Origin of the sequence: Streptomyces sp. HUAS 15-9 (assembly GCF_025642155.1) — a bacterium.
Classification (GTDB): Bacteria; Actinomycetota; Actinomycetes; order Streptomycetales; family Streptomycetaceae; genus Streptomyces.
The window spans coordinates 3,020,462-3,077,163 of the sequence record NZ_CP106798.1 but is presented as its reverse complement, the minus strand read 5'-3'; the positions used below and the strand labels follow the sequence as shown (position 1 = coordinate 3,077,163).

Sequence of the window (56,702 nt, the reverse complement as noted above, 5' to 3'; positions counted from 1 at the left end):
GCCTGCGGGATGCGGCGCAGGGCCGCCAGCACCAGGCCGACGGTGAACTCGGCGGTGGCAGCGGCATTGCGGCCGGGCGCGAAGCACACCCGTACGTCGTGCCGCTTCGCCGCGTCCAGGTTGACGTTGACCGGGCCGCCCCGGCACACGACGACCAGCCGCAGCTCCGGGCAGGCGCCCAGGACGCGTTCCGTCACCGGGCCCATCTGGGTGACCAGCACCTGCGCGCGCGCGAGCGCGTCGATCAGCTCGTCCTCGGCGTCGCTCGCCTCCGCCACCTCGGCCACCGGGCCGAAGGGTTCGAGCGGCCAGCCGAGGGTCAGTTCCCGTACCTCACAGGGGTGTTCGCGAAGGACCGCCTCCCTGATCAGTGACGGCAGCACGAAATGGTCACCGGCGGCCACGACACACACGCTGGTCCCGAAGGTCATCGCAGGGAGTCTCCCGTCTCGGCGTCGAAGACATGGGTGAGCCCGGCCGCCACCCGGACGCGCTCGTCGTGCGCGAGCCGCACCTCGGGCCCGGTGAGGACGACCGGGTGCCGCTCCACCCCGTCGAGGGCGAGGGTGGCGATGCCCGATTCCAGGAGCGGTTCATGGACCACGACCCGGGCGGGCATGCCGTGCGACCCAGTGATCTCCAGGTCCTCGGGGCGGATCCCGAGCACCACCTCGCGGCCCGGCGCGACCGGCACCGGCAGCGCGATCCGCACGGTGGCCGACAGCCGGGCGTGGCCGTCGTCGGTCGCGATGCCGGGCAGCAGATTGATCGCGGGCTCGCCCACGAAGTCCGCGACGAACGTGTTGGCGGGGCTGTCGTAGATCTCGTACGGCGTGCCCAACTGCTGGATCACGCCGTCCCGCATCACCGCGATCCGGTCGGCGAGGGAGAGCGCCTCCTCCTGGTCGTGCGTGACCAGGATGGTGGTGTGGCCCAGGTCACGCTGGATGCGCTTGAGTTCGCGGCGGGTGGTGTCGCGCTGGGCCGCGTCCAGATGGGAGAGCGGCTCGTCGAGCAGGAGCACGTCCGGTTCGCGGACCAGGGCGCGGGCCAGACAGACGCGCTGCTTCTGGCCGCTGGACAGGCCGGCCGGGCGGGCGCCGAGGATACCGGTGAGATCGACCCGCTCGGCGATCTCGGCGACCTTGCGGGCCACGTCGCCCCGCGCGCCCCTGCGGCGGGCCTTCAGCCCGAACGCCAGGTTCTCCGCGACCGTCAGCGGCGGATACAGCGCGTAGTTCTCGAACGCCACCCCGATGTTGCGGGCCTGCGCGGGGCGGGCCACCACCGACGCACCGCCGACCAGGATGTCCCCGCCGGTCACCGTCTCCAGGCCCGCGATCATCCGCAGCGTGGTGGACTTGCCGCAGCCGGAGGGACCGAGCAGCCCGAGCAGCTCCCCGGAGCCGAGCGCGAGATCGATCCCGCGCACCGCGTCCACGGCCGGACGCCTCCGCGACCGGTAGGTCTTGCGCAGCTCACGTAACTCCAGCGCCGTCATCGCCCTCCTTCGGATTCGTCGCGCACACCTCGTAACGCACCTTGTGCTCGTCCAGGTCACGCAGCGCCTCCGGCGACGCCCCGTCGTCGACCAGGAGCAGGCCGAAGCGGGAGAGGGGAGCGACCCGGTGCAGGGCGACCCGGCCCAGCTTGGTGTGGTCTACCAGCAGGACGTTGCGGGCGGCCGAGTCGAGCATCGCCCGCTTCACCGACACGATGTGCTGCTCCTGGTGGTAGGCGTAGCCGCCGTGCACGGCCGACGTCGACGCGAAGCACACGTCCACCCGCAACTGCTGCACCGCCTCCACGCAGGACACCCCGAGGAAGGAGGAGTGCAGCGGGTCGTAGTCGCCGCCCAGGGCCATCAGATGGATGCCCCGCTGACCGGAGAGCAGGTTGATCGCCTCCAGGAAGTTGGTGACGACCGTGAGCGGGGTGATCTCGCCGAGCCGCAGCCTGCGCGCCATCTCCAGGGTGGAGGTGGAGTCGTCGAGGAGGATCGCCATACCGGGCTCTATCGACTTCAGCGCCCGCTCGGCGACGGCGGCCTTCTGCGCCCGCATCGTCTTCAGCCGGTACTGCACGTTCGACTCGAAAACCCCGGACGGCTGGGCGGTCACCCCGCCCCGGAACTTCCTTACGATGCCCTGCCGTTCGAGTTCGTCGAGGTCCCGGTGGATGGTCATCAGACTCACCCCGAAACGCCCGGCGAGCTCGGCCGCCGTCGCCGAGCCGTCGGCCAGTACGAGTTCGGCCATGGCGGCCTGCCGGGCCGCGGGCCCCTGCTGCTGTGCACTGCTGCTGCTCATCGCACGCTCTTCCCGATCCGTCGTCCTGGGCCCGTGGGCCCGTCGGCCTCGAACAGCAGCAGGTTCTCAGGCCTTACGGTGAGCCGTACCGGGTCGTCGGGACGCAGTCGCGCGGCCGCGCTGCGGGGCGCGACGAGCGACAGACGCTGCCCGCCGAGCCGTACGGCGACCTCGACGGCGCGTCCGAGCACCTCGGTGACATAGACGGTGCCGGTGAGCTCGTGCCCCTCCCCGCCCAGCGCGATGTCCCGGGGGCGCAGGCCGACCAGAACGTCGGCGCCCACCGGAGCCCGCTCCCGCAGCGGCAGTTCGACCTTCCCGTCCGCCGACCGGAAGCCCCCGTCGGCCGTCACCGTCCCCGGCAGCAGATTGATCCGGGGCCGCCCGAAGGCCCGCGCGACCTCCGTGTCGCACGGCCGGTACCAGATGTCCTCCCGGGTGCCCGTCTGCACGATCCGCCCGTCCCGGATCACCCCGATCCGGTCCCCGAGCGCCAGCGCCTCGACGGAATCGTGGGTGACGTACAGCGTGGTCGTGCGCCGCACCGCGCCGATCGCCTTCAGCTCGGCCCGCATCTGCTGGCGCAGCTTGGCGTCGAGGTGGGAGAGGGGCTCGTCTAGGAGGAAGGCGCGGGCCGGGCGGACCAGCACCCGGCCGAGGGCGACGCGCTGCCGCTGCCCGTTCGACAACTGGCCCACCGGACGGTCCAGCAGACCGCTGATGCCGAGGAGTTCGGCGACGGCGCCGACCCGCTCGCGTGCCTCGGCGGCGGGCAGCCGGTACCGGGGCGAGCGCAGCGGCGAGACCAGGTTGTCGTACGCCGAGCGGTGCGGATAGAGCGCATAGCTCTCGAAGCACATGGCCACGCCACGGTCGTACGGCTCCACCCCGCGCATGTCCCTGCCGTCGATCTCGACCGTGCCGGAGTCGGGCGGTTCGAGTCCGGCGACGGTCTTCAGAGTCGTCGTCTTGCCCGCGCCCGACGGACCCAGGAGGCAGAAGAACTCGCCTTCCCGCACGGCGAGTTCGAGTCCGTCGAGCGCGGTGACCTTGCCGAACGCCTTGCGCACTCCCCACAGTCCGATCACCGTGCTCACGACTTGACCGCCCCGAAGGACAGGCCCCGCACCAGATACCGCTGGATGGTGAGGGCGAGCAGCAGCGGCGGTACGACGGACACCAGCGCGGCCGCGGCCGTGAGGTTGTACTTGGGCCGGTCGCCGCCGAGGAAGGACAGCGCGCCCACGGTCACGGTCTGGGCCTCGTTGGAGGTGAGGATGAGCGGGAAGACGAAGTTGTTCCAGGCGAAGATGAAGGCCAGCAGCGACACGGCCGCGATCCCGGGCTTGACCAGTGGCAGCGCCACCTTGAAGAAGGCCTGTTTGCGGGTGTAGCCGTCGAGCAGCGCCGCCTGCTCCAGCTCCGGGGTGAGGTCGGCGAAGTACGACCGCATGATCCATACGATCAGAGGCAGGGTGACCAGTTGCAGCACCCACACCATGCCGACGTAGGTGTCGAACAGCCCGAGCTTCTGGTACAGCACGAACAGCGGGATGATCACGGTGAGTTCGGGCGCGAACCGGAACGACAGCAGCGTGAACATCAGGTTCTCGGAGCCCTTGAACCGCCAGCGCGCCGAGGCGTACGCGGCCGGCAGCCCGACCACGAGGGACAGCGCGACCGCGCCCAGGGACACGACCAGGCTGTTGACGAAGAAGCGGGTGAAGGGGATGCCCTCGCTGTCGCCGAGCACCGTCCGGTAGGAGTCGAGGGTCGGGGTGAAGGAGAAGTACGTGCTGAAGAGCTGGTCCGCGGGCTTCAGGGAGAGGATCACCATCCAGGCGACGGGGAAGAGCGCGAAGACGAAGTAGAGGACGAGGGCCGCGTCGGCCAGCCATCCCGGCCAGCGGTGCTTCATCGGGCCGCCACCTCCGTCACCTCCGCCGCCTTGCGCTGGATCCGGCCCAGATGGCGCACCAGCACCATCGCCGCCAGGTACACCACGGCCCACAGCACGATCGTGTAGCTGATCCCGAAGCTGTAGCGCTGGAAGCGGATCGCCTCCAGGTACGCCCGGATCTGGAGGACCACGGTCGAGTCGCCCGGTCCGCCTTCCGTCAGGGCGTAGATGATGTCGAACACCTTCAACGAGTCCATGAACCGGAAGATCACCGCGACGAGTACGTACGGCCACAGCATCGGCAGGGTCAGCCGCCGGAAGGTGTACCACCAGCCCGCGCCGTCCACGGCCGCCGCCTCGAACGGGGAGGCGGGCAGCGACCGCAGGCCGGCGAGGGCGAGGATCGCCACGAACGGGGTGTAGACCCAGACGTCCACGGCGATCGACGACAGCAGTGCGCCCGTCGGGGTGTCGGTCCACTGGACCCCGCCGAGACCGAAGGGTTTCAGCAGGTGGTTGATCACCCCGACGGACGGCTGGAGCATCAGTTTCCAGATGATCGCCGCGATCACAGGAGCGATCATCAGGGGCAGGATCAGGATCTTCTCCAGGATCCGGCCGACGAGCGAGGAGCGGTGCAGCAGCAGGGCGACGGCGACCCCGAGCACGGTCTCGACGGCGGCCGCGCCGACCGCGTACAGCACGGTCACCCACGCCGAGTTCCAGAAGGCGTCCTGGGCGAAGACGGTCTCGTAGTTGTGGAACCGGACCATGTCCGGCTGCGGTTTGCTCGCCGAGAAGTCGAACAGCGTGTAGTACAGCCCGAGCCCGAACGGGTAGAGGATCCCGCAGGTGAGCAGCAGCGCGGGGACGATCAGGAGGTACGGGCGCAGGGCGAGCCGCCAACCCATCGCCGCTCAACCCACCTTGGACGCGAGATCACCGGCCAGCCCGTTGAGCACGGACTTTGCGCTCTTTCCGCCGTAGATCTCCTGGAGAGCCGCGGCCCAGCTGGTGGTGGCGTCGAAGAACTGGGCCTGCGGGGTGAACTGGATCTTCGTCTGGTCGACGACCGTCTCGAAGGTCTCGATGAAGCCGGGCAGGTGCCTCATCTTGTCCTTGTAGGCGCCGTCCTGGCTGATGGACTTCCGCACCGGGTCGATGTGGTTGTACGTGATCGCCCCCTTGCGCAGGTGCTCCTTGCCCGTGGCCCACTGCAGGAACAGCCAGGCGGCGCTCTTCCGCTTGCTCCTGGCGTTCATGCCGAGCGACCAGATCCACATGTTGGTGGCCAGCGACCCGTCCGGACCCTTGGGGCCGGGGTGGAAGGCGATCTTCCCGGACGCGGGGCTGGCGCCCTTCACGGCCTGGAAGTAGGCGGCCGTGTCGGCGTCGAACAGCATCCCGGCCTTCTTCGCGCCGAGGTCGCTGGAGCACTGGTACCAGGTGTACGACGTCCAGGACGGCGGCCCGCCCTGCTTGACCATGCCCGCCCAGTCCCGGGTGAACGCGATGGCCTTCGGGGTGTTCATGGCGGGTGTGAGCTTCTCGCCGGAGACCGTGAAGTCATGGAGGCCGTTGCGGGCGTACATGGTCATGAAGCCGGGGTGGATGGTGGCCCAGCTCCGTGAGCCGCGTACGGCGATCCCGTACATCCCGTCGAAACCGGCACCCGGTGCCTTCCTCTTGACCACCCCGGCGAGTTCGCGCAACTCGTCGAAGGTCTCGGCGGGTTTGAGCCCCAGCTTTCCGAACACCTCGGTGTTGTAGGCGACGACGTTCGTCTCCCAGCCCCAGGGCAGCGCGTACTGGCCGCCCTGCCCGAGCGGGGCGCCCGCCTTCAGCGACCACTGGTCGGCCTGGAGGAGGTTCGGGAAGAAGTCGGCCTGGTCCCATTCCTCCCCGGTGGCCGAGGAGTTGCGCATCCACGGGCCGAGGTCCTCCAGCCAGCCCGGCGGCCCGTACTGCCACACCATGTACGCGCCGAGCATGAAGACGTCGTACGAGGCCCGCCCGCTGGAGAGGTCGACGGTGAGCTTGTCGAAGTAGTTGTCCTCGGGGAAGACGTCGTACTCGACCTCGATGCCGGTCTTCGCGGTGAACGACTTCAGGTCGGCGATCAGGGCGTCCGTGTACGGGTGCTTGTTGAGCAGCGCCTTCACGGTCCTGCCTCGCTCGCGCTTCCAGTCGAACGACCCGGTGACGTCGTCGGCGGCGGAGCCGTCGCCCTTCTTGTCGTCGCCGCCGCCGAATCCGGCACCGCAGGCCGTGAGCAGCGGGGCCGCGGCGGTGGCCGCGCCGAGGGCGAGGAAGCGTCGGCGGTCGTGCGCGTGCCTGTCCATCCGTGACCTCCGTGGGGGTCGGGGCCGGTCGGGTTAACACGTCGAGTCGACTCGCTAACAGAGGGTGTAACGGTCGGGGAGGGTCGTCAATCCCTCGTGCAGGACGAAATATCGGTGCAGAGTGGGAAGTTCACAGCGCGCAACGCGATATGTGGGAGGTCCGGATGAGGTCCGAGGGCGCGGCATGGCTGGGGATCGACCTGGGGACACAGGGCGTCCGCGCGCTGCTCGTCACCGCCGACGGCAGGGTCCTGGGCCGTGGCTCGGCCGAGCTGCGCGGGCGGCGGGAGGGGGTGCGGCACGAGCAGGATCCCGGCCAGTGGTGGGCCGGGGTGTGCGCCGCCTCCCGGGGCGCCTTGCGGGGCGGGCACCGGGTGGGCGGGGTCGCGGTGTGCGGGACCTCGGGGACCGTACTGCTGACGGATGCGGCGGGACGGCCGGTGAGTCCGGCGCTGATGTACGACGACGGGCGGGCCGGGGCGGAGGCGGCGCGGCTGCGGAGGGCGGGGCTCGCGGTGCAGGACACCTGGGCGCTGCCGAAGGCACTGTGGCTGCTCGCTGCCCACGGCCCCGGCCGGGTCACCCATCAGCCGGACGTGATCAACGCACGTCTGGTCGGGCATACGGTCCCGACCGATTCCAGCCATGCGCTCAAGACGGCGTACGACGTCGAGCGCGACGTCTGGCCGGACGGCACCGGTGTTCCGGCGGACGCGCTCCCCGACGTCGTCCGGCCCGGTACCCGTCTTGGCGAGGTCTGTCCGTCCGCCGCCGAGGCCACCGGGATTCCGGCCGGCACGCCCGTCATCGCCGGCATGACCGACGGCTGCGCGGCACAGATCGCGTCGGGCGCGCTGAGCGAGGGCGCCTGGAACTCGGTGCTCGGCACGACGCTCGTCCTCAAGGGCGCCTCCTCGGTGCCCGTCCGCGACACGGCGGGCGTGGTCTACAACCACCGTGCACCGGACGGCAGCTGGCTGCCCGGAGGTGCGTCCAGCGTCGGCGCCGGGGCCTTGACGGTCCGCTTCCCGGACGCCGACCCGGCCGCGCTGGACGCCGCGGCCGCCGCCTTCGAGCCGTCGGGTGCGCTCGCGTACCCCCTGGTGTCGCGGGGCGAACGCTTTCCCTTCCGGGCCCCCGACGCCACCGCCCTCCTCCTGGGCGAACCCGTGTCGGACGCCGACCACTGGGCCGCCCTCCTCCAGGGAGTGGCCCTGACCGAACGCCTTTGCCTGGACTGTCTGCACCATCTCGGCGCCCCGCTCGACGGCCCCCTCGCCTTCACCGGCGGAGCGGCCCGCAGCGCCTACTGGAACCAGCTGCGCGCCGACATCCTGGCCCGCCCGGCCCGCGTACCCGAACAGACCGAACCGGCCCTGGGAATGGCCGCGTTGGCCGCCCACGGCACCGGCGCGGCGCACACCCTCGCGGACGCCGCGGGCCGCATGGTCCGCATCCGTACCGTCGTCGAACCCCGCCCCGACCGCACGGCCCGCTTCACCGAGCCCTACGCCTGCCTCCTCGACGCGCTGGAGTCGAGGGGCTGGCTGCCCGCGCCGGTCGCGGCGCATGCGCGGAGCCGCATCGACGCCGATACTGCACACTCATGAGCGCCACCCTCCTCCTCGCCCGCCACGGCCAGACCGTCTGGCACGCCGAGAACCGCTACGCCGGAGTCAGCGACGTCGCCCTCACCGACACCGGCCGGGAACAGGCCGAGCGGCTGGGCCGGTGGGCCGCCGCGCACCCGGTCGACGCGATCTGGACCTCGACCGTCTCCCGGGCGATCGTCACCGCCGAGCCCGCCTGCCGCGCCCTGGGACTCACCGCACGGCGCGAACCCGGCCTGCGGGAGTGCGACTTCGGGGTGCTGGAGGGCCGTACCCTCGCCGAGTTCGCCGCCGAGAACCCGGACGCCGCGGAGGCCTTCCGTGCCGATCCGGTGGCCCACCCCTTCCCCGGCGCCGAGGACCCCCGCTCCGCCGCGGCCCGGGGCACGGCGGCCCTGCGCCGTATCGCCGCCGCCCACCCCGGCGGGCGCGTCCTGGTCGTCGCCCACAACACCCTGCTGCGACTGGTGCTGTGCTCACTGCTGGGCATTCCCCTGGCCGGATACCGCCGGGTCTTCCCGCAACTGCGCAACGCGGCGGTCAGCGAGATCCGCGTCGACGGCCGGTCCACGGCCCTGCTGTCGCTCAACGTCCCCTGCCCCTGACCAGGACCGGCCCGCTGAACAGGACCGGCCCCACGAGTCACGTCCTCGCGGGGCCGGTCCCCTCATCCGCCTGCCTCACGTGAAGGGTGAGAAGACGATCACGAGGCAGGGCGTCTCGGGGTATGGTCCCCTCCGAACCTCTTATTGCAAACAGCTTGCAGCTGCAGCAGTCCGTCACGGACGCGGGCGACAGCCCGGTCAGCCGGGCGATGGTGCTGCGGGCCACCGGTCCGTGTTCCAGCACGGACCGCAGCACGAGGCTGGCGCCGGTCCGCCGCCGGTCGCTGTCGGCGGCTCGGGGTATGGGGGAAGGGAGAAGGAGTGCCGTGGCACGGGGCATGGTTGACCGTCTTTCGGAACGGGGCCGACACGTCTCGGACGTCGAGGCGCGTCGCGACCGCGCCTCAGACCGGACGGCGACAGGTGGCCGTGCCCTGGCGTCGCAGGTCGACATAGCGACGCGACGTCAAGTTCCGGGCCTGGGCAACCATGGCTGGAAGCGTACGGCAGGGAAGGTGAATCCGACCAGAGCAGTAGGATTCCTTTGGCGGGAACCCACAATCCGGCCCACGGCGTGCGAAGTGAGCCAGCCATCCCCACCTCAGTGATCGGTATCACGCCGAACCCGGTGTATCAGGCGCCATTTGTGTGGAGCCCACCAAGCCCCCGTTCCCCCCTTGTCGAGCGCTGACGGTGATCGACTCCGGCGCGGCGGGATAGCGTCACGGTGTCCCAACGTGCCCACACCCGCGGAGTCCCCATGAGCACCGCCACCGCCCGCCCCGGCGCAGTCCTCGCCGACCTCCTGCCCTCCCCCAAGCTCTCGGCTTCGCTCGAGCAGGGCGGTGCCCCCATCCGTGTGCGCGATGTCGCCCTCGTGGTCGGCGGCGCCGCGCTCACCGGCCTCGCGGCCCAGATCTCCGTCCCGGTGCCCGGCTCCCCGGTGCCGGTGACCGGCCAGACCTTCGCCGCCCTGCTCGTCGGTACGTCCCTCGGTGCCGGACGCGGCTTCCTCTCCCTCGCGCTGTACGCGCTCGCGGGTGTCGTCGGCGTGCCGTGGTTCGCGAGCGGCACCTCCGGTGCGGGTGCCGTCTCCTTCGGCTACATCCTCGGCATGATCCTGGCCTCCACCGTCGTCGGAGCCCTGGCCCGCCGCGGCGCCGACCGCTCCGTACTGCGCACGGCGGGCACGATGCTGCTCGGCGAGGCCATCATCTACGCCGTCGGCGTCCCCTACCTGGCCTACGCCGCCGACATGCCCGCCTCCGCGGCGATCGCGAACGGCCTGACCCCGTTCCTCATCGGCGATGCCCTGAAGGCCGCCCTGGCGATGGGCCTGCTGCCCACGGCCTGGAAGTTCGCCGACAAGCGGTGACTTCGTAGTCCGGGGGACGAAGTTCCTCCTGCGCCCGCAGTACGGCCGCACTGCCCGACAGAATCCGTCGGGCAGTGCGGCCGTTCGCGTCAGCCCCGCTGCCGGGCGGACCGCGGCAGCCGCTGTGACCACCACAGCCCCGCCGCGCCCGCCGTGATCAGCGCCGCGCCGGCCGCGCCGAGCGGCAGGACGTCACGGCCCACGCCGGTCTTGGGCAGTTGGTCGCCGCCCGGTGCCACCGGCTTGTTGTCGGTGCCGAGCAGCAGCGGGGTGGCCGGGGCGTTCGGCGACGGGTTCGTCGTACCGAAGGGCACCGGGCCCTGCTGCCAGAAGGTCTTCTTCCCGTCGGTGGTCTGGACGGGCAGACAGATCTTGCCCGTCTTGCCCAGGTCGTAAGTCGCTTCTACGTCATACGACTTGGACTTGCCCGCCGCGAGATTGCCGACCGGGCAACTGAAACCGCTGTTCGATTCCGCGGGCAGATCCTTTTTCGCTATGGCGTCACAGCCCTGAACAGCTGTCACCTTCAGGCCGTCGAAACCGACCACCAAAAGCCTGATGTCACCGCTGTCCTTGCTGCCGTCGTTCTTGACGGTGGCGGTAATCGCTGTCTTTTGCGAACTGTTGTCGACCGAGATCTTCTCGGGCAGCAGCGTGCTCAGCTTCACGCCCGCCGGTGCCTCGTCAACCGCCTTTCCCCCCTTGCTGCTTCCCGATCCCTGGTCATCGGCGGTGGCCGTGAACGGAAGGATCATCACGGCGGAGAAAGATGCCGTGACCAGCGATCCCACGACGACCGTCAAACGACGAGAACTCATGTTCGTCCCCCTTGCAACCCCCTGGACTGCGCCTGAATTCGCAGTACTTGAAGAGGTACCACAAGATTTCTCCGCACTATGCTGGTACGACGCGAAGTGTGACCATTGTGCTTCCGTTGTTACGGTCGTCGAGGGGGGTGGGTGGATTGCCGGGGAATGCGCGAAGCGGTGGCGTTCCAGGGTTACTGGTGACGGGGCGGTACCGGCTGGTCGAAAGCATCGGCCAGGGGGGAATGGGGCGTGTGTGGCGAGCCGCCGACGAAATGCTCGACCGGCAGGTTGCGGTCAAGGAAATGCGTATAGACGGGCTGGACGCGGAGGACACGCGCACCCGCCGTGAGCGCACGCTGCGCGAGGCCAGGGCGACGGCCCGGATCGACCACCCCAATGTCGTGCGCGTGTACGACGTCGTCGACGAGGGCGAACGTCTGTGGATCGTCATGGAACTGGTCGCCGGGCGCTCGCTGGAACAGATCGTGGCGCAGGAGGGCCCGCTGGCTCCGCCCGAGACGGCGCGGATCGGGCTGGGGCTGGTGGCGGCACTGCGGCAGGTGCACGCCGGGGGAGTGCTGCACCGGGACATCAAGCCCGGCAACGTTCTCGTCGAGCGGAGCGGCGGGCGTGTGGTGCTCACGGACTTCGGTATCGCGGCCATCCAGGACGCCAAGGCGCTCACCATGATCGGCATGCTCGTCGGCTCCCCCGACTACATGGCCCCCGAGCGGGTGTCGGGAGACCCGCAGGGACCGCCGTCCGACATCTGGTCCCTGGGCGCGACCCTGTGCGCGGCCCTGGGCGGCCGCTCCCCTTTCTCCCGGGACACGACCCTCGCGACACTGCACGCGGTGCTGTACGAGGAGCCCGTACTCCCCGCCGCGGCGGGCCCGTTGCGCGACATCCTGGCGGCACTCCTGGAGAAGGAGCCGACCGTCAGGGCGGGCCTCCCCGAGGTGGAGGACGCCCTGTGGCCGGTCGCGTATCCACCTCCGATACCGACTCTGCCGGTGGGGGAGGGGCGTTCGGCCGAGCATGTACGAGGTCCGGAGTCCTCGCCGCTCCCCGACCCCCGCGCGGAGCCCGATCCGGTGCGCGACGCGGTGCCGCAGGCCGCCACCTCGCCCGCCGCACCCCCTGAAATACCTCCCGCGGCCCCTGAGCCCCTACCCACACCCCCCGAAACACCGCCCGGGCCCCCCGCAGCCGCTTCCGAACTGCGCTCCGAAGCCCGTTCCGAGACGCCCTCCAGCAACTCCGCGGGACCGGCACCCGGAGTCCACCCCCGTAAGGGCGTCTCCCTCACCCGTGCCGAGGCGGAGACCCAGCGTGGCCCCGGCCACGGTCCGCCGGGCCCGCGCGGCCCCCGCACCGTCGGCATGCCGCAGGGCGAACCCCCGGACCCGGTCACCCCGGTACCCCGTCACCGCACCGGCATCCTCGCCGCCGTCGGTCTGGTCGCCGTAGCCGCCGTGGTCGCGGTCCTGCTCACCATGTCGTCCGGTGGTCGGCGGGACGACACGCACGCCGGCTCCTCGCCGGCCTCTTCCGTAAGCAGCGGCAGCAGCAGCGGCGCCACGAGTACGAGTACTCCGTCACCCACCGTCGAGGGCACCGCCCGGCCGCAGAGCCTGCCGCCGGGCGCGCACCGGGAGGCCGGCGGGTTCGCCTGGGCGACGCCCGAGGGCTGGCGGCGTGATGTGAAGACCGGTTCCGAGGTCCACTACACCTCCCCGGACGGCCGCCAGGAACTGGTCGGCAAGTCGTCGCTCGCCCGCGGCGATCTGATGGACACCTGGCGCACCTCGGAGCAGAGCGCCCGCCAGGGCCGGGACTACGTCAAGATCCGGCTCGAGGAGACCACCTTCCAGGGCCACCCGGCGGTCGTCTGGGAGTACACCTTCACGCTCAAGGGCGACCACTGGCACGCCCGACTGCTCGGCTTCGACGTGGAGGGGAAGTCGTACCAGATCAACACCTGGTACCAGCCGGACATCGAGCCCCAGGCCCTGAAGACGTACGACAAGGTCAAGGAGAGCTTCACGGTGCTGTGAACCCGGCCGGGAACGCCCAAGGGGAGGGAACCCGGCGGGCTCCCTCCCCTCGTCACGGTGACGGGGTCACCGACGTCAGCCGACGGGCACCTTGTCGGTCTTCTCGTCGGACTCCAGGGCCACCGTCGAACGGTCCCCGACGAACTTCTGCTTCACCAAGGCGATCGCGATCACGACCGCCGCGACCATCAGTGACAGCAGCACGGTCGTACGTCCGCTGCTCTCACCCTCGGTGTCGGTCAGCATGTAGCCGAGGACGAACACGATCAGCGCGGCCGTCGCCCAGGTCAGGTACGGGTACAGCCACATCTTCACGACGAGCTTCTCCGGCGCCTCACGCTGGATGATCTTCCGCATCCGCAGCTGCGAGAAGCAGATGACCAGCCACACGAACAGGGCCACCGCGCCACTGGAGTTGACCAGGAAGAGGAAGACCGAGTCCGGGAACTTGTAGTTGAAGAACACGGCCACGAAGCCGAAGACCACGGAGGCGATGATCGCCGTCATCGGCACACCACGGGAGGTGGTCTTCGCGAACGCCTTCGGCGCGTCACCGCGCTGGCCCAGCGAGAACGCCATCCGGGAGGCCGTGTAGAGGCCGGAGTTGAGGCAGGACAGCACCGAGGTCAGCACGATGAAGTTCATGATCTCGCCGGCGTGTGCGATGCCGAGGGAGTCGAGGGCGGCGACGTACGAGCCCTTCTCCTTGATGGCCGGGTCGTTCCACGGCAGCAGGGTGACGACCACGAGGATCGAGCCGAGGTAGAAGACGCCGATACGCCAGATGATGCTGTTCGTCGACTTGGTGACGGCTCGCTGCGGGTTCTCCGACTCGCCGGCGGCCAGGGTGGCGATCTCGCTGCCCATGAAGGAGAAGACGACGAGCAGGACGCCGGTGAGGATCGTGCCGGGGCCGTTCGGCAGGAAGCCGCCGTGGTCGGTGAGGTTGCCGAAGCCGGCCTTGGTGCTGTGGACGCCGGGCAGCACGCCGAAGACGGCCAGCCCGCCGATCACGATGAACGCGCCGATCGCGACGACCTTGATCCCGGCGAACCAGAACTCGAACTCACCGTAGGAGCCGACGGAGACGAGGTTGGTCGCGGTGAGCACGACCATCACGATCAGGGCCCAGCCCCACTGCGGTACTGCCGGGATCCACCCTTCGAGGATCGTGGCGCCGGCGGTGGCCTCCACGGCCAGCACCACCACCCAGAAGAACCAGTAGAGCCAGCCGATGGAGAACCCGGCCCAGCGGCCGAGGGCACGGTCGGCGTGCGCGGAGAACGAGCCGGAGGTCGGATTTGCGGCGGACATCTCGCCGAGCATGCGCATCACGAGGACGACGAGCGTGCCGACGAGGGCGTACGACAGGAGGATGCCGGGGCCTGCGGTTGCAATACCCGAGCTGGAGCCGACGAAGAGGCCGGCGCCGATGACACCGCCGATGGCGATCATCGTCAGATGGCGGTTCTTGAGTCCTGCCTGGAGTCCGGAACCAGGGTTCATGGGCGGGGATTCCTTTGCGCCTGTTGGGCTTACCCGTACAGCGGCGTACGAGCCGGTCCAGTGAATCTGAGGCGAACGAATTCGGGAACCTTCGAATCCGGATTGTTACTTGAGGTTTCCTTGAGGTTCTATGGCGAGACTCACATTTTTCCTGGCTGGCACCCGGAGCTGCCGCCCCGCCACGGCCGTGTCACACTCGTCCCATGCGCGTGTATCTCGGCTCGGACCATGCGGGCTTCGAACTCAAGAACCACCTCGTCGAGTGGCTCAAGGCGGCGGGTCACGACCCCGTCGACTGCGGCCCGCACATCTACGACGCCCAGGACGACTACCCGCCCTTCTGTCTGCGCGCCGCGGAGAAGACGGCCGCGGACCCCGACGCCCTCGGCATCGTGATCGGCGGTTCGGGCAACGGCGAGCAGATCGCCGCCAACAAGGTCAAGGGCGTGCGATCCGCCCTCGCCTGGAGCGAGGAGACGGCCTCCCTCGGCCGGCAGCACAACAACGCCAACGTCGTGGCCGTGGGTGCGCGCATGCACACGCAGGAGGAGGCGACGAAGTTCGTCGAGACCTTCCTCAACACGCCGTTCTCCGGTGACGAGCGTCACATCCGCCGCATCGACATGCTGTCGGAGTACGAGACGACGGGCGACCTGCCGCCGATCCCGGCGCACCACCCGCAGCAGGACTGACGCCGGACGGGGGGCTTCGGTCCCCCGCCCGTGCGTGGGAATCGGGATCCGGGGCGGAGCCCCGGGCGGCAGGGAAGGACACGGCACCCGTGCCAGAAGGGCACACGATCCACCGGCTGGCGCAGGAGTACGCCAACCATTTCCTGGACACACCGACGCGAGTCACCAGCCCCCAGGGCAAGTTCTCCGACGCGGCCGAGCTGCTGAACGGAGCGGAGCTCACCCGCACGGAGGCCCACGGCAAGCACCTCTTCCTCGGCTTCCGTGACACCGACTGGGTCCACATCCACCTCGGCCTCTTCGGCAAGGTCAACTTCGGCGACGCCCCCGCGCCCCCGCCCACCGACACGGTCCGCCTGCGCCTCGCGAACGCGACCGCGTACGTCGACCTCCGCGGCCCCACCACCTGTGCCCTGATCACGGACCCCGAGAAGCGGGCGATACACGACCGCCTCGGCCCCGACCCGCTGCGCACCGACGCCGACCCGACGGCCGCCTACGCCCGGGTGCGGCGCAGTCGTACGACGATCGCCGCCCTCCTGATGGACCAGAAGGTCATCGCGGGCGTCGGCAACGTCTACCGCGCCGAGGTCCTCTTCCGGCACGGCATCGACCCGTACCGCGCGGGCAGGGACATCACCCCCGCCGAGTGGGACACGATGTGGCGCGACCTCGTGGACCTCATGCGCGAGGGCGTCCGCAACAACCGCATCGACACCGTCCGTCCCGAACACACCCCGGAGGCGATGGGCCGCCCGCCGCGCGTCGACGACCACGGCGGCGAGGTGTACGTCTACCGCAGGGCGAACCTGCCCTGCCACATCTGCGGTACCGAGATCCGCACCGCGGGCCTCGCCGCCCGCAACCTCTTCTGGTGCCCGGCCTGCCAGAAGGCCTGACCGGCCGCCGGGAGACCGTGACCGGTCGTCAGAACCCGTGCGGCAGCCAGGGTGCCGCCGGCGAGCCGAAGGCCGTCGACGCCTCCGCCAGCGCGCCCGGCCGCAGCTCCCGCACCCGTCCGGCCCCGGCCAGCGACAGCAGCGGGACGCCACCGAGGTACGCGGCTCCCAACTCCCGTACGGACAGGGCGAGGTCGGCCGCCTCCTCGGTGCGTTCGCAGGACGCCCCCTTCATGTCCCCACTGAGCCGCCAACGCCCGCTGTTCCAGGGGCAGAAGACGTCCTCGACCTCGAACACCACATCGACCGGGGCCTGGTAGGTCCGCGCCTCCAGCGCCGCGCCGACGTCCACGAGCCGTACGTGCAGCGAGTCGCGCACCAGCACCCGGCAGCGCCGGATGTCGGACACCAGGTACTGCCACGGCTCGTCCACCGGCCGCCGCCGCGCGTCGATCGTCGAGGTGAGGTCGATGTCGAACAGGAACCGCCACAGCGCGGCGTGCGCGGCCGCGTCCAGCGCCTCCAGGTCCTCCAGCACCACCGTGCCTTTGGGGCCGGCCGGTTCCCAGTCGGGCTTGATCCGGAAGCGCGCGAACCCCACGGCCTGCCCGTCCCGCTCGGCCAGTACGCACAGCAGTGGCGACGCCCCGTGCCGCTCGCTCTCCGGGTCGAGCAGCGCCATCCGGTCCCAGCCGGGCAGCCGCTCCACCATGGCCGGGCGCAGCGGCACGCGCCGGGCGTAGAGCGCCTCGCACACGTCGAGCACATCGGCCGGTGCGGCGTACCGCAGTCGTACGGCGTCGGTACCGGGCGGCACCGACAGCCGTACCCGGTCCGTGTCGATCTCGGCGTTCACGTGATACGACCCGACGCCGTACCCGAACCGTCCGTAGATGACCGGCTCGGACGCGGTCAGGACCGCGAGCGGCCAGCCCCATGCCCGCACGTCGTCCAACTGCCGTCGCATCATCGAGGTCAGCACACCGCGCCGCCGGTGCGTGGCGGCCACGCTCACCATCGTGACGCCCGCGGCCGGCACCGGGGCGCCGCCCGGCACGGTGAGCCGGAAGGCGAAGGCCCCCGTCGTGCCGACGAGCTCGTCCCCGTCCCACGCGCCGATCGCCCGGTCGGGCTCGATGAGCGAGGTCCACAGTTCCCGCTCCTCGGCCGACTCGGGGACCGCACCGAAGGCGCGGATCAAGTGGTCGTACCAGAGGCCGAGGTCTTCCCGGCGCAGTACGCGCAGTTCGGTCGTGCGGTCGCTCGTGAGGTCAGTGCCCATGAGCCATGCGTACCAGGGCATTGCGGGACGAGCGAGTTAATTTCTCCCGAGCGGCCGTGTGACGGGCTTCTGTGAAGTTGAGCCTCGGACGGGGGATAAGTCGGACCTCGCGTGCCAAGCGGCTGGTCCGCTGGATAGGGTCCCGGACTAATGGCAGCAGGAGGAGAGCGGCGCGCGAAGGCCGAGACGCTGACGGCCCGGTGGAGGATGCAGTGGCACCGGGCCCGGGTCGGTGTGCGCAGAAGTGCCGTGGACTACTTCCGTGGTGACGGCTCGGACTGGATCGCACTTTTCGGACTGCTGCTGACGATCCCGGTCCTCGCGTCCATGACGCTCGCCAACTCGGTGTGGTGCTCACCGGCCACGCTGGTGCTGCCGATCGTCGCGGGCGGGCTGCTGCTGCGTCCGGCGAGTCTGCTCGGGCTGTACGCGGCGGCGGCGACGGCGCTGATCGTGGAGTCGGTGCAGCTGGGGCCGTACACGGAGGGGCCGTCCCGGGTCACCCCCGGCGTGGTCCTGGTGGTCGCCGCCTGTGGCTTCTTCGGGCTGCTCACGGCCCAGTTCCGCAGCCGGGTGGGGGTGCCCTGGCGGCGCGGCGGCACGATGCTGTTCGACCTGCGCGAGCGGATCCGGGTGCAGAGCAAGCTGCCGAAGCTGCCGCGCGGCTGGCACCGGGAGATGGCGCTGCGGCCGGCGGGCGGCCAGTCCTTCTCGGGCGACTTCGTGGTCGCGGCCCGTACGAACAACGGCCGCACGATGGAGGTCGTCCTCACGGACGTGTCCGGCAAGGGCATGGACGCGGCGTCTCGGGCGCTGCTGCTGTCGGGGGCCTTCGGCGGGCTGCTGGGCTCGCTGCCGCCGCACGCGTTCCTTCCCGCGGCCAACGGCTATCTCCTGCGCCAGGACTGGGACGAGGGGTTCGCCACCTCGATCCATCTGGTCCTGGACCTCGACTCCGGGGACTACGAGCTGTTCTCGGCGGGCCATCCGCCGGGGCTGCAGCTGAGCGCCGGCAGCGGTCGCTGGGAGGAGAAGGCCGCCGAAGGGCCGCTGCTCGGTGTGTACGACGGCGCTCAATTCGACCCCGTGAAGGGGTCGCTTCGTCCCGGGGACGTGTTGATGCTGTTCACGGACGGTCTGGTGGAAACCTCCGACCGGGACATCGTCGAGGGCATAGACCGGCTGACGGGGGAGGCCGACCGGTATGTGGCCGGAGGCTTCCACGGCGCCGCCTGGCACCTCATCGAGGCGGTGGCCAAGGACGTCAACGACGACCGGGCGCTGCTGCTGATCTGCCGGGACGCCGCGGTCGCGGCGGTCCGCTGACCCGCGCGCGGTCACCGAAGGGCCGTACGACGGCCATTGACGCGGGGGACACTGGGACAGTGACCGAAACGCATCGCATGCTCACCCTGACCGAGGTCGAGGCCGTCGCCCGCGCCGCCCACGAGGGGCAGACGGACAAGGCGGGACGGCCGTACGCGGAACATCTGCAGGCCGTCGCGGAGGGCGTACGCGCCCGGGGCGGGGACGACGAGCAGATCGCGGCGGGCTGGCTGCACGACTCCGTGGAGGACCACGCGCTGTCGCGCGAGTGGCTGAGCGGGGCCGCGCTGAGCCGGCGCACCAAGGACATCGTGCTCGCCGTCACCAAGCGGGCGGGGGAGGAGCCGGAGGCGTACGCCGAGCGCATTCTCCGGACACCCGGCGCGCTGCTGGTGAAGGAGGCCGATCTGGCCCACAACGCGGACCCGGAGCGTCTCGCGGTCCTCGACGAACCTGTCCGGAAACGGCTGACCGAGAAGTACGCGCGGATGCGGGCACTTCTCGGTCTGTTCCCGGGCTGACGGACGGCCGGACGGCGGGACGGTTTGGACGGGGCCCGGCTACGCGCTGACCTTCTCGCGGGCGCCTTCCGCCTTCTGTCGTTCACGGGCCAGTTCGGCCGCGTCCCGCTTGAACGCCCACTCCATCTTCGGCTCCATGGCGAACCGGAAGACGCGTTGCACGGGCTTGGTGCACAGCACGGTGACGACCGCCGCGGCCAGGACGCTGACCAGGATCTCGCCGAGCGGGTGGTGCAGCGCGGGGTGGTCGAACCAGCCCCGGTAGTCGGCGAACTTGATCACGAAGCCGTGCAGCAGATAGCCGTACAGGGTGCCGGCGCCCAGCGCGGTGTACCACATCTTCCGGCGCGGCACCCAGGCGAAGAAGCAGGCGGTCAGCACCAGCGAGCAGCCGAACAGCGCCAGGACCATGAGCGGGCCGCACCACCAGGGAGCGCCGAACTCCTGGGCGGACTGGCGGTGGTAGAGCCACGCGGTGTTCATCCGCGGCACGCTCCACCAGCCGACCGCCAGCGCGGCCGCGAAGACCGGCACCGACGCGATGCGCACCCAGCGGCGGCGCACCAGCTGGAAGTGGTGCGGCTTCAGGCACAGGCCCAGCACGAAGTACGGCAGGAACTGCAGGACGCGCTGGAGGTCCAGGTCGTCGCCGATGTTCGGGGTGACCGACGCCAGCATGGCGAGGCCGATCGCCAGCGGGAGCGGCAGGCGGACCAGTTTCCAGATGGGTGTGGTCAGCCGCCAGATGAACAGGGCGCACAGGAACCAGGTCAGATACCAGGGATCGAGGAGGCTGATCTCCTGGTCAGGGGCGTGGTCGACGAACCGCTTGAAGAGCGGATAGGCGGTCTCGAAGACGATGTACGGCACGGCGACGCCGGTGATGAGCCGTTTCAGCCGGTCCGGGCGCATGTCGAAACTGCGCGAGAAGAAGCCGGAGATGATGATGAACGCCGGCATGTGGAAGGTGTACACGACGGTGTACACGCCCTCCAGGATGCGGCTGTCGCCCTTCAGCGGTTCCCAGGAGTGACCGATCGCGACGAGCACGATCGCCAGGTACTTGGCGTTGTCGAAGAACGAGTCGCGCTGTTTGCCCGGTCTGTCCCGCTTCTGCGTACTCATCGGGGCACGCGGACTCGGCACTCCGTTCACCGGCGACTGTGCCGGTGGGAGCGGCTTTCGGTGCTGGCCGTGGGACGAGGCGGCGTCGAACATCTGAGGCACCCTAGCGTCGTCTGTGGGATTTCGTAAAACCCCCAGTGTGTTTCCTTGTTATGGGGCTTCGGGTGCCCCGGATTCACGGAAGTCGACGTCTTTGTCCACGTGATGGTCGGCACATAGTAGGCCGCCGTTCACCCTTGATGTCCCGATTCGTCGTGACTAATTGGGGCATAACGCGGTCCTTCGGCCAACAATTCGAATTAGCTGCGGACGAGATGTGTGGACAGCGAAACCAAGCCCGCAATTCCCTGTGCTCCGGGTGCGGTAGGGCTCCCTAATTACTGTGCCGCGCGTCACCCCGTCGCGGGCGGTTGTCCGACGATGCGTCACGCGCCGCATAGGGTGACCGGGTTGGTGGCACGATGGTTCTGGCGGGGGTGCGGGGATGTGCCTCCGGGCCGGGAGAGCGGACCGACCGAGGGTGTGATCAGTGTGGCCATTTCACTGTCCGTGGTGCTGCTGTTGGCGATCATCCTTGTGGTGCTGATCCGAGGGGGGAGCATCAAGACCGGCCCCGCCATCGTCGCGATCCTCTTCGGCTTCTTCCTCGCCTCGACCGGCATGGCCCCGTCCATCCAGCGGTTCCTCGACTCGATAGCCCAGACGATCAACTCGATCAGCTTCTGATGGGGGCTTCTGGGAGTGATGTGACTTCCGGGCGGGCGTGGATCTGTACGTCACGTACAGACGTGCCCGTATGTACGCAGTCCGGGGAAGCGATCAGGGCCAGGCGGAGGAATCATCCTCTGACCTGGCCCTGAGCCGTACAGAGCGGGCGACGGGAATCGAACCCGCGTAGCTAGTTTGGAAGACTAGGGCTCTACCATTGAGCTACGCCCGCACAGGACGCGCCGCAGGTCGTGGACCGCGGCACTGGAGGCATCGTAGCGGGTCGTATGCGCTCGCCGCACACCCGTTGCGCGCCGCGCCACCGTGCGCCCACGCGCTCCGCAAATGCGGCGGTCACAGTGCCTGCGGGCATGTACCCTACGTGTCGCACCAGACGGGGTGTGGCGCAGCTTGGTAGCGCGTCCGCTTTGGGAGCGGAAGGCCGTGGGTTCAAATCCCGCCACCCCGACCACCGGCCGAGATCATTCGTCGGCCACGCCTGATGATCGCCTTTTGGGGCGTTCGGCCGCTGCGGTTACTATGCAAGCTGCGCGCCCGTGTGTCCCGGCCCACTCGGCCTACGAACTCCTCCGGGCGGCGAAATCCGCCGGACCTGTCTGGCTCCGGCGAACACCAAGAAGTCAGCCACAAGGAGACCGAACCGTGAAGAGCGCCGTGGAGACCCTGAACCCGACCCGGGTTCGGCTCACTGTCGAGGTGCCCTTCGAGGAGCTCAAGGACAGCCTCGACGCGGCGTACAAGAAAATCAACCAGCAGGTCACGGTGAAGGGCTTCCGCAAGGGCAAGATCCCGGCCCGCGTCATCGACCAGCGGTTCGGCCGCGGCGCCGTGCTGGAGGAGGCCGTCAACGACGCGCTGCCGAAGTTCTACACCGAGGCGGTCAACGAGGCCGAGCTCAACCCGCTGGGCCAGCCCGAGGTCGACATCACCGAGCTGAAGGACGGCGAGACGCTGAACTTCACCGCCGAGGTCGACGTCCGCCCGGCCCTGGAGATCCCGGACTACTCGGGCATCGAGGTCGAGGTCGACGCCGTCGAGGTGACCGACGAGGACATCGAGAAGTCGGTCGAGCAGCTCCGTGAGCGCTTCGCCTCCACCTCGCCGGTCGAGCGTGCCGCCGAGGACGGCGACGTCGTCACGATCGACCTGCAGGCCGAGGTCGAGGGCGAGGTCCTCGAGGACGGCGTGGCCGAGGGCGTCTCCTACACCATCGGCTCCGGCGAGCTCCTCGACGGCATCGACGACGCCGTGAAGGGCCTGGAGGCCGGTGGCGAGGCCACTTTCACCTCCGAGCTCAAGGGCGGCTCGGCGGCCGGCAAGGAGGCCGAGGTCACCGTCAAGGTCACCCAGGTCGCCGCCCGCGAACTGCCCGAGCTGGACGACGAGTTCGCGCAGCTCGCCTCCGAGTTCGACACGCTCGACGAGCTGAAGGCGGACAGCCGCAAGCGCCTCGAGAACATGAAGCAGTACGACCAGGCCACGCAGGCCCAGGAGCGCGTCCTGGAGAAGCTGCTCGAACTGGTCGAGGTCCCGGTCCCCGAGAAGCTGCTCGAGGACGAGATCAACACCCGTAAGCACAACCTCGAGCACCACCAGCTCGGGCAGATGGGCCTCACCCTCGACAAGTACCTGGAGATCCAGGGCAAGACCGCCGAGGAGTTCGAGACCGAGACCCGCGAGGCCGCGGTCAAGGGCATCAAGACCCAGTTCGTCCTCGACGAGCTGGTCAAGACGGAGAAGCTCAACGTCAACCAGGAGGAGCTCACCGAGCACCTCATGCGGCGTGCGGCGTCCTCCGGCATGTCCCCCGACCAGTTCGCCCAGGCCGTCGTCGAGGGCGGCCAGGTGCCCCTCCTCGTCGGCGAGGTCGCCCGCGGCAAGGCCCTGGCCGTCGTGGTCGAGGCCGCCACGGTGAAGGACACGAACGGCGAGATCGTCGACCTGGACGACGAGGACGAGGTCGAGGCGGCCACGGAGACGGTCGAGGCCGTCGAGGGCGTCGAGGGTGCCGCCGAGGCCGCGGACGAGGAGAAGACCGAGGGCTGAGCCCCGCGGAGCGTGTGACGGCGTACGACGGGCCCTTGGGGGACTTTCTCCCGGGGGTCCGTTGTCGTATGCGGCGGCTGCCGACCCGAAGGGGCGCGGGGAACTGCGCGACCAGCCCCCACCCGCCCGCAGCCCGCTGATTTCCATACCGCCCCCCACGATCCGTACCGCATTACCGACGGTGCCCTCCGCGCTACGCCCCCGGCGAACACCCCCTTCCACGGGATTCCCCGAAGGGACCAGCGCGTTAGGGTCCATAAGTACGAGGGCAAGGGGACCAGAGTCCCCGCCAAGCCCCGGCAGGACTACGTGAGACGGCCCGGCGCCGTCGTAAGACGAGCAGGTGGATACGTGACGAATCTGATGCCCTCCGCCGCCGGCGAACCTTCCATCGGTGGTGGCCTCGGCGACCAGGTCTACAACCGGCTGCTCGGCGAGCGGATCATCTTCCTCGGCCAGCAGGTCGACGATGACATCGCCAACAAGATCACCGCGCAGCTGCTGCTCCTCGCCGCGGACCCGAGCAAGGACGTCTACCTCTACATCAACAGCCCCGGCGGCTCGGTGACGGCCGGCATGGCGATCTACGACACCATGCAGTACATCCCGAACGACGTGGTCACGATCGCCATGGGCATGGCGGCCTCGATGGGCCAGTTCCTGCTCACCGGCGGTGCCGCGGGCAAGCGCTTCGCGCTGCCGCACGCGGACATCATGATGCACCAGGGCTCCGCGGGCCTCGGCGGCACGGTCTCGGACATCAAGATCCAGGCCGAGTACCTGATGCGCACCAAGAAGCGCATGTCCGAGCTGACCGCGCAGCACTCCGGCCAGACCGTCGAGACGATCATCCGCGACGGCGACCGCGACCGCTGGTTCACTCCGGAAGAGGCCAAGGAGTACGGTCTCATTGACGAGATCATCACGCATGCCTCCGGTGTTCCGGGAGGCGGCGGCACCGGTGCCTGACCGGCCCGGCCCCGCACGCTCCGCCGAGTACTCCAGCCCCCAGAACGCCACCAGGACGGTGAACACGCACATGAGCAACTTCCCCGGCGCCGCCAGCGGCCGCTACGACGGGCCGCGGCCCGAGAGCCGCTATGTCATTCCGCGCTTCGTCGAGCGCACCTCCCAGGGCATCCGCGAGTACGACCCGTACGCGAAGCTCTTCGAGGAGCGCGTCATCTTCCTCGGCGTCCAGATCGACGACGCCTCCGCCAACGACGTCATGGCGCAGCTGCTGTGCCTGGAGTCGATGGACCCCGACCGGGACATCTCGATCTACATCAACAGCCCGGGTGGCGACATGACCGCCCTCACGGCGATCTACGACACGATGCAGTTCGTGAAGCCCGACATCCAGACGGTGTGCATGGGCCAGGCGGCGTCCGCCGCGGCCATCCTGCTCGCCGCCGGTACGCCCGGCAAGCGCATGGCGCTGCCGAACTCCCGCGTCCTGATCCACCAGCCGGCCGGCAGCACCGGCCGCGGGCAGCTCTCCGACCTGGAGATCATCGCCAACGAGTTCACCCGGATGCGGTCGCAGCTGGAGGAGATGCTCGCCAAGCACACCAACCGGCCGATCGAGAAGGTCCGCGAGGACATCGAGCGTGACAAGATCCTCACCGCCGAGGAAGCGCTCGAGTACGGCATCGTCGACCAGATCATCTCCACCCGGAAGATGAACAACGAGATCGTCCGCTGACGCGCAGGACCCGCACTCTGTCGCCCTTGGCGCGGTGCACGTCAAAGTGAACCGTGCCAAGGGGGGCCCGAACGGGGGGCCCGGCAAGGTACCGTCGGACATAAGGCAGCACCAGGAGCCGCTGGATTCGAAAGCGTCCAGGCGTCTCCCAGGCGAAGGGGAAGCACACCGTGGCACGCATCGGTGACGGCGGCGATCTGCTCAAGTGCTCGTTCTGCGGCAAGAGCCAGAAGCAGGTCAAGAAGCTCATCGCAGGGCCCGGTGTGTACATCTGCGACGAGTGCATCGATCTCTGCAACGAGATCATCGAGGAGGAGCTCGCCGAGACGAGCGAGGTGCGGTGGGAGGAACTCCCCAAGCCCCGCGAGATCTACGAGTTCCTGGAGGGCTATGTAGTCGGCCAAGAGGCCGCCAAGAAGGCTCTCTCAGTCGCGGTGTACAACCACTACAAGCGGGTTCAGGCGGGGGAGAACGGCGGCGCCCAAGGCCGCGACGACGCCATCGAGTTGGCGAAGTCCAACATCCTCCTGCTGGGCCCCACGGGCTCCGGCAAGACGCTCCTCGCGCAGACCCTGGCGCGCATGCTGAACGTCCCGTTCGCGATCGCGGACGCGACGGCGCTGACGGAGGCGGGTTATGTCGGCGAGGACGTCGAGAACATCCTCCTGAAGTTGATCCAGGCCGCGGACTACGACGTCAAGAAGGCCGAGACGGGGATCATCTACATCGACGAGATCGACAAGGTCGCGAGGAAGAGTGAAAACCCTTCCATCACCCGCGACGTGTCGGGCGAGGGTGTGCAGCAGGCCCTCCTCAAGATCCTCGAGGGCACCACGGCCTCGGTCCCGCCGCAGGGCGGCCGTAAGCACCCGCACCAGGAGTTCATCCAGATCGACACGACGAACGTCCTGTTCATCGTGGGCGGCGCGTTCGCCGGACTGGAAAAGATCATCGAGGCACGGGCCGGCGCGAAGGGCATCGGCTTCGGCGCGACGATCCGCTCGAAGCGTGAGCTGCAATCGAAGGACGTCTTCGAGGACGTCATGCCGGAGGACCTGGTCAAGTTCGGCATGATCCCGGAGTTCATCGGCCGTCTGCCGGTGATCACCTCGGTCCACAACCTCGACCGCGAGGCCCTGCTCAAGATCCTGGTGGAGCCCCGCAACGCCCTGGTCAAGCAGTACCAGCGCCTCTTCGAACTCGACGGCGTGGAACTGGACTTCGAACGCGAGGCCCTGGAGTCCATCGCCGACCAGGCCATCCTCCGCCAGACCGGCGCACGAGGCCTGCGCGCCATCATGGAGGAGGTCCTGATGTCGGTGATGTACGAGGTCCCGTCCCGCAAGGACGTGGCACGGGTCGTCATCACAGCAGAGGTCGTCCACTCGAACGTCAACCCGACGCTGATTCCGCGGGATGCGCGGGGGCGGGGGCAGGGCGAGCAGAAGACGGCGTAGCCGCTTCCGCGAACACGCAAGACGAGGGCGCCCGGTGCATGCACCGGGCGCCCTCGTCGATGTCAGGCCTTGGCGCGGACCTGTTCGCGCAGCTTTGTGGTCAGGTCGACGGCTTCGTCCTTGCCGATGCTCTTGGTGTTGTCGCCGGGGGACACCATGGCGATGGTGCTGTAGTCGGACCACACGCAGAACCAGTCGGTCGAGTCCTTCTTGGTCAGCGAGTTGGTGCTCTTCGCCGCCTGGCACTTCATGAGTGCGCCGTCCAGGTCGACGTCCTCGGGCTGGCCCACGAGCTTGGTGCCCGACGAGGACGACGAGGAGTCGTTCTGCGTGACCTCCGCGGTGATCGCCGTGAAGTACTTGTCCAGGGATGCCTTGGGATCCGCTATGTCACCGTAGCCACCCACCATGGTTATCCCCTTGGCGGTCAGCAGCTCGGTCTGGCTGGGCAGCTTGCTCGGGTCGGGGTGCTGCGGGTCGTAGTCCCCGAAGTCGGCCGTGGACCACTGGCCGATCACGGCCTTACCGTTCTTCACGCCGGCGGTGTCCAGGTACTTCACCGCTTTCGAGCCGCTGCTCTCGCCGCCCTTGCCTACGCGGTTGTATTCGCTGATCACCGTCGACGGAGTCGTCAGCTTGTGCGCACCGTCGTGCGCGAGACCGGACGAGTGGCTTGCGCCCAGAACGAAGTACGCGCCGACGGCGACCGCCGCCACCACGGCCACCGCCCCGATGATCAGGCCCGTCTTCTTCTTGCCGCCTCCCGGGGCCGGGGGCTGGGGGACGGCGTAGCCGGGCTGGCCGGGCTGGCCGTAGGGGGGCGTCGGCTGGCCGTACGGGTTCGGCTGTGGGGGGACGCCCTGCTGGGGGTAGCCGTAACCCGGCTGGGGCGGAGGGGTCTGCTGGGGGTAGCCGTAGCCGGGCTGGGGAGCCTGCGGCTGCTGGCCGTAGGGGCCCGGCTGGCCGTACGGTCCGGGCTGCTGGGGCTGCCCGCCGTACGGGCCCGGCTGGTTGTGACTCATTCCTGGGTTCCCCTCCAGATGCTTATGTGTTCCTGACATCCTGGCGCAGGCACAGAATGCCCACCGCATCGGGGGGCGCACCGTTACAGAACAAACGCGTTTCGGGACTGGGTCGTGACACCTCTAAACTGACCCCCGTGACCGAGAACGCTCAGCAGCAGCCACCAGCGCCCGACTCCGAACTGCCGACCCAGTACGCGCCGGCCGATGTAGAGGGGCCGCTGTACGAGCGCTGGGTGGAGCGGGGTTACTTCGAGGCGGACGCGAAGAGCGACAAGCCCGCGTACACCGTCGTCATCCCGCCGCCGAACGTCACCGGCAGCCTGCACCTCGGGCACGCCTTCGAGCACACGCTCATCGATGCACTGACGCGCCGCAAGCGCATGCAGGGGCACGAGACGCTGTGGCAGCCCGGCATGGACCACGCCGGCATCGCCACGCAGAACGTCGTCGAGCGTGAACTCGGCAAGGAAGGAAAGTCCCGGCACGACCTCGGGCGGGACGCCTTCGTCGAGCGCGTCTGGCAGTGGAAGGCCGAGTCCGGCGGGCAGATCAGCGGACAGATGCGGCGCCTCGGCGACGGCGTCGCCTGGTCGCGCGAGCGGTTCACCATGGACGAGGGCCTGTCCCAGGCCGTCCAGACCATCTTCAAGCGGCTCTACGACGACGAGCTGATCTACCGCGCCGAGCGCATCATCAACTGGTGCCCCCGCTGTCTGACGGCCATCTCGGACATCGAGGTCGAGTACCAGGACGACGACGGCGAACTCGTCTCCATGAAGTACGGCGACGGGGACGACGCCATCGTCGTCGCCACCACCCGCGCCGAGACGATGCTCGGTGACACCGCCGTCGCCGTTCACCCCGAGGACGAGCGCTACAAGCACCTCGTCGGCAAGCTCATCAAGCTCCCGCTGACCGACCGTTCCATCCCGGTCGTCGCCGACACGCACGTCGACCCCGAGTTCGGCACCGGCGCCGTCAAGGTCACCCCGGCGCACGACCCGAACGACTTCGAGATCGGCCAGCGGCACGATCTGCCGTCCATCACGATCATGGACGAGCACGCCGTCATCACCGCCCACGGCCCCTTCCAGGGCCTGGACCGCCTGGAGGCCCGCTCGGCGATCGTCGCCGCGCTGCGCGCCGAGGGCCGGATCGTCGCCGAGAAGCGGCCGTACGTCCACTCCGTCGGCCACTGCTCACGCTGCAAGACCACCATCGAGCCGCGCCTGTCCATGCAGTGGTGGGTCAAGGTCGGCCCGCTCGCCAAGGCCGCCAGTGACGCGGTCCGCGACGGCAAGGTCAAGATCCACCCCCAGGAGATGGAGAAGCGCTACTTCGACTGGGTCGACAACCTCCACGACTGGTGCATCTCGCGGCAGTTGTGGTGGGGGCATCGGATCCCGGTCTGGTACGGCCCGGACGGGGAGGTCGTCTGCGTCGGCCCCGACGAGCAGCCGCCCAGCGGCGAGGGCTGGCGTCAGGACACCGACGTCCTCGACACCTGGTTCTCCTCCGGCCTGTGGCCCTTCTCCACCCTCGGCTGGCCCGAGCAGACCGAGTCGCTCGCGAAGTTCTACCCGAACTCCGTCCTGGTCACCGGCTACGACATTCTCTTCTTCTGGGTCGCCCGGATGATGATGTTCGGCCTGTACGCGATGGACGGCACCCCGCCGTTCCACACCATCGCCCTGCACGGCATGGTCCGCGACCAGTTCGGCAAGAAGATGTCGAAGTCCTTCGGCAACGCGGTCAACCCGCTGGACTGGATGGACAAGTACGGCTCCGACGCGCTCCGCTTCACCCTCGCGCGCGGCGCCAACCCGGGCGTCGACGTCCCGATCGGCGAGGACTGGGTCCAGGGCTCCCGCAACTTCGCCAACAAGATCTGGAACGCCACCCGCTTCGCGCTGATGAACGGCGCGACGGTGGACGGCCCGCTGCCGGACCCGGCGAAGATGTCCGCCACCGACCGCTGGATCCTCTCCCGCCTCAACTCCGTCGTCGCCGAAGTCGACGCGTTCTACGAGGACTTCCAGTTCGCGAAGCTCTCCGACGCCCTCTTCCACTTCGCGTGGGACGAGGTCTTCGACTGGTATGTCGAGCTGTCCAAGACGACGTTCCAGGCGGGCGGCGAGGCCGCCGAGGTCTCCAAGCGCGTCCTCGGCGAAGTCCTCGACGTCACGCTGAAGCTGCTGCACCCGGTCGTCCCGTTCGTCACCGAGACCCTCTGGACCACCCTCACCGGCGGTGAGTCGCTCGTCATCGCCGAATGGCCCGCCGACAGCGGCTTCCGCGACAAGGCGGCCGAGCGGGAGATCGAGACCCTCCAGTCCGTCATCACCGAGGTCCGCCGCTTCCGCGCCGACCAGGGACTGCAGCCCGGCCAGCGCGTCCCGGCCCGCCTCACCCTGGACGGCACGGCGCTCGCCCCGCACGAGGCGGCCATCCGTCAGCTGCTGCGCCTGCAGCCGGAGGGCGAGTCCTTCACGGCCACGGCCACCCTGCCGGTGGCCGGCGCCGAGGTCGCCCTCGACCTCTCCGGCACCATCGACGTGGCCGCGGAGCGCAAGCGCCTCGCCAAGGACCTGGCCGCCGCCGAGAAGGAGAAGGCCCAGGCCACGGCCAAGCTCGGCAACGAGGCGTTCCTCGCCAAGGCCCCGGACCAGGTCGTGGACAAGATCCGCACGCGGCTCGCCAAGGCCGACGAGGACATCACGCGGATCCAGGCCCAGCTGGACAAGCTGCCCCCGGCGTAAGCGCCCGTACGGTCCGTACGACACCGAAGGCCCCCGGAGCCACACGGCACCGGGGGCCTTCGCCCATGTCTGTCCGTGCCGCTCCGTAGACTGGTGTCGTGAGCGAAGCGCCCGGCACCAACGACCAGCCCGACCCCCTCGACTCCTTCGACGAGATGATCGCGGCGGAGACCGACCGCGATCCGGACCTCGCGGTGATCGAGGCCGGCAGCCGCACCCTGCGCACGCAGGGCGGGCAGACGCAGGCGGACGTACCCGCGAGGCCCGAGGACCCCGAGGTCGACAAGGCCCTGCGCGAGGTCGAGGCCGAGCTCGCCACCCGCTGGGGCGAGACCAAGCTGGAGCCGTCCGTCAGCCGCATCGCCGCGCTCATGGACGTGCTGGGGGATCCGCAGCGGTCGTACCCCTCGATCCACATCACCGGCACGAACGGCAAGACGTCCACGGCGCGCATGATCGAGGCCCTCCTCGGCGCCTTCGAGCTGCGTACCGGCCGCTACACGTCCCCGCACGTGCAGTCGGTCACCGAGCGCATCAGCCTGGACGGCGCGCCGATCTCCGCCGAGCGGTTCATCGAGACGTACCAGGACATCAAGCCGTACATCGAGATGGTCGACGCCCTGCAGGAGTTCCGGCTCTCGTTCTTCGAGGTGCTCACCGGCATGGCGTACGCCGCGTTCGCGGACGCGCCCATCGACGTGGCCGTGGTCGAGGTCGGGATGGGCGGCAGCTGGGACGCGACGAACGTGATCGACGGCGACGTCGCCGTGGTCACCCCCATCGACCTGGACCACACGGACCGGCTCGGCGAGACCCCCGCCGAGATCGCCGCGGAGAAGGCCGGCATCGTCAAGCAGGACGCGACGGTCATCCTGGCCCAGCAGCCGGTGGACGCGGCGCAGGTGCTGCTGAAGAAGGCGGTCGAGGTCGACGCGACGGTGGCCCGGGAGGGCCTGGAGTTCGGCGTGGTGGACCGCCGGATCGCCGTGGGCGGCCAGCTCCTCACCCTGCGTGGCCTGGGCGGCGAGTACCCCGAGGTGTACCTCCCGCTGCACGGCGCCCACCAGGCGCACAACGCGGCCGTGGCGCTCGCCGCGGTGGAGGCGTTCTTCGGCGTCGGCGCGCAGCACGCCGAGTCGCTGGACATCGACACCGTCCGCAAGGCCTTCGCCGCGGTCTCCTCGCCCGGCCGCCTGGAGGTCGTACGGCACTCGCCGACGATCGTCCTGGACGCCGCGCACAACCCGGCGGGCGCGCGGGCGACGGCCGAGGCGATCGGCGAGGCCTTCGACTTCAGCCGGCTGATCGGGGTCGTGGGCGCGAGCGGCGACAAGAACGTGCGCGGGCTCCTGGAGGCCTTCGAACCGATCTTCGCGGAGATCGTCGTCACGCAGAACTCCAGTCACCGTGCGATGGACGCGGACGAGCTGGCCGCGGTCGCCGTCGAGGTGTTCGGCGAGGATCGGGTGCAGGTCGAGCCGCGGCTGCCCGACGCCCTGGAGGCCGCGATCACGCTGGCCGAGGAGGAGGGCGAGTTCGCGGGCGGCGGTGTGCTGGTCACCGGATCGGTCATCACGGTGGGCGAGGCCCGTCTGCTGCTGGGCAAGGGCTGAGGAGGAGAATCATGCGTACGCTCTGCTCCTCGACCCTGATCGGCGAGCTCTTCGTCATCGGCTTCGCCGGGCTTGTGGCGATGAAGGACCCGGACCTGTCGACGACCACGGTGTGGACGGTCAGCGGGATCGCGATGTTCCTGTGCGTGGTCCTGTGCGGTGTGGTGACGCGCCCCGGCGGGGTGGCCCTCGGCTGGGGCCTCCAGCTCGCGCTGATCGCCTCCGGGGTGTTCGTCCCCACGATGTACTTCATGGGGGTGCTGTTCGCGGCGCTGTGGTGGGCTTCCGTGCACTACGGAAGAAAGATCGACGAGGCGAAGGCCCGCTTCGCTGCGCAGGCCGGGTCGCCCACTACACCTGACGCTGCGTAACAGGTGCCCGGACACGCCCTGTAACCTCGTCCCACCGCACACGTCAGTCAGAAGGAGCCTTCCCGTGACCCAGCGCACCCTCGTCCTCCTCAAGCCCGACGCCGTTCGTCGCGGCCTGACCGGCGAGATCATCAGCCGTATCGAGCGGAAGGCCGGCTGGCAGATCACCGCGCTGGAGCTGCGCACGCTGGACCAGGAAACGCTGGAGCAGCACTACGGTGAGCACAAGGGCAAGCCGTTCTACGAGCCCCTCGTCGAGTTCATGGCCTCCGGCCCGGTGGTCGCGCTGATCGTCGAGGGCGAGCGCGTCATCGAGGGCCTGCGCGCCCTGGCCGGCCCCACCGACCCGATCGCCGCGGCGCCCGGCTCCATCCGCGGCGACTACGGCGTCATCGTCCGCGAGAACCTGATCCACGCCTCCGACTCGGAGGAGTCGGCGGAACGAGAGGTCAAGATCTTCTTCCCCGGCCACGCGTAACCCTCCGGGGCCCGCCGGCACTGACTCACTCCCTGGACCGTCCGGCTGCGGGCGGCAGCCTGCGGATCCGGGTCGCCTGGTGGTTCGCGGTCCGAAGGGTCGGCCGCCTCGACGGGCGTCGTCCCGTGGTTGTGGGTGCGCATTGTCCGGCGGGGCGGTCGGCTTGGCGAGTCGGGGACTTGGTGTGGCGGGGCCGTGGGGCGGGGTGGCTTTTGCGCCGGGTGGTCGGGATGGGTGTGGTCCGTTGTGTTGCGGGCACATTGCCGTGGGCCTCGGTGAAGGCCTGCGGGGAGCGGTTTCCGGCGGGTCGGGGCGGCAAATTTTCGTGGATTTTTTTGATGGCGTGTCAGTTCGGTCGGCCCGGCTGACCTGCGGCGGGCGTACGTTTTCAGCCGTCGATTGGCATATGCGTGGCGATCGGGGGAACGAGTGCCCCCGTTGGGCCGTCTCCAGAAGCGAGGCGGCGCACCGCATGCTGACAATGGCGAAGACCCTCGCGCAGTGTTCGTGCAGGCGCGTCTACGATGGAAGCCTTCACGTCACAGCACCCACCTCGCCTACCTGAAAAGCCCTCAAAAGCTCGTGGGAAGGCCAGACGAATCCTGATGGGGAACTCAATGTCGTTCATCGGCCGTGACATGGCTGTCGACCTCGGGACCGCCAACACGCTGGTGTACGTCAGGGGTCGCGGGATCGTACTCAACGAGCCGTCCGTCGTCGCGATCAACACCAACACCGGTGGCATCCTGGCGGTCGGCGCGGAAGCGAAGAAGATGATCGGGCGGACCCCCGGCAACATCGTTGCCGTACGGCCGCTCAAGGACGGCGTCATCGCCGACTTCGAGATCACCGAGCGGATGCTGCGCTACTTCATTCTGAAGATCCACAAGCGGCGGTATCTCGCCAGGCCGCGCGTCGTCGTCTGCGTGCCCTCCGGCATCACCGGCGTCGAGCGCCGCGCCGTCATCGAGGCGTCGTCCCAGGCCGGCGCCCGCCAGGTGCACATCATCGAGGAGCCCATGGCCGCGGCCATCGGCTCAGGCCTGCCGGTCCACGAGGCCACGGGCAACATGGTGGTGGACATCGGCGGCGGCACCACGGAGGTCGCGGTCATCTCGCTCGGCGGCATCGTCACCGCCCAGTCCATCCGCGTCGCGGGCGACGAACTCGACAACGCGATCATCCAGCACATCAAGAAGGAGTACTCGCTCCTCCTCGGTGAGCGGACGGCCGAACAGATCAAGATCACGATCGGTTCGGCGTACGACCTCGACGACGACCAGCACACCGAGATCCGCGGCCGGGACCTGGTGTCCGGACTGCCGAAGACCGTGGTCATCTCGGCCGCCGAGGTCCGCAAGGCGATCGAGGAGCCGGTCAACGCGATCGTCGACGCCGTCAAGACGACGCTCGACAAGTGTCCGCCGGAGCTGTCCGGCGACATCATGGACCGAGGAATCGTTCTGACCGGCGGCGGCGCCCTGCTGCGCGGTCTCGACGAGCGGCTGCGCCGCGAGACCGGCATGCCGATCCATATCGCCGAGGACCCGCTGGACAGCGTCGCGCTCGGCTCCGGCAAGTGCGTCGAGGAGTTCGAGGCGCTCCAGCAGGTGCTGGACGCCCAGCCGCGCAGATGACGTAACTCTTCGATTCCGCCGTACGAGATGATCTCCTCTCGTACGGCGGATCGTTGATATAGAGGCATTAGCTCCCACAAACTCCATTCCAATGAGGAAGGGCACGGCCGCCGCACGTGAGGGACACGAAAGAGAGCCGGCTGCTCCTGGTGCTGTTGATCGCCATCGCGTTCGCGCTGATCACGGTGGATATCCGCGGCGGCCAGAACTCCCCGGTCGACGGTGCCCGACAGGCCGCGGCCGCGGTCTTCGGTCCGATCGAGAACGGGGTGTCGTCGGCGGTCGATCCCGTCGGCAACGCCGTCTCCGCCATCCGCAACTCGGGTGAACGGCACGACCGGCTGGCGAAACTGGAGAAGGAGAACGCGGCCCTCAAGGCGAAGCTCGGCAGCGACGACCGCAACCGCAGCCGCCTGGGGCAGCTCGACAAGATGCTGAAGATGGCCGGCGAGGGTCAGTACGGCATCAAGGGCGCCCAGGTCATCGCCATAGGGGCGGCCCAGGGCTTCTCCTGGACCATCACCATCGACGTCGGCGCCAACGACGGCATCAAACGGGACATGACCGTGCTCAACGGCGACGGCCTCGTCGGGCGCGTCACCACCGTCGGCCCGGACGCCTCCACGGTGTTGCTCGCCAACGACCCCGACTTCACCGTCGGCACCCGTATGGAGGGCAGCGACGAGCTCGGCTTCGCCTCCGGACAGGGCGACCGCCCGCTGCGCGTCGAACTCCTCAACGGCAAGGCGGAGGTGAAGAAGGGCGACCGGCTCATCACCTTCGGCTCCCAGGCCGACAAGCCCTTCGTGCCCGGCGTCCCGGTCGGCGTCGTCTCCAAGGTCGACCCCTCCGGCGGCGGCCTGACCCGTACCCTCTACGTCACGCCGTTCGTCGGCTTCACCAAGCTCGACATCGTCGGCGTCGTCGTCGAGGCCCCGAAGAAGGACCCGCGCGACGAGGTGCTCCCGGCCAAGCCCAAGCCGACCCCCACCCCGACGGTGACCGTCACCGTCACCCCGTCCGCCGACGCGACCGCCACCGACGAGCAACAGCAGTAGGAGCTGAATCCCCATGCGTGTCAACCGGATCCTGCTCTCCTCCGCCCTTGTGGTCGTCGCCCTGGTCGTCCAGGTGAGCGTGCTGTCCCGGCTCCACCTCCCCGGTGCCGTGCCCGACATACTGCTGCTCACCGTCCTGGGCCTGGCCATGGTGTACGGCCATGTGGGCGGCGCCCTCGTCGGCTTCGGCGCCGGACTGCTCGCCGACCTCGCCCCACCCGCCGACCACGCCGCCGGCCGCTACGCCCTGGTGCTGTGCGTCATCGGCTACGGCGCGGGGCTCATCAAGCCGGAGAACGGCCGGCTCAAGTCGGCCACCGGCCCCATGGTCGTGGTGGTCGCCGCGGCGATCGGCTCGACCATGCTGTACGCGGGCGTGGGCGCCCTCGTCGGCGACACCGCCGCCCGCCATGTCGGCCTGGCCAGCCTGCTGCTCACGGCCGCCGTGTACGACCTGCTGCTCGCGCCGTTCGTCGTCCCCGGGATCATGGCCCTGGCCCGCCGCGCCGAGAACGACCCGCTCTCGGAGAGCGGTTCCGGCACCAAGGCCACCGACCTCTCCTCCGGCTGGCTCTCCTCCGGCACGGGCCTGCGCATCGGCGGCCAGCGCGGCGGCCTCGGCAGCCTCAAGACCAAGGCCCGTACCCGCACCACCCGCGTCGGCCGCATCAAGGGGGTCAAGCGGCTGTGAGGACACGCCAGTTGGCCGGGGGCGGTCGCACAGGTTCGTCGTATATGACTCGTACACACTGAGAGGGGGAGGCAGCCACAGTGACCAACGCCCACCCGTCTCCCACCACCACCCTTGAAGGAATGGGCTTCGCCCATGACTAACATTCCGGAGACCGGACGGACCCAACGGGTCCAGATCCGGCTCGTCGTGATCCAGATCCTCGTCCTCTCCCTGCTCGGCACCCTCGGCGGCCGTCTGTGGTACCTGCAGATCCGGGAGGGCGCCGCCTACGCCAAGGAAGCGTCCGGCAACCACGTCCAGCAGGTCGTCCAGCCCGCCGTGCGCGGCTCGATCCTGGACGCGCGCGGGGTCCCGATCGCCGACAACGAGACCCGTCTGGTGGTCTCCGCGTCCCGTACCGACCTGCTCAAGCAGAAGGACGACGGCAAGGGGGTGCTCACCAAGCTGGCCGGGGTCCTCGGTATGGATCCCGAGGAGATCATGCAGAAGGTCCGGCTGTGCGACGCCAAGACCCCGCAGCCGTGCTGGAACGGCTCGCCGTACCAGCCGATCCCGATCACCGACGAGGCCACCGCCAAGCAGGCCCTGCAGATCCGCGAGCGCTCCGAGGACTTCCCCGGCATCACCGCCGAGCCGGAGGCCGTGCGCCGCTACCCGGCCCCCGGCAAGTCCAACACCGCGCAGGTCCTCGGCTATCTCTCCCCGGTCACCGACGACGAGATCCAGCAGGCCAAGGACACCGACTCGCCGTATCTGCGCTCCGACATGGTCGGCCGCAGCGGCCTTGAGCGCCAGTACGACAAGGAACTGCGCGGCAAGGCCGGCGTCACCCGCTACGAGGTCGACAACCTCGGCCGGGTCATCGGCAAGGCCAAGGCGGACGCCGCCGAGCCCGGCTCCAACCTGGTCACCAGCATCGACTCCCGCGTCCAGCGGGTCGCCGAGTACGAGCTGAACGTGGCGATGAAGAAGGCCCGCCAGCAGTGGGACAAGATCACCCAGGAGAACTACAAGGCCGACTCCGGCGCCGTCGTCGTGATGGAGGCCAAGACCGGCCGGATCGTCGCCATGGCGTCCGCGCCCAACTACGACCCGAACGTCTGGGTCGGCGGCATCTCCGCCAAGGACTACAAGAAGCTCACCGGCAAGAACTCGGACTACCCGCTGCTCAACAGGGCCATACAGGGTCAGGCGGCGCCGGGTTCGACGTTCAAGGTGGTCTCCACGGCCGCCGCGGTCCAGGCCGGTTACGTGTGGGACGGCGGCTATCCGTGCACCAGTTCGTACTCTGTCGGCGGCCAGGTCTTCAAGAACTTCGAGGGTGAGAACTTCGGCCCGATCTCGCTCGGCCGGGCGCTGGAGGTCTCCTGCGACACCGTCTTCTACGGCCTCGCCGACCGCGAGTGGAAGAGGGACGGCGGCATCAACCCCAAGAAGGGCCAGCCCAAGGACTGGTTCTTCAAGACCGCCCACCAGTTCGGCCTCGGCAAGGAGACCGGCGTCGACCTGCCCAACGAGGTCACCGGCCGTGTCCCGGACCGCCAGTGGAAGCTCAACTACTGGAAGGCCAACAAGGACGCCTGGTGCAAGTCCGGCAAGAAGGACGGCTCGTACGTCGAGAAGATCGCGTACGAGAACTGCCTCGAAGGCAACAAGATGCGCGAGGGTGACGAGATCAACTACTCCATCGGCCAGGGCGACACCCTCGTCACGCCGATCCAGGAGGCCGTGATCTACGGCGCCGTGGCCAACGGCGGCACCATGTACCACCCGACCATCGGCAAGGCGGTCATCAGCGCCGACGGCAGGTCTGTCCAGGAGATCAAGCCCAGGAAATCCGGCAGGCTGCCGGTCGGCAAGGCCACCCTCAAGGGCATGAACGACGCCTTCGCGGGCGTCATCACCCGCGGTACCGCCGCCTGGAAGTTCGGCGGCTGGCCGCAGGACAAGATCGCCCTGCACGCCAAGACCGGTACCGCCGAGGTCTACGGCAAGCAGACCACGTCCTGGCTGGCCACCTACTCCAAGGACTACACGGTCATCATGACCATTGCCCAGGCCGGTACGGGTTCCGGCGCCTCCGGTGAGGCCGTGCGCAACATCTACAGCGCGATGTACGGCGTCCAGCCGGACGGCTCCGTCGACAACAAGAAGGCCCTGCTGCCCACGCCGGAGAAGAACCTCCCGAAGGTCCGCACCGACGGCACGATCAAGTCCCCGAAGATGTCCAAGGACCCGGCCAAGGACATCCAGGCCACCCCGTCGGGATCGCCCTCACCGGACGCGTCGCTGCCCGCCGCGACCACCGCCTCGCCGGAGACCGGCAACAGCAACACCCGCAGGCGCCGTCGCCGCGGAGGAAGCCGGAGGACGCTCACATGACCGGCGCGAACAGCTTCTCCGTCTCCGGATACGGCCCCGCGCGCGCCGGCTGGACCCGGCTCTTCGCCCGCGACTCGCTGGCCCGCCGCCTGGACTGGCCGATACTGCTGGCGTCGCTCGCCCTGTCCCTGCTCGGCTCGCTGCTGGTGTACTCCGCGACCCGCAACCGCACCGAGATCAACCAGGGCGACCCGTACTACTTCCTGCTCCGGCACGTCATGAACACCGGCATCGGGCTCGCCCTGATGGTCGGCACGCTCTGGCTCGGCCACCGCACCCTGCGCACGGCCGTGCCGATCCTCTACGGCATCTCGGTGTTCGGCATCCTGCTGGTGCTCACACCGCTCGGCTCGACCGTCAACGGCGCGCACTCTTGGATCGTGCTCGGCGGCGGCTTCTCGCTCCAGCCCTCGGAGTTCGTGAAGATCACGATCATCCTGGGGATGGCGATGATACTGGCGGCCCGGGTGGACGCCGGTGACAAGAAGTACCCCGACCACCGCACGGTTCTGCAGGCCCTGGGCCTGGCCGCCGTACCGATCCTGATCGTGCTGCTCATGCCCGACCTCGGCTCGGTCATGGTCATGGTGATCATCATCCTGGGCGTGCTGCTCGCCTCCGGCGCCTCCAACCGCTGGGTCTTCGGCCTGCTCGGCACGGGCGCGCTCGGCGCGATCGCCGTCTGGCAGCTGCACATCCTGGACGACTACCAGCTCAACCGCTTCGCGGCCTTCGCCAACCCGGACCTCGACCCCGCGGGCGTCGGCTACAACACCAACCAGGCCCGCATCGCGATCGGCTCGGGCGGTCTGACCGGTGCGGGCCTCTTCCACGGGTCGCAGACCACCGGCCAGTTCGTCCCCGAACAGCAGACGGACTTCGTCTTCACGGTGGCGGGGGAGGAGCTGGGCTTCGTCGGCGCGGGCCTGATAATCCTTCTCCTCGGCGTCGTCCTGTGGCGCGCCTGCCGCATCGCCCGCGAGACGACCGAGCTGTACGGCACGATCGTCGCCGCCGGGATCGTCGCCTGGTTCGCCTTCCAGGCGTTCGAGAACATCGGCATGACTCTCGGCATCATGCCGGTCACCGGCCTGCCACTGCCGTTCGTGTCGTACGGGGGCTCGTCGATGTTCGCGGTGTGGGTGGCCGTGGGGCTGCTGCAGTCGATCCGGGTGCAGCGGCCGATGTCGGCGTAGGGGGACGTAGGTGGAGTGGGCGGGGGCCACTTTCCCGGTGGCCCCTTGCTGCGGGCTTTCCCGGTGCCTCTTGCGACGGGCGTCGGTCCTCCTGATTTCCTGGAGTTTGCCTGTGATTCACCCTGAGTGCGCTCTGCCATCGCGGCCCGCCTGCCACTAGATTCGATTCATGGCGGATGCGAAACGCGAGATCGAGCGCAAGTACGAATCCGACGACAGTGGGCTGCCCGACCTGACCGGCGTCGGCGGGGTGGCGGCCGTCCTCGACAAGGGCGTTGTCGAGCTGGACGCCACCTACCACGACACGGCCGACGAACGCCTGGCGGCCGCCTCCATAACCCTGCGCCGCCGCACCGGCGGCTCCGACGCCGGCTGGCACCTCAAGTTCCCGCTGGCCCCAGGCGTCCGCGAGGAGATCCACGCCCCGCTCTCCGACACCCTGCCCGAGGAACTGGCCGCGCTGGTGCGCTCCCGGGTCCGGGACGCCGAGCTGGTCCCCGTCGTCCGGCTCCGCTCCGCCCGCGACCTGCGCCACCTCGTCGACGCCGCCGGCAAGCTGCTCGCCGAGGCGAGCGTCGACGCGGTGACCGCCGAGCGGCTCACCGAGGGCGGAGGCACCGCCCAGTGGACCGAGATCGAGGTCGAGCTCGCCGAGGGCGTGGACCCGGTCGTCCTCGACAAGGTGGAGAAACGGTTGCGCAAGGCAGGCGTACGGCCGTCGAAGTCGCCGTCCAAGCTGGCCAGGGCACTGGCCGACACCGCACCCACCGCCAAGAAGGCCCGCCGCGGTCCGAAGAAGCCCGCCAAACCCGCCAGACCCGTCACCGCCGGTGACCACCTCCTCGCCTACGTCCGTGACCAACGGGACGCGATCGTCGAGCTCGACCCCGCCGTCCGCCGGGACGTGGCCGACTCCGTCCACAAGATGCGGGTCGCCACCCGCCGTATGCGCAGCACCTTCCGCTCCTTCGGCAAGGTCCTCGACCGCACCGTCACAGATCCGGTCGGCGTTGAGCTGAAGTGGCTGGCGGCCGAGCTCGGCGTGGACCGCGACCGCGAGGTGCTCACCGAGCGCCTGACCGCCGCCCTCGACGCGGTGCCCGGTGAACTGGTCTTCGGCCCCGTCCACGAGCGGCTCGGGCTCTGGGCCGGCGCCAGCCACGGCGGAGCCCGCGGCCGTGTCATCGGCGTCCTGGACTCCCGGCGGTATCTGACGCTGCTCGACACCCTGGACGCCCTGGTCGCCGACCCACCCCTGCTGGAGGCGGCCGCCGGGAAGCCGGAGAAGGTGATCGGCAAGGCCGTGCGCAAGAGCTTCGCGAAGGTCGCCGACCTGGTCGAGCAGGCGCTGGACGTCGAGCCCGGCCACGATCGCGACCTCGGGCTGCACGAGGCCCGTAAGAAGGCCAAGCGGGCCCGATACGCCGCCGAGGCCGCCACACCCGCCCTCGGTGACCCGGTCGCGGCCCTGACCAAGGACATGAAGTCCCTGCAGACCCTGCTCGGCGACCACCAGGACAGCGTCATGGCCCGACAGACCCTGCGCGAGCTGGCCGCCGTGGCACATGCGGCGGGAGAGAGCGCGTTCACCTACGGGCTGCTGTACGGACGGGAGGAGCAGGGTGCGGCGGCCGTGGAGGCAGAGCTGCCCGGGGCCTGGAAGGGGATGGGGTCCCGAGCGGCCGCCTGAGCGTACGGGCCGGGTCCCCGAGCGGGTTAGGCTTGATGGTCACCCCTGTCAGCTCACGAAGGTTCGACGAGATGCCTGCCGAATCCGCCGAGACCGCCGAGTCTGTGTTCCCGCAGCTCGAAGCCCTGCTGCCGCATGTGCAGAAGCCGATCCAGTACGTCGGCGGGGAGCTGAACTCCACGGTGAAGCCGTGGGAGTCCTGCGACGTGCGCTGGTCGCTCATGTACCCGGACGCGTACGAGGTCGGCCTGCCCAACCAGGGCCTCATGATCCTCTACGAGGTCCTGAACGAGCAGGAGGGCGTCCTCGCCGAGCGCACCTACAGCGTGTGGCCGGACCTGGAGGCGCTGATGCGGGAGCACGGCGTCCCGCAGTTCACAGTGGACAGCCACCGCCCGGTGAAGGCCTTCGACGTCTTCGGCCTGTCGTTCTCCACGGAGCTCGGCTACACGAACATGTTCACGGCCCTGGACCTGGCCGGCATTCCCCTGGAGTCCAAGGACCGGGGGCTGGACGACCCGATCGTGCTGGCGGGCGGCCACGCGGCCTTCAACCCCGAACCGATCGCCGACTTCATCGACGCGGCGATCATCGGCGACGGCGAGCAGGCCGTGCTGGACATGACCGCGATCATCCGCGAGTGGAAGGCGGAGGGCCGCCCCGGCGGCCGCGAGGAGGTCCTCTTCCGCCTGGCGCGCACCGGTGGCGTCTACATCCCGGCGTTCTACGACGTCGAGTACCTCGCCGACGGCCGTATCGCCCGGGTGGTCCCCAACAAGTCGGGCGTCCCGTGGCGCGTGTCCAAGCACACGGTGATGGACCTCGACGAGTGGCCGTACCCCAAGCAGCCCCTCGTCCCCCTGGCCGAGACGGTCCATGAGCGCATGTCGGTGGAGATCTTCCGCGGCTGCACCCGCGGCTGCCGCTTCTGCCAGGCGGGCATGATCACCCGCCCGGTGCGCGAGCGCTCGATCACGGGCATCGGTGACATGGTCGAGAAGGGCCTGAAGGCGACGGGCTTCGAGGAGGTCGGCCTCCTGTCCCTGTCCTCCGCCGACCACTCGGAGATCCGGGACATCGCCAAGGGCCTGGCCGACCGCTACGAGGAGGACAAGGTCGGCCTCTCGCTCCCCTCCACCCGCGTCGACGCCTTCAACATCGACCTGGCGAACGAGCTGACGCGCAACGGCCGCCGCTCGGGCCTGACCTTCGCCCCCGAGGGCGGCTCGGAACGCATCCGCAAGATCATCAACAAGATGGTCTCGGAAGAGGACCTCATCCGTACGGTGGCGACGGCCTACGGTAACGGCTGGCGCCAGGTGAAGCTGTACTTCATGTGCGGCCTGCCGACGGAGACCGACGACGACGTCCTGCAGATCGCCGACATGGCGACGAAGGTCATCGCCAAGGGCCGCGAGGTCTCCCGCTCGAACGACATCCGCTGCACGGTCTCGATCGGCGGCTTCGTCCCCAAGCCCCACACGCCCTTCCAGTGGGCCCCGCAGCTCTCGGCGGAGGAGACGGACGCACGTCTCGAAAAGCTCCGGGACAAGATCCGAGGCGACAAGAAGTACGGCCGCTCGATCGGCTTCCGCTACCACGACGGCAAGCCCGGCATCGTCGAGGGCCTCCTCTCCCGCGGCGACCGTCGCATCGGCGCGGTCATCCGCGCGGTCTACGAGGACGGCGGCCGCTTCGACGGCTGGCGCGAGCACTTCTCGTACGACCGCTGGATGGCCTGCGCCGACAAGGCCCTCGCCCCCTTCGGCGTCGACGTCGACTGGTACACCACCCGCGAGCGCACCTACGAGGAGGTCCTCCCCTGGGACCACCTCGACTCCGGCCTCGACAAGGACTGGCTCTGGGAGGACTGGCAGGACGCCCTCGACGAGACGGAGGTCGAGGACTGCCGCTGGACGCCTTGCTTCGATTGCGGGGTGTGCCCGCAGATGGATACGGCCATACAAATCGGCCCGACCGGGAAGAAGTTGCTTCCGCTGACGGTCAAGAACGTTGGTCCGACGCCCGCTTCGAGTGGTCACGCGCACTGACGTGAGCGAGGCACTCGATCGGGTGGTTGAGGCGCTGGCGGGGGCGAGCGAGGACGAGGTGGTCGCCGTGTTGGCTGCTATCGGTCCATCGAACCGTCGACGGCCGGTGCGCCCGGTTACGCCTCACACGCCTCTGCCGGAGCCGAGGGGAGCCTCGGATATCCACTCTGAGGTGGAGTGGGTCTGAGGATCCGCGACACTATGAGGCCTGCTGAAGATCTTGGTGAGCCCTCTCCGATTCGGAGGGGGCTCTACCGCTTTTGGGGTGCGTCTGGAGGCAGCGCGGGACACGGTACCGCCGTGCCATGCGGGCGCTGAGACCTGCGCGGACTGCCGATTTCAGTCGCCCTCGGCAAGTGGATGTCCGGGCCGGTGATTGCTGGATAAAGTCGGTTTGTCACAACCGGTTGCGGGGGCAACCAAAGTTTGGTCGGCGCTGCCGACGTCCTGGGGAGGGCCTGAGCGCATGAGTCGTCGCTCTGCTGGTTTCGTCAACACGTGGGCTGAGGCGCAGCGCGCGCATCAGCGCCAGATCGAGGCCGAGCAAAGGCGGCGCCGGGAGGAAGCTCGACTGGCGCGGGACCACCAGCGACGTGCGGCTCAGGGACATCGGGAGTACCGCCAGGCGGAGGCCAGGCGACGGACGGAGGAGCTGGACGCGCAGGTCGCGAGCTTGCAGGGACTTCTGACTGAAGGGTGCCAGGCGCCGGCTTTCAGGGCGACGTCGTTGATGCGGGTGGAAGCCATCCCGCCGTTCGACCCGGGCCCGCTCGCGTGGCCCGTGCGTATGCCGGATCAGAGTGAGTACCGGGCACAGGGCGGCTGGACGGCGAACCGGCGTGCACAGGCAGAGGCCGAGGCACGGGCCCGCTTCGAGCACGACTGGCACCAGGCGCAGGCAGCCGAGGCGCAGCGGCAGCAGCAACTGGCCGCCTCCCAGCGGGACTACGAGCAAAGAGCCGAGGCGCAAAGAGCCGAGGTGCAACGCCACAACGCGGGCATCACCGAGGTGACTGCAGGTGTCAGACGGGGCGACCCCGAACTCGTGGTCGAGTACTTCTCCGCTGCCCTCTACGCGTCGACTGCCTGGCCTGAAGGCTTCCCCCGGCAGTTGGCGGCCGCCTTCGATCCGGCGGCTAGGCAGTTGGTGCTGAACTGGGAGCTGCCCGGGTACGACGTCGTGCCGGAGGCCAAGGCGGTGAGGTACGTACCGGCGCAGGACCAAGACAAGGAGACGGCGCGTCCCGTAACGCAGCGCCGTGCACTGTACCGGGAGGTGCTGGCGCAGAGCGTGCTGCTGGTTCTGCACCAGGTCTTCGCTGCGGACGAGCACCGAGTTCTGGATTCGGTCGCGTTGAACGGCTTCGTGGACGCCCCCGACCCTGCGACGGGCAGGCAGTCCCATATCTTCCTGGCCACTGTCATGGCCCAGCGGGCAGCCTTCACTGACTTCCACTTGGAGCAGGTGGACGCGACCAGCTGTCTGACGGAAGCACTTCGGGGACAGCTCACGACCCGTCCCGACCAGCTCACCTCAGTGCGGCCGAGCAGGCAGCCCGAGGAGGTCGGGAACCAGGTCGTCACCCATGGCGGTGGTGGCGAGGAACCGGACCTGTACGACATCGACCCGATCGCCTTCGAGTCCCTCGTGGCCGACCTGTTCCGCGCCATGGGTATGCAGGCAGTGACGACGCAGCGTTCGAACGACGGCGGTGTGGACGTCGACGCACTGGACCCGACGCCGATCCGCGGCGGCAAGATCGTCGTCCAGGTGAAGCGGTACCGCAACACCGTGCCGCCCACCGCGGTACGCGACTTGTACGGCACGGTCCAGGACGTCGGCGCCAACAAAGGTGTTCTGGTGACGACATCGGGCTTCGGCCCAGGCTCGCACACATTCGCCCGCGGAAAGCCGCTGGAGCTGGTCTCGGGCAGTGAACTCGTTGACCTGCTGCACCGGCACGGGCTCCGCGGACGTCTGGGAGAAGGCGGGCGACCGGCTCCCGCGCAGCCCGAGCCGTCCACTCCGGCAACCCCGGCTGACGACTACAACGTGCTCGGCATGATGTGGTCCGGCAACGTCGCGTTGGACGTCTGCGCACTCGTCTGCCGGGGCAACCAGGTCCTCAGCGATGACCACTTCGTCTTCTTCAACAACCCGCACACCCCGGACGGTTCGGTACGAGCGGTGACGGCCTCGGCGCCGGACAAAGCGGCGATCAGGGTTTCCTTCGACGCGCTGCCGCAAGCCGCTGATCGGTTCGTCCTGGTCGCGGCCGTGGATCCGGAGATCAATCCGGACGCGGATCTTTCCGGTTTCACAGATGCCTGTATCCGCTTGCTCGACCCCTCGATGAACGACCTCGACCGGCTTGAGGTCTCCGACGGCCGCGCCGGCGAAACGGCGCTGGTGCTTGGTTCCTTCCGACGGAGATCAAGTGGCGACTGGGACTTCGTGCTGGGCGGCAAGGGCTACATAGGAGGCCTGGAGGAGCTCGTCCAGGACTACGGCATCGAGGTGGAGTAGCCCCGCTGGTGTCGGGAGTATTGCTGGGCGTGTCCGCAGATGGATACGGCTATTCAAATCGGCCCGACCTGGAAGAAGTTGCTGCCTCTGACGGTCAAGAACGTGGTGCCGACGCCTGCTGCGAGTGGTCACGTGCACTGACGTGGGTGAGGCGCTCGATCGGGTGGTTGAGGCGCTGGTGGGGGTGAGCGAGGACGAGGTGGCAGCCGTACTGGCTGCGGTCGGCGCTTCGCGTCCTCACCTGCCGGCGCCGTCGGCCCCGTTCCGGACACCGCGCGCCGAGTCCTGTGGGCGCCCCGCAGATCGTCTCCGAGGTGGAGTGGGTCTGAAGCCCGTCGTAGGTCGCAAGTGGTGCGACCTCAGCCCCCTTCTCGCCACGAGAGGGGGGCTCACTCGTGTCCGGCCCGGCATCGTTGGGCCCATATGAGCGCTTCCGCTGCCCGGTACTCAAGCTGAGATGTGGCACCAGAACCGCTGGAGTCAACGTTTTGCTGGATGTACCACACCGTCGTTGACCTCCCGGCGCCTATTGGTGTCGGCGTAGCGCGACCGACGTGCATGAGAGTTCCTCGACCAGAAGCATCCGGCGGGGTCGGCTCCGTCGGCCCACTTCTGCTCGTGCAGGCTGAAGTTCTGGTCGATGAAGATCAGCCAAAGCATCACAAAGCAGTTCGGCGGTTCGGCGGCTGAGGGGGCGTCTCCCGAGGATGCTCCAGAAGTCGAAGGAGTTCGCGGCGAGCGGGAACCGGGTGTACCTGCCGATCGCGGAGTGAGACTACGCGCCCCACTGGTCTGTGCTTCCGGCTGTCTGCTTGGCGGGTCGGACGCACGGACCTGGGCCGCCTTCTCACTCAAGTCCCTCCTCAGCCTCGGTGCCGACTGTGGAGCCCGCTGCTGATGCGCGTACACGATGCGCAGCTTGCCTGCAGCGGTTGGAACAGTACTTTCTGGGCCGCCCGGAACGGCCGGCCCGACCAGTTGTGAGGCTCTCGTCAGGCTTCTGGCAGTGGGCGCACGGGGCACCGGCGATCAACTGATGTAGTCCTAGCCGCGTGAGTAGATCTCGGATCTCGGCGGTCTCTGCTGCATGACCCTCGGTGTCCGCGGCCAACGCCTCGCGGACTTCCTGGAGGAGGGTTCGATCCCCAAGCCGATTGACCAAGCTGCGCCGGATCATGGCGACCCCCTCCCGGTATCCCCCACGACCGACCAACTGTGCAAGTTGGCGACGTGAGAGCCCACAGATGACGTATCCCAAGAGGATGGTCTGTTGTTCTTGGCTCAGGTCCAAGGAGTGCAGCACGGCCACGAGCTGCTCGCCTAGCGATTGCTCAGCAGCCTCCCGTAAGGCAGCGTCACCGGTGGGGTCTTGATACTGACGACGGCGGTTCATGAAGAGCCCTCCGAGGCACTCGATGGCTGCTGCGCACCCAAGGGCCCGTCGACGTCCGACGAGGTGCCCTCTACGTGAAGGGTGGAGGTGCGCGCCGTCGTGCTGGTCACGCTGCTTGCCGCCGAAGCCCGACCCCTGGACCAGGGTAGTAGCGCAGACAAAGCCAGAATGATGTTGCTGATGCCGTTCAGGACCTGGGGAAGGTCTGCCGCCTGAGCCTTGCGGACGATCACCAGCACGATCAACAGCGCAACGATGAGCGTGGTGCTCAGCAACGCGGCTCCGAGCAGCAAGGGGGACTGCAGCGAGGGCAGGGCTTCAGAGCGCATCGGAACCAATTCAGACTCTCCTCGGGAACGCAAAAAGCCCCCGCGAGTGCGGGGGCTTTCGTATCGGGCGCGAGATTGTGAAACAAAAAATCCCGTCATCTGTGAGGACGGGATTTGTGTGGATACACCACTGCGCACGAGGAGCCTGGCAGAGAGAGGGCTTCATCGTCAAGTACTACTACCTCCCGCTACAAACCGGCAGGTCAGAGCCTCACTGGCACAGGAAATGGCTCTTCCTGCCAAATTCGTAACACACGTAGTCACGCTGCCACACGGCAGGGCGACAGTAGGCTGTCGGGGCGCCAAGTGAGCTCGTCTCGAAGCAGTGTTTCTGGTCTGAAGCTGTCTTCGATGAAGATTAGCCAAAGCATCACAGAGCGGTTCGGCGGTACGGCCGCTGCGGGGGCGTCTCCCGAGGAGATCGCCGAGGGGATGCTCCAGAAGTCGAAGGAGTTCGCGGCCAGCGGGAAGAGGGTTTACCTGCCGCTCGCAGATTGAGGCTCACCTGCCGGTGATCCGTAGGCTCAGGCCGGACTTGCAGCCCGACCTGGAGTGCAGACCACCGTGTCTCCTGACCTCAACTTCTGCTCTGAACATCACTGTTCGGCGGCTGGATGACAGAGGCAAGGGGGATGCTGCTCGTCATGAAGCCGAAGATGAAGCGGATCGCCTTCACCGTGCTCTCTGCCGTGGCAGTCGTCGGATACGTCCTGCTGCTCTGGCACGGCCCCTGGTGGGTTGATGGCGCCCACATCCGCAACAAGGACCTTCAGCCTGCCGACGGCGTCGTCATCACCGGCTTCCGCACCATGCTCGTTGCGCTCGGCGTGGGTGCGGTAGCAGCTGTCACCCTCTACTACACGCACCGCAACCATGTCTTGGGTCTGCGGCAATACGAGCAGGTGCAGGAGCAGTTCGAGCATACGAGAGTCCGTGATCAAGAACAATCTGAACTAACTCGTGAAGGCCAAGTCACGGAAAGATACGTTGAAGCAATCAAGCTCCTGGCGTCGGAGAACCTCACGGAGCGACTTGGCGGCATATACGCACTGGAACGCATCATGAGAGACTCCAAGAAAGATCACGCAACCGTGGTCGAAGTGCTGGCAGCCTTTGTCCGACAGCGTGCCGCTGCTGGGAATGAAGAGGGCTCTGATGAGAAGGACGTCAAACCTGATGAGGACGTACAGGCTGCGCTAACTGTCCTCGGGCGGCGACCGATCCATGATGACGTCCCCACATACATCAACCTTCGTCACACAGATCTCCGTGGTGCGGACTTGAGCGATGCCAAGCTCGATCAGGTAGACCTGAGGAATGCCCGTTTGCAGCGAGTTCACTTCGCCCGAGCCTTTCTGCAGAATGCGGTCTTCCAGGGCGCTGCACTGCACAAGGCCGACTTCTCCTTCACGCATCTCAGCGGCGCGATCTTCTACCAGGCTGGTATGGAAGAAACCGCGCTATGGCAGGCCGACGCCAGGAATGCCGTCTTCTCTTACGCCAACATGGAGCGGGCTCGGCTGAGGGAAGCCAACCTTCAGGACGCTGCCTTCCTTCACACCCAACTAACATCGGCTGAGTTCCATGACGCTGATCTCGCGCATGCCGTGCTGAAGGACGTGGATCTATCCTGCTCTGAAGGCTTGCGCATCGAACAACTCGCCGCTGCAGTACTGGCTGAGATCAATGACCTTCCCCCAGGGATGAGTTTCGAAGAGCTTGAGAAGGTCAAAGGGGGTCGCGTCTCGCGTCGACAATCGTGAGGAACAGACCTGGCGCTTAGGCCCCCGGCTTCGAGTAGCCAGACGAGCCAGCGGAGCTGCGCCTGTGTGGCTTCCTGCTTCTCGACCAGGAGGCATGCCGCCTCTACCTTGACACGCCTGCATCACAGGACACTCCGCCGTTCGGTATCGACCTTGCCCTTCGAGACGAAGAAGGCTCAGTTGTCGCCGGCGCGACAGGAGTGCAAGCCGTGCTGCCGATGCTGCTGGAGCTGCGGGAGATCGAGCCTTTGCGGAAGGACGTCCACGATCCCTACTGTCTGGCTGTCTACGATCTGGTGGGTTGGCTCACCGGTCGATGATTAGCCAACGCGTCACAGAGCGGTAGTGAAGGGCCGGGGTCCATCCTGCCCCGGCCCTTCGCCGTGGTACCGAAAGCCGCTCGCCCTTCCCGGCAGCGTAATGATCCGAGCATATTGCCTTGTCCGCTGCGATTGGTATCAAAGCTCGCCTAGCCCAAATCGTACTAGCTTCTCCACGTGCTCCTGAGCGGCCCTCTCTTTGTGAAATCCGGCTGCAATTGCGGCAGGAACCCATTCTGAGCCCTTCTTTACCGGTAGCGTGTTAGCGAACCTTTCTAGTTCGCCCACACGTACGGCTACAATCCCCAACTTATCCAGGTCGTTCAAGAGGTGCTGAGCCGCTAGGGCAGATTGAGGGTTCCCGTTCCATGCCCCTTCGCCGTGCAACTTCAATGCTGACCAGGGGCTCTCTCGGGCGCGAGTCAATGCACGAAATTCTTCTGCGATCTCCGAATCAAAGACCGCATCGGTGCGGTCTCGGAAGACCTCGTTTAGTGAATTTAGGACATGCGCAACACGGGCCTTCTCTCTAGGCTGCCGGAACGGCGCTGTGGCGACGTCATAGTTCTTTTCGAACTCGTCCCAACTGCCACCGAGAGATTCGATCAGGCGTCTCAGAAAAGTTCTGTCGTCAAGGACGTCCAGATCTGGAGAAGCAATCGTTGGCACTTTGGCCGAAGTAAGCACTTCAATCAGTAGGCGTAGCCCTCCTTTTCCTCCTGAGGGGACGAACAAGACTTCCGAAGGGGAAACCGGAATGGGGTGCTGAGCGCTGAGGTGTTCTAGGGCTGCGGAAAAGAAGGTGCAGTCGCGGTCCCCTTCTGCCAAAACGACCAACTTGTGAAATAGGCCATCTAGGACATTAGAGTGTCTGAGAACTGGGTCCGTCCAGACCTTCTTCAAACTTTCGACGCTTAGTTGATGAGCTATCGTGTTTCCCTCGTCCCTTCGATCAAGGCGCACGATTGATACTTCCGCCTCGGATTGAAGCAAGCCGGCTAGGATGTTCTTGTCGTGGGTTGCGAGGATAATTTGGCTACCCCTTGACGTTACCTGTTCGCCGAGTATCTGCCCGAGCTGGACGGCTTGCGGAGGGTGCAGAAAAGCCTCTGGTTCATCGATAAGTACGACTTGGTAGCTGGATGTGAGAAGAGGGAGGAGTAGGCCGATAAAGCTGCGCATGCCATCCCCCTGATTTTCCATTCGGGGAAGTATCTTCAAGGAATCCAAGTATTCGGGGGATAGTTTGTTTACGGGTGGCGCTTCTACTGTTGCGGTACCTATACGGATGTTCATGGCCTTACTGATTGCGTCTAGAGTCAGTGACTTCCTGAATACCCTGACGCACAATTGGCTAAGTTCATCAAAAAGGTCGCTATTATCCTGCAGTATGTGAAGCGGGTGCATCGGAGGGTTTTCGATGCTGTCGCGAATTTCCGTGGGCTGTACCGAGGAGATTCTATTTGTTGCGTCACCGTAGAAAATGAAATGGCTATGGAGTGCTTGAAGTCCGCGCTCTCCTCGCATTTGTAGGTATGCAGGAACGTCTCGCTCTTTGACCTCGTTCGCATTAGGGCGACGAAAAATGGCAGTTCCGTCACCTGTGATTGAGGTGCTGGAATGCTTCCTGAGCCATTCAAGCATGTCTTCAATGCTGCCATCTATGGAAACATTCATGGATTCCACAAGGAGCGGCTCTCCGGCGAATCCACCTCCTGCGAATCCCTGGACGCTGCGCGCATTGGCCTGGCGTAGAATTGTTGATTTCCCCACGTTGTTCGGTCCGACGATAACTGTGATCCCAGGCGTGGGCAATTTAATTTTCTGACCTCCTGAAATGCCAAGCTCGTTAATGGCTACCGAGAATGGCTTAGCGTCTGCGAGGTTTTCCGATGATGCCATCTGGACCCCAAGCGATGTATGCGGCAATGGTGCGGCCTATTATGCGCTTTGAGTTGAGAAGAATGGGGGTTTTGCTCTAACTGATGGGCGTGGGGCGGTGTGAGTACGACATAGCGACGTGATCGTGGTCCCCTTGGTGACTGATGAACGGTACGGTCGAGGTCGTGTCCGGCGTGCGTCGGGTTGGTCACCCGTAGGCGTGCGCTGGTTGATCGCGCGCGACTAGGGGAGCTGGTACGGGCATGGCGGTTGACGCTGCTCGAACGCAAGAAGGGTTCACATCGGCGGGGGCTTCGCGGGTGATGGCCGCCGCGTGCCGGGCTGCGGGACTTGGCGACAGAGGCGCGGAGTTGATCCGTCTCGGAGAGAACGCGCTGTTTCGGCTGGCATCCGTGCCTGTGATTGTGCGCGTGGCTCGGGGCGAAGAGTGGCTGTCCAAAGCCCGCACCGAGGTGGCCGTGTCGCGGTGGCTAGTGGAGGAAGGGTTCCCGGCGGCTCGGATCGTTGAGGACGTGGAGCAGCCGTTGTTGATCGCTGGCCACCCCGTGACCTTCTGGCATCTGATCACCGAGGGTGACCGCAAGGCGACGTACGGGGAGCTGGGTGGCGTCCTGCGGGATCTGCACTCGCTCACCGTGCCGGAAGGGCTTTCACTGCCCTCTTTCGACCCCTTCGACAAGCAAGCGCTCCGGCTCGATCGGGCGGTGATCCCGAACGACGACAAGGCCTTCTTGCGGAAGCGGTGGCGCGAGCTGCGAGACAAGTACTCAGAGTTGCAGTTCGAGACGTCCAAGGGGCCGGTGCACGGGGACGCCCATGTGCAGAACCTCATGGTGGACGATCAGGATCGCGTGATACTGATCGACTTCGAGGCCTTCTGCTACGACCATCCGGAGTGGGACCTGATGGTCACGGCCGTCGAGCACCACAGCCTTGGTTGGCAGACCGACGAACAGTACGCCGACTTCGTGGCCGCGTATGGGCGAGACCTGTACGACTGGCCGGGGTACGCGACGCTACGGGGCATCCAAGAGTTCGGGATGACGACCTGGCTCATGCAGAACGTGCAGGAGGACGAGGACACCGCGGCGGAGTACCGCCGGCGCATCGCCGGTCTGCGAAACGACGACGCGCCTCGGGATTGGCGACCCTGGTAGCGGCTACTCGTCGTCCTCGTCCAGGCGGGTGAGTGCGTCCTGCACCTTCTCGTTGAAGGTGGCCACGACGGGGTTCGCCGCATGAACACTGACTTGGTTCTGGAAGTCGGTCACGTAGCGCTGGAAGCGGGTGGACTGTAGGGAGTCGCCGCCGTCGACTGCGAGGCTCGCGGTGGTCACGGCGGCTTCCAGTTCGCTGTTAAGTAGCTGGCTCTGGGCGAGCACCATGCGGCAGAAGCCGAGGGTGCGGGCGTACTTCGGGTCGGTGCTGTCGACGGCTCGTTGGGCCTGTAGGACGGCTTCCCGGCGCATCTTGAGGTCGCGGAAGCAGTGGCACAGTTCACCCATGAGTTCCGCTTCGTCGAAGTAGCTCAGCCATGCGGGGTCGTCGGAGGTGTCGGCGTGCTCGAAGTGGCGTTCCGCCTCGTTCATCGCGCGGCCTGCTCTGGCATGGTCGCCTGCGTTGGACAGGGCGCGGGCCTCCATGGCCGAGTAGTTCGCCATAGCGCGTGGGGTGGCTCGGCCCTTGGCGCCCTCGACGGCTGCGCGGGCCAGCTGGATAGCCTGGGCGTGGTTGCCGAGGTAGTTGGCCTGGTGGCTGAGGTTGCCGAGGATGCGGGCGCCGAACATGCGGTCGTCGATGACCTGGGACAGGCGCAGTGTCGATGTCAGGTAGCGGTGGGCAAGCCGGTGGTTGCCGACGTCGTAGGCGGTCCATGCCAGCAACTGGGAGATTTCAGCGGCGGCGCCGAATAACGCGTTGCCTACCTTTTCGCTGTAGCTCGCGTTCAGCAGGGGCAGTACGTCTTCGCGGAAGTAGTGGCGAAGTGCCTTGTGACCATGGCCTCCGCCGTACTTGAAGTCGAGTTGCATGAACAAGCCTGCGGCTTCCCTGATCGCACGGACATCCCGCATGCCGACTCGTTGGGGAGCGGCGCTGTCGGCGTGGACGCCATCGGGGCGGGCGATCATCCATGAGAGGACGGCAGAGCTGAGATCGGCGTCCGCGATGATCAATTTGTCCGACCCGGGAGTGTCGGCATGCTCGTGGGTGAGTCCGTCGAGTACGGACAGAACATCGGGAACAGTGCTCGGGTAGCCGATCGGCTCGGGTGCCGTCGCAGTGGTGTGGTCGAAGAAGCCTAGGTCGCCTGGCGTGATGCGGCGTCCGAGTTTGGCGGAGAGCACGTCTGCCATGAGTGCTGCTGTCTCCGGCCGGATGCCTGCGCCTGCTCGCCATCGCCCCACGGAGATGTGCGTCGTCCCCGCACCTTGTTCGAGGCCACGCCGGTTGGCCTCTTCCGCCATACGTTTCGCAAGGCCCTTGTGCGAGACCTTCGCTTCGTCCATGACTGCGATCAACTGCGCGTTTGGCTCTCGGCTCATGCTCCCCTGCCAACCCGAGAATGACGGCGAGTATTCATCGTGTCACAGGAGTGCCGCCCCGGGGGTTCATTCATGAACCCCCTTTGCCTTTGCCGGTGTTCACGTGAACCCCCTGGTGAACGCTCCCGGTCACGGGCCTGGCGCCGTGTACTGACTTGCGTGCAGCAACCGGTGTCAGAGACTCGGAAGGGGACGTGATGAATGCGGAGGAACTCAAGCACTACGACGGTGAGCTAGACGCTTACGCTCACTGGTTCGTGGCGCCGGATCTGTCCTCCGACGGGCACTTCCTGACGCTCACGCTCTTCGCCGAGTTGAGGGACACGGCACGCGTCGCACGTGACATGACGGCTGTGTTCCTTCGGGGCGCCAACGCTGGTGAGATCGTGGACGACGCCCGGCTTGTGGTCTCGGAACTGGTCGGGAATGTGGTGAACCACGCGGTGCCGGATCGCTGTCGGGCGCTACCTGGCTCTTGTCGGCGCATCGACGTGAAATTCAAGAAGTATCCGAAGTGGCTCTTCATCGGGGTTGCTGATGAGGACTCGACACCCCCGCTGCTTCCGGCAGGTGAGACGTTCTCTGCGGGTCTGATGGGAGAACTGTCCGAGGCGGTGTTGCCGGATACCGGCCGGGGCCTGCTCATCGTTCAGCGGTTGGCCACTGCTCTTTGGTGGACGCCGGACGAACGGGGCGGCAAGACCGTGTGGGCCCGCTTCGATCTTGACCAGTCAAGGGCCGACTACTCGGCCTGACAGACGCCGGGTCGCTGCCCTGCTCTGCTCCCTCGCGATCGGGAGCGGGCGGCGACCCGGTCACTGGCCGGAGTTCGACCACTCCGGCCGCAGGGGCGCGGCCTCTCGGACGTCCGGGGGCTCCCCTCCCGCGTGAGGGGCCGCGCTTCACATCCCCTATAGGCCGGGCCACCCCATCTGCCCTGGAAAGCGAAGGGTGACCCGGCTGGGAACGCGACGGTTCCCGGTGCCTGATGGTACCGGGGCCGTCGTGCTGCATTCCGACCCTGGTCCAAGGAAGTTGACGATCCGTTACGAGATCAGGGCAGAGGTGGGAAACGTGACTGGTTCGGGTGAGGGCTGGCTGAGTGACGGTCTCGACATGCCGGGCGCGGACTCGGGTCTGTGGGTGTCCGGCGTCGACTACATCACGGGATGGCGTGAAGCGCGCGAGGCTGCCGACCGCTTGAATCGGGCGCTCCTGGGCGCGGGCTTCGAGTTGTCCGCCGTACGGGCCGCCGCCTCGACGAACGAGGACGGGCGCGGTGTCGTACGGCTGGCGGGTTGGCCCGGCGCGGTGGAGCGGCTCGCCCGGTTCCTGGAGGGACACGCGCATGGTCACGGTGGTGCCGCGTGAGCGGGCTCGCTGCTGGGGTTCGCCCCGCCGGCTCATGTCCGTCCGCGCCTGATGCCTCGGCCACAGACAGTCAGCCACGACGATGCGGTGTGACGAACGGGCTGGCGCGCGTATGCCTCGCTCAGCCGCCCACCGGCAGCAACCATGCCTGCCTGTTAATGCTGGACAAGGCCCACACGGCCTGCGGCTTGGAGCTGACGGCCGGTCGTCACCTCGTTTCCTCGGGCGTGCTGTGGTGTGGGGCGTTGGCCGTCCGGACGGGACCGGCGGTCACGCCGCACGCCCGGCCGGGGCGGCCGGGCGTCCCGGCGCGCCGGAGGCGCGCCCTTGAGGAAGTGAAGGCGGTTTCGACCGATGCCCGTTGCTGCTCAGGCGCTTGCGCGTCGCGTCGGCTCTTTGTCGGCGGTGATCTGGTAGGCGAGTTCGGCACGGTCCGCGCCGAAGCGGAGTTCTTCGAGGATCAGGGGCCGGTCGTCGGTGCCGTGCGCGACGCGGGCGACGTGCAGGACCGGGGTCGCGTCGGGGAGCTGGAGCGTGGTCCGTTCGTCGGGCAGCGGCATGTGTGCGCGTACCGTCTCGGTCCACGACAGGGCGCGACCGTCCTGGGTGAGCAGCCGGTAGATCGCGGCCGGTCGCTTGCACGGCTCCTCCGCGAGCAGTGGCACGGCTTCGGCGACCTCGAAGGGGATCAGGGTGCGGTGCATAGCCCGCGTCCCGGTGTTCGGGTCGACGAGCAGCCGGTCACACCCGAACAGCGCTTCTTCCTCGTCGAGTTGGAGGAGTCGGCCGGTGGTCTTGGTGGTGCGGGTCCGGTAGGTGCTCGGCTCCTCGGCCTCCTGCCAGATGTCGCCGTTGGGCATGACGAACCGGCCGTCGTTGGTGCGGCTGATGCGGCGCTCGATGGTGAGGGCGGGCTGTCCGTCGGAGCGTACGAAGCTGCCCTTGCCGTGCCGGACATCGATCAGCCCCTCCGCGCGCAGTGCGGCGATGGCGTTGCGGACGGTGGGGCGCGATACCCCGTAGCGGGCCATCAGTTGGGCTTCGGACGGGAGCAGGGAGTCGGGCGGGAACTCGCCGGACAGGATCGCTTCGCGGATCGCGGCGGCCACCTGCTGGTAGAGGGCTCCGGGGCGCTGGATCTCTGACATCTCGGCATCTCCGGGTGGGGTCGTAGGCACGTCGCACGCGCGACATCACTCGTCAGCATAAGTAGTTGCACTCCCGTCGTACAGGGCTCCATAGTCCTAACTCGTTAGGACAAGTGACGTCAGGTTGAGTCTGGCGTCGTGAGTGGCCAGGGAGGCC

General features: G+C 67.9%; 46 protein-coding genes, 2 tRNA genes and 2 pseudogenes (1 of these 50 cut by a window edge). 32 read left to right on the top strand and 18 right to left on the bottom strand.

The annotated features are described in order from the left end of the window. The 7 genes in view from N8I87_RS14095 to N8I87_RS14065 are tightly spaced (at most 6 nt apart) and all read right to left on the bottom strand, a layout consistent with a single transcriptional unit that may run on beyond the window. Positions 1 to 431: the start of a 2-hydroxyacid dehydrogenase gene (locus N8I87_RS14095; protein WP_263208805.1), read on the bottom strand. The gene continues 598 nt to the left of window position 1, outside the view; 431 of the gene's 1,029 nt are visible here — the first part of the coding sequence; the start codon lies at positions 429 to 431; its stop codon lies off the left edge, out of view. Beyond that, positions 428 to 1,501, bottom strand: coding sequence for an ABC transporter ATP-binding protein (locus N8I87_RS14090; protein ID WP_263208804.1), 1,074 nt, complete (start codon positions 1,499 to 1,501; stop codon positions 428 to 430). The genes N8I87_RS14095 and N8I87_RS14090 overlap by 4 nt, the downstream gene beginning before the upstream one ends. Further along, positions 1,479 to 2,309: a DeoR/GlpR family DNA-binding transcription regulator gene (locus tag N8I87_RS14085; protein WP_263208803.1), complete on the bottom strand. Its 831-nt coding sequence runs from the start codon at positions 2,307 to 2,309 to the stop codon at positions 1,479 to 1,481. The genes N8I87_RS14090 and N8I87_RS14085 overlap by 23 nt, the downstream gene beginning before the upstream one ends. Beyond that, positions 2,306 to 3,406 (bottom strand): ABC transporter ATP-binding protein, encoded by a 1,101-nt coding sequence (locus N8I87_RS14080; protein ID WP_263208802.1) that lies wholly within the window; start codon positions 3,404 to 3,406, stop codon positions 2,306 to 2,308. Before N8I87_RS14080 ends, N8I87_RS14085 begins: the two co-directional genes overlap by 4 nt. Further along, positions 3,403 to 4,227, bottom strand: coding sequence for a carbohydrate ABC transporter permease (locus N8I87_RS14075; protein ID WP_263208801.1), 825 nt, complete (start codon positions 4,225 to 4,227; stop codon positions 3,403 to 3,405). The genes N8I87_RS14080 and N8I87_RS14075 overlap by 4 nt, the downstream gene beginning before the upstream one ends. Then, on the bottom strand, positions 4,224 to 5,120 hold the full coding sequence (locus N8I87_RS14070) for a carbohydrate ABC transporter permease (RefSeq protein WP_263208800.1): 897 nt from the start codon (positions 5,118 to 5,120) through the stop codon (positions 4,224 to 4,226). The genes N8I87_RS14075 and N8I87_RS14070 overlap by 4 nt, the downstream gene beginning before the upstream one ends. 6 nt (positions 5,121 to 5,126) lie before the next feature. After that, positions 5,127 to 6,551, bottom strand: a complete 1,425-nt coding sequence (locus tag N8I87_RS14065) for an ABC transporter substrate-binding protein (RefSeq protein ID WP_263208799.1) — start codon at positions 6,549 to 6,551, stop codon at positions 5,127 to 5,129. Between the two features lie 164 nt (positions 6,552 to 6,715). Here N8I87_RS14065 and N8I87_RS14060 point away from each other — a divergent pair, with 164 nt between their 5' ends. After that, on the top strand, positions 6,716 to 8,161 hold the full coding sequence (locus tag N8I87_RS14060; protein ID WP_263208798.1) for an FGGY-family carbohydrate kinase: 1,446 nt from the start codon (positions 6,716 to 6,718) through the stop codon (positions 8,159 to 8,161). Then, positions 8,158 to 8,766: a histidine phosphatase family protein gene (locus N8I87_RS14055; RefSeq protein ID WP_263208797.1), complete on the top strand. Its 609-nt coding sequence runs from the start codon at positions 8,158 to 8,160 to the stop codon at positions 8,764 to 8,766. Before N8I87_RS14060 ends, N8I87_RS14055 begins: the two co-directional genes overlap by 4 nt. Before the next feature lie 160 nt (positions 8,767 to 8,926). On the opposite strand, the pseudogene N8I87_RS14050 reads toward N8I87_RS14055, so the two are convergent. Beyond that, positions 8,927 to 9,106, bottom strand: a pseudogene (locus N8I87_RS14050) (sugar kinase); the annotation flags it as partial. A gap of 420 nt (positions 9,107 to 9,526) precedes the next feature. Here N8I87_RS14050 and N8I87_RS14045 point away from each other — a divergent pair. Further along, complete coding sequence (locus N8I87_RS14045) at positions 9,527 to 10,141, top strand: biotin transporter BioY (protein WP_263208796.1); 615 nt, start codon at positions 9,527 to 9,529, stop codon at positions 10,139 to 10,141. A gap of 89 nt (positions 10,142 to 10,230) precedes the next feature. Here the strand turns inward: N8I87_RS14045 and N8I87_RS14040 are convergent, their stop codons facing one another. Next, entirely contained in the window at positions 10,231 to 10,959 is a 729-nt protein-coding gene (locus N8I87_RS14040; RefSeq protein ID WP_263208795.1) for a hypothetical protein, read from the bottom strand. A 233-nt stretch (positions 10,960 to 11,192) separates the two neighbouring features. Here N8I87_RS14040 and N8I87_RS14035 point away from each other — a divergent pair, with 233 nt between their 5' ends. Continuing rightward, positions 11,193 to 13,007, top strand: coding sequence for a serine/threonine-protein kinase (locus N8I87_RS14035; protein WP_411577375.1), 1,815 nt, complete (start codon positions 11,193 to 11,195; stop codon positions 13,005 to 13,007). 75 nt (positions 13,008 to 13,082) lie between these two features. On the opposite strand, the gene N8I87_RS14030 is transcribed toward N8I87_RS14035, so the two are convergent. Next, entirely contained in the window at positions 13,083 to 14,513 is a 1,431-nt protein-coding gene (locus N8I87_RS14030; protein ID WP_263208794.1) for an amino acid permease, read from the bottom strand. A gap of 203 nt (positions 14,514 to 14,716) precedes the next feature. On the opposite strand from N8I87_RS14030, the gene N8I87_RS14025 reads away from it, so the two are divergent. Both N8I87_RS14025 and N8I87_RS14020 read left to right on the top strand, forming a co-directional pair. Further along, positions 14,717 to 15,205 (top strand): ribose-5-phosphate isomerase, encoded by a 489-nt coding sequence (locus N8I87_RS14025; protein WP_263208793.1) that lies wholly within the window; start codon positions 14,717 to 14,719, stop codon positions 15,203 to 15,205. Positions 15,206 to 15,294: 89 nt separating this feature from the next. Continuing rightward, complete coding sequence (locus N8I87_RS14020) at positions 15,295 to 16,104, top strand: Fpg/Nei family DNA glycosylase (protein WP_263208792.1); 810 nt, start codon at positions 15,295 to 15,297, stop codon at positions 16,102 to 16,104. Positions 16,105 to 16,132: 28 nt separating this feature from the next. Here the strand turns inward: N8I87_RS14020 and N8I87_RS14015 are convergent, their stop codons facing one another. Further along, positions 16,133 to 17,386: a GNAT family N-acetyltransferase gene (locus tag N8I87_RS14015; RefSeq protein ID WP_263208791.1), complete on the bottom strand. Its 1,254-nt coding sequence runs from the start codon at positions 17,384 to 17,386 to the stop codon at positions 16,133 to 16,135. A 150-nt stretch (positions 17,387 to 17,536) separates the two neighbouring features. Between N8I87_RS14015 and N8I87_RS14010 the strand changes: the two genes are divergently transcribed. Next, a complete protein-coding gene (locus N8I87_RS14010; RefSeq protein WP_263208790.1) occupies positions 17,537 to 18,712 on the top strand; it encodes a PP2C family protein-serine/threonine phosphatase in 1,176 nt (391 codons plus the stop codon). A gap of 77 nt (positions 18,713 to 18,789) precedes the next feature. Further along, positions 18,790 to 19,233, top strand: coding sequence for an HD domain-containing protein (locus tag N8I87_RS14005; protein WP_263216460.1), 444 nt, complete (start codon positions 18,790 to 18,792; stop codon positions 19,231 to 19,233). Between the two features lie 39 nt (positions 19,234 to 19,272). On the opposite strand, the gene N8I87_RS14000 is transcribed toward N8I87_RS14005, so the two are convergent. Next, complete coding sequence (locus N8I87_RS14000) at positions 19,273 to 20,451, bottom strand: acyltransferase family protein (protein ID WP_263208789.1); 1,179 nt, start codon at positions 20,449 to 20,451, stop codon at positions 19,273 to 19,275. Positions 20,452 to 20,889: 438 nt separating this feature from the next. Between N8I87_RS14000 and N8I87_RS13995 the strand changes: the two genes are divergently transcribed. Then, on the top strand, positions 20,890 to 21,084 hold the full coding sequence (locus N8I87_RS13995) for a hypothetical protein (protein WP_263208788.1): 195 nt from the start codon (positions 20,890 to 20,892) through the stop codon (positions 21,082 to 21,084). 143 nt (positions 21,085 to 21,227) lie between these two features. Here the strand turns inward: N8I87_RS13995 and N8I87_RS13990 are convergent. Next, positions 21,228 to 21,298 (bottom strand) — tRNA-Gly (locus N8I87_RS13990). Between the two features lie 163 nt (positions 21,299 to 21,461). On the opposite strand from N8I87_RS13990, the gene N8I87_RS13985 reads away from it, so the two are divergent. The 5 genes from N8I87_RS13985 (at position 21,462) to clpX (ending at position 26,295) form a co-directional block, all read left to right on the top strand. After that, positions 21,462 to 21,538, top strand: a tRNA-Pro gene (locus N8I87_RS13985). A gap of 191 nt (positions 21,539 to 21,729) precedes the next feature. Next, positions 21,730 to 23,133, top strand: coding sequence for a trigger factor (gene tig / locus N8I87_RS13980; protein WP_263208787.1), 1,404 nt, complete (start codon positions 21,730 to 21,732; stop codon positions 23,131 to 23,133). Between the two features lie 363 nt (positions 23,134 to 23,496). Then, on the top strand, positions 23,497 to 24,102 hold the full coding sequence (locus tag N8I87_RS13975) for an ATP-dependent Clp protease proteolytic subunit (RefSeq protein WP_263216457.1): 606 nt from the start codon (positions 23,497 to 23,499) through the stop codon (positions 24,100 to 24,102). Between the two features lie 70 nt (positions 24,103 to 24,172). Then, entirely contained in the window at positions 24,173 to 24,838 is a 666-nt protein-coding gene (locus tag N8I87_RS13970; protein WP_263216455.1) for an ATP-dependent Clp protease proteolytic subunit, read from the top strand. A gap of 170 nt (positions 24,839 to 25,008) precedes the next feature. Continuing rightward, complete coding sequence (gene clpX / locus N8I87_RS13965) at positions 25,009 to 26,295, top strand: ATP-dependent Clp protease ATP-binding subunit ClpX (protein WP_263208786.1); 1,287 nt, start codon at positions 25,009 to 25,011, stop codon at positions 26,293 to 26,295. A 62-nt stretch (positions 26,296 to 26,357) separates the two neighbouring features. Here clpX and N8I87_RS13960 read toward each other — a convergent pair whose 3' ends face one another. Then, positions 26,358 to 27,317, bottom strand: coding sequence for a hypothetical protein (locus N8I87_RS13960; protein WP_263208785.1), 960 nt, complete (start codon positions 27,315 to 27,317; stop codon positions 26,358 to 26,360). A 137-nt stretch (positions 27,318 to 27,454) separates the two neighbouring features. Between N8I87_RS13960 and N8I87_RS13955 the strand changes: the two genes are divergently transcribed. From N8I87_RS13955 to N8I87_RS13895, 13 genes and pseudogenes are all read left to right on the top strand, one after another. After that, positions 27,455 to 30,079 (top strand): valine--tRNA ligase, encoded by a 2,625-nt coding sequence (locus N8I87_RS13955; protein WP_263208784.1) that lies wholly within the window; start codon positions 27,455 to 27,457, stop codon positions 30,077 to 30,079. A gap of 155 nt (positions 30,080 to 30,234) precedes the next feature. Continuing rightward, the gene (gene folC / locus N8I87_RS13950) at positions 30,235 to 31,692 is read left to right on the top strand and encodes a bifunctional tetrahydrofolate synthase/dihydrofolate synthase (RefSeq protein WP_411577374.1); all 1,458 of its coding nucleotides are present in this window, start codon (positions 30,235 to 30,237) and stop codon (positions 31,690 to 31,692) included. Positions 31,693 to 31,703: 11 nt separating this feature from the next. Continuing rightward, positions 31,704 to 32,063, top strand: coding sequence for a DUF4233 domain-containing protein (locus N8I87_RS13945; protein WP_263208782.1), 360 nt, complete (start codon positions 31,704 to 31,706; stop codon positions 32,061 to 32,063). A gap of 64 nt (positions 32,064 to 32,127) precedes the next feature. Beyond that, positions 32,128 to 32,541 (top strand): nucleoside-diphosphate kinase, encoded by a 414-nt coding sequence (gene ndk, locus N8I87_RS13940; protein WP_263208781.1) that lies wholly within the window; start codon positions 32,128 to 32,130, stop codon positions 32,539 to 32,541. Positions 32,542 to 33,158: 617 nt separating this feature from the next. Beyond that, positions 33,159 to 34,178 carry a rod shape-determining protein gene (locus N8I87_RS13935; protein WP_099928866.1) on the top strand — a complete coding sequence of 340 codons (1,020 nt, stop codon included), beginning with the start codon at positions 33,159 to 33,161 and terminating at the stop codon, positions 34,176 to 34,178. 116 nt (positions 34,179 to 34,294) lie between these two features. Continuing rightward, the gene (gene mreC / locus N8I87_RS13930; protein WP_263208779.1) at positions 34,295 to 35,236 is read left to right on the top strand and encodes a rod shape-determining protein MreC; all 942 of its coding nucleotides are present in this window, start codon (positions 34,295 to 34,297) and stop codon (positions 35,234 to 35,236) included. Positions 35,237 to 35,249: 13 nt separating this feature from the next. After that, positions 35,250 to 35,927, top strand: a complete 678-nt coding sequence (gene mreD, locus N8I87_RS13925; protein WP_263208778.1) for a rod shape-determining protein MreD — start codon at positions 35,250 to 35,252, stop codon at positions 35,925 to 35,927. Positions 35,928 to 36,062: 135 nt separating this feature from the next. After that, positions 36,063 to 38,312 carry a penicillin-binding protein 2 gene (gene mrdA, locus N8I87_RS13920; protein WP_263208777.1) on the top strand — a complete coding sequence of 750 codons (2,250 nt, stop codon included), beginning with the start codon at positions 36,063 to 36,065 and terminating at the stop codon, positions 38,310 to 38,312. After that, positions 38,309 to 39,508: a rod shape-determining protein RodA gene (gene rodA, locus N8I87_RS13915; RefSeq protein ID WP_263208775.1), complete on the top strand. Its 1,200-nt coding sequence runs from the start codon at positions 38,309 to 38,311 to the stop codon at positions 39,506 to 39,508. The genes mrdA and rodA overlap by 4 nt, the downstream gene beginning before the upstream one ends. Before the next feature lie 169 nt (positions 39,509 to 39,677). Then, entirely contained in the window at positions 39,678 to 41,198 is a 1,521-nt protein-coding gene (locus N8I87_RS13910) for a CYTH and CHAD domain-containing protein (protein ID WP_263208773.1), read from the top strand. Positions 41,199 to 41,269: 71 nt separating this feature from the next. Beyond that, positions 41,270 to 43,249, top strand: coding sequence for a TIGR03960 family B12-binding radical SAM protein (locus tag N8I87_RS13905; protein ID WP_263208771.1), 1,980 nt, complete (start codon positions 41,270 to 41,272; stop codon positions 43,247 to 43,249). 466 nt (positions 43,250 to 43,715) lie between these two features. Further along, complete coding sequence (locus N8I87_RS13900; protein ID WP_263216452.1) at positions 43,716 to 45,776, top strand: restriction endonuclease; 2,061 nt, start codon at positions 43,716 to 43,718, stop codon at positions 45,774 to 45,776. Between the two features lie 562 nt (positions 45,777 to 46,338). Then, positions 46,339 to 46,549: pseudogene (locus N8I87_RS13895) on the top strand (phosphomethylpyrimidine synthase ThiC); the annotation flags it as partial. 616 nt (positions 46,550 to 47,165) lie between these two features. Here N8I87_RS13895 and N8I87_RS13890 read toward each other — a convergent pair. After that, positions 47,166 to 47,498: a hypothetical protein gene (locus N8I87_RS13890; protein WP_263208769.1), complete on the bottom strand. Its 333-nt coding sequence runs from the start codon at positions 47,496 to 47,498 to the stop codon at positions 47,166 to 47,168. 351 nt (positions 47,499 to 47,849) lie between these two features. Between N8I87_RS13890 and N8I87_RS13885 the strand changes: the two genes are divergently transcribed. Both N8I87_RS13885 and N8I87_RS13880 read left to right on the top strand, forming a co-directional pair. After that, positions 47,850 to 47,996 carry a hypothetical protein gene (locus N8I87_RS13885; RefSeq protein ID WP_263216979.1) on the top strand — a complete coding sequence of 49 codons (147 nt, stop codon included), beginning with the start codon at positions 47,850 to 47,852 and terminating at the stop codon, positions 47,994 to 47,996. A 146-nt stretch (positions 47,997 to 48,142) separates the two neighbouring features. Further along, positions 48,143 to 49,261 carry a pentapeptide repeat-containing protein gene (locus tag N8I87_RS13880; protein ID WP_263208767.1) on the top strand — a complete coding sequence of 373 codons (1,119 nt, stop codon included), beginning with the start codon at positions 48,143 to 48,145 and terminating at the stop codon, positions 49,259 to 49,261. 458 nt (positions 49,262 to 49,719) lie between these two features. Here the strand turns inward: N8I87_RS13880 and N8I87_RS13875 are convergent, their stop codons facing one another. Next, positions 49,720 to 51,483, bottom strand: a complete 1,764-nt coding sequence (locus tag N8I87_RS13875) for an ATP-dependent nuclease (protein WP_263208766.1) — start codon at positions 51,481 to 51,483, stop codon at positions 49,720 to 49,722. Between the two features lie 242 nt (positions 51,484 to 51,725). Here N8I87_RS13875 and N8I87_RS13870 point away from each other — a divergent pair, with 242 nt between their 5' ends. Continuing rightward, positions 51,726 to 52,640 (top strand): phosphotransferase enzyme family protein, encoded by a 915-nt coding sequence (locus tag N8I87_RS13870; protein WP_263208764.1) that lies wholly within the window; start codon positions 51,726 to 51,728, stop codon positions 52,638 to 52,640. Between the two features lie 3 nt (positions 52,641 to 52,643). On the opposite strand, the gene N8I87_RS13865 is transcribed toward N8I87_RS13870, so the two are convergent. Next, positions 52,644 to 54,026: an NsdA family TPR-like regulatory protein gene (locus N8I87_RS13865; protein ID WP_263208762.1), complete on the bottom strand. Its 1,383-nt coding sequence runs from the start codon at positions 54,024 to 54,026 to the stop codon at positions 52,644 to 52,646. 197 nt (positions 54,027 to 54,223) lie between these two features. Between N8I87_RS13865 and N8I87_RS13860 the strand changes: the two genes are divergently transcribed. Continuing rightward, on the top strand, positions 54,224 to 54,781 hold the full coding sequence (locus tag N8I87_RS13860; protein WP_263208760.1) for an ATP-binding protein: 558 nt from the start codon (positions 54,224 to 54,226) through the stop codon (positions 54,779 to 54,781). Positions 54,782 to 55,100: 319 nt separating this feature from the next. Beyond that, entirely contained in the window at positions 55,101 to 55,397 is a 297-nt protein-coding gene (locus N8I87_RS13855) for a hypothetical protein (protein ID WP_263208758.1), read from the top strand. Positions 55,398 to 55,765: 368 nt separating this feature from the next. Here N8I87_RS13855 and N8I87_RS13850 read toward each other — a convergent pair whose 3' ends face one another. After that, complete coding sequence (locus N8I87_RS13850; RefSeq protein WP_263208756.1) at positions 55,766 to 56,545, bottom strand: GntR family transcriptional regulator; 780 nt, start codon at positions 56,543 to 56,545, stop codon at positions 55,766 to 55,768. Positions 56,546 to 56,702: the final 157 nt, after the last annotated feature.

What these genes read in the sequence shown, in the direction of transcription:
- N8I87_RS14090 (WP_263208804.1), bottom strand. Translation starts at nt 1,501, where the DNA reads ATGACGGCGCTGGAGTTACGTGAGCTGCGCAAGACCTACCGGTCGCGG.
- N8I87_RS14085 (WP_263208803.1), bottom strand. Translation starts at nt 2,309, where the DNA reads ATGAGCAGCAGCAGTGCACAGCAGCAGGGGCCCGCGGCCCGGCAGGCC.
- N8I87_RS14075 (WP_263208801.1), bottom strand. Translation starts at nt 4,227, where the DNA reads ATGAAGCACCGCTGGCCGGGATGGCTGGCCGACGCGGCCCTCGTCCTC.
- N8I87_RS14070 (WP_263208800.1), bottom strand. Translation starts at nt 5,120, where the DNA reads ATGGGTTGGCGGCTCGCCCTGCGCCCGTACCTCCTGATCGTCCCCGCG.
- N8I87_RS14065 (WP_263208799.1), bottom strand. Translation starts at nt 6,551, where the DNA reads ATGGACAGGCACGCGCACGACCGCCGACGCTTCCTCGCCCTCGGCGCG.
- N8I87_RS14060 (WP_263208798.1), top strand. Translation starts at nt 6,716, where the DNA reads ATGAGGTCCGAGGGCGCGGCATGGCTGGGGATCGACCTGGGGACACAG.
- N8I87_RS14055 (WP_263208797.1), top strand. Translation starts at nt 8,158, where the DNA reads ATGAGCGCCACCCTCCTCCTCGCCCGCCACGGCCAGACCGTCTGGCAC.
- N8I87_RS14045 (WP_263208796.1), top strand. Translation starts at nt 9,527, where the DNA reads ATGAGCACCGCCACCGCCCGCCCCGGCGCAGTCCTCGCCGACCTCCTG.
- N8I87_RS14040 (WP_263208795.1), bottom strand. Translation starts at nt 10,959, where the DNA reads ATGAGTTCTCGTCGTTTGACGGTCGTCGTGGGATCGCTGGTCACGGCA.
- N8I87_RS14035 (WP_411577375.1), top strand. Translation starts at nt 11,193, where the DNA reads ATGGGGCGTGTGTGGCGAGCCGCCGACGAAATGCTCGACCGGCAGGTT.
- N8I87_RS14030 (WP_263208794.1), bottom strand. Translation starts at nt 14,513, where the DNA reads ATGAACCCTGGTTCCGGACTCCAGGCAGGACTCAAGAACCGCCATCTG.
- N8I87_RS14025 (WP_263208793.1), top strand. Translation starts at nt 14,717, where the DNA reads ATGCGCGTGTATCTCGGCTCGGACCATGCGGGCTTCGAACTCAAGAAC.
- N8I87_RS14015 (WP_263208791.1), bottom strand. Translation starts at nt 17,386, where the DNA reads ATGGGCACTGACCTCACGAGCGACCGCACGACCGAACTGCGCGTACTG.
- N8I87_RS14010 (WP_263208790.1), top strand. Translation starts at nt 17,537, where the DNA reads ATGGCAGCAGGAGGAGAGCGGCGCGCGAAGGCCGAGACGCTGACGGCC.
- N8I87_RS14005 (WP_263216460.1), top strand. Translation starts at nt 18,790, where the DNA reads ATGCTCACCCTGACCGAGGTCGAGGCCGTCGCCCGCGCCGCCCACGAG.
- N8I87_RS14000 (WP_263208789.1), bottom strand. Translation starts at nt 20,451, where the DNA reads ATGTTCGACGCCGCCTCGTCCCACGGCCAGCACCGAAAGCCGCTCCCA.
- N8I87_RS13975 (WP_263216457.1), top strand. Translation starts at nt 23,497, where the DNA reads ATGCCCTCCGCCGCCGGCGAACCTTCCATCGGTGGTGGCCTCGGCGAC.
- N8I87_RS13970 (WP_263216455.1), top strand. Translation starts at nt 24,173, where the DNA reads ATGAGCAACTTCCCCGGCGCCGCCAGCGGCCGCTACGACGGGCCGCGG.
- N8I87_RS13960 (WP_263208785.1), bottom strand. Translation starts at nt 27,317, where the DNA reads ATGAGTCACAACCAGCCGGGCCCGTACGGCGGGCAGCCCCAGCAGCCC.
- folC (WP_411577374.1), top strand. Translation starts at nt 30,235, where the DNA reads ATGATCGCGGCGGAGACCGACCGCGATCCGGACCTCGCGGTGATCGAG.
- N8I87_RS13945 (WP_263208782.1), top strand. Translation starts at nt 31,704, where the DNA reads ATGCGTACGCTCTGCTCCTCGACCCTGATCGGCGAGCTCTTCGTCATC.
- N8I87_RS13935 (WP_099928866.1), top strand. Translation starts at nt 33,159, where the DNA reads ATGTCGTTCATCGGCCGTGACATGGCTGTCGACCTCGGGACCGCCAAC.
- mreD (WP_263208778.1), top strand. Translation starts at nt 35,250, where the DNA reads ATGCGTGTCAACCGGATCCTGCTCTCCTCCGCCCTTGTGGTCGTCGCC.
- mrdA (WP_263208777.1), top strand. Translation starts at nt 36,063, where the DNA reads ATGACTAACATTCCGGAGACCGGACGGACCCAACGGGTCCAGATCCGG.
- rodA (WP_263208775.1), top strand. Translation starts at nt 38,309, where the DNA reads ATGACCGGCGCGAACAGCTTCTCCGTCTCCGGATACGGCCCCGCGCGC.
- N8I87_RS13910 (WP_263208773.1), top strand. Translation starts at nt 39,678, where the DNA reads ATGGCGGATGCGAAACGCGAGATCGAGCGCAAGTACGAATCCGACGAC.
- N8I87_RS13905 (WP_263208771.1), top strand. Translation starts at nt 41,270, where the DNA reads ATGCCTGCCGAATCCGCCGAGACCGCCGAGTCTGTGTTCCCGCAGCTC.
- N8I87_RS13900 (WP_263216452.1), top strand. Translation starts at nt 43,716, where the DNA reads ATGAGTCGTCGCTCTGCTGGTTTCGTCAACACGTGGGCTGAGGCGCAG.
- N8I87_RS13890 (WP_263208769.1), bottom strand. Translation starts at nt 47,498, where the DNA reads ATGCGCTCTGAAGCCCTGCCCTCGCTGCAGTCCCCCTTGCTGCTCGGA.
- N8I87_RS13885 (WP_263216979.1), top strand. Translation starts at nt 47,850, where the DNA reads ATGAAGATTAGCCAAAGCATCACAGAGCGGTTCGGCGGTACGGCCGCT.
- N8I87_RS13880 (WP_263208767.1), top strand. Translation starts at nt 48,143, where the DNA reads ATGAAGCCGAAGATGAAGCGGATCGCCTTCACCGTGCTCTCTGCCGTG.
- N8I87_RS13875 (WP_263208766.1), bottom strand. Translation starts at nt 51,483, where the DNA reads ATGGCATCATCGGAAAACCTCGCAGACGCTAAGCCATTCTCGGTAGCC.
- N8I87_RS13870 (WP_263208764.1), top strand. Translation starts at nt 51,726, where the DNA reads ATGGCGGTTGACGCTGCTCGAACGCAAGAAGGGTTCACATCGGCGGGG.
- N8I87_RS13865 (WP_263208762.1), bottom strand. Translation starts at nt 54,026, where the DNA reads ATGAGCCGAGAGCCAAACGCGCAGTTGATCGCAGTCATGGACGAAGCG.
- N8I87_RS13860 (WP_263208760.1), top strand. Translation starts at nt 54,224, where the DNA reads ATGAATGCGGAGGAACTCAAGCACTACGACGGTGAGCTAGACGCTTAC.
- N8I87_RS13850 (WP_263208756.1), bottom strand. Translation starts at nt 56,545, where the DNA reads ATGTCAGAGATCCAGCGCCCCGGAGCCCTCTACCAGCAGGTGGCCGCC.